The organism is Sharpea azabuensis DSM 18934, assembly GCF_000702165.1.
In the GTDB taxonomy this organism is placed as follows: Bacteria; Bacillota_I; Bacilli_A; order Erysipelotrichales; family Coprobacillaceae; genus Sharpea; species Sharpea azabuensis.
The window spans coordinates 1-41,491 of sequence record NZ_JNKU01000024.1; the positions used below are offsets into that span (position 1 = coordinate 1).

Here is a 41,491-nt window from a genome sequence, read left to right on the forward strand (position 1 = left end):
AATAGAACGATTCTGGGAAGGGATTGAGAAGAGCAAAGCAAAACACCAGGCGCAAGCACAACAATAAAAAAACAAGGCCAAATCTAATTGACCTTGCTTGGTAGTTGTTTTGGATATTTTCTCTGTCTACTTGACAGGGGTCATATCACTCAAGGATAGCTTTTTATTTGTGATAAGTTTCATTGTTGTTGATCTTAAAAGCACGATAAATTTGTTCAATAAGAACAAGACGGAAAAGCTGGTGGGGCATGGTCATCTTTGAGATGGAGAGTTTCAAATTTGCGCGTTCTAGCACATCATCACCATGTCCTAGCGAACCACCAATCACAAAATCAATCGTACTATAGCCTGAAAGCATAATATCGTGCAGTTCGCAGGCAAAATGGAGAGAGTCCATTTGTTTAGAAGATACGTCTAAGAGAATCATATAATCTCTTTCTTTCACATGATCTAAGATTCTTCTTCCCTCTTTCGCCTTAATCAATGCTTCTTCAGCCAATGTTGGGCGACGAGGAATACGTTCATCACTTACTTCAACGATTTCAAAATCACAATACCCCTGTAATCTCTTGCTGTATTCCGCAATACCTTCTTTGAGATATTTCTCCTTCAGCTTGCCTACTGCAATTACTCTAATCTTCATGCATACCTCCTGCTAACACATGAACCTGATCAGCACAACGAATCATCTTCTGATCAAAATCAATCTGTAATTCATCAAAGACCATATAATAAGTATCCAAAGCAAGTTCTGGTGTATTGGCTTCTTGTGAAAGATGGGCTAAAGTGATTTCTTTTGTATGGGGACCAATGACTTCTGCCATCACACGGGCTGAATACTCATTGTTGAGATGCCCTGTATCACCCAAAATACGATTCTTTAAGACAAGTGGTCTTTTTGTATTCATCAACATGCCAATATCATGATTGCTTTCGATAATATAATAGTTTAAGTCATGAATCAGGTCACGATTACGTTGACTGACATAGCCTGTATCAGTCATATAGAGAAGGCTTTCTTCGCCCTTGAAGATAAAAGCGATTGGGTTTGTCGCATCATGAGAGATACGTAGGACAAAGACTTGAAGGGAGCCAAATGTATATTCCTGATAGGGAATCAGTTCATGCTGGTTATCAACATCATCCAGGTTGCCCTTAGCGGTATAGATCTTATCTTTGGTAAAGGTATGGATGTTCTTGGAATGATCATAGTGATCATGGGTTAAGAAGACATAATCTATGTCATCTTCACTTAAGCCTAATTCACTGAGTTTAAAATTGAGTTGTTTTTTTGTAATACCACAGTCAATTAATATGCCTGTGCCATTTTCTTCGATAAAAGTGGCATTGCCTTTAGAGCCACTTGCAAGTACATAATATTTCATATTTATCACCGGTTTGATTATATCATAATTAAGTTTTGAGACAATTGCGAAAATCAATACCATTCGAAATGCTTTGTGTTAAAATAAGATTACAAGGAGGGCTTTTCTATGAGTAAAATAATCACAATTGCGAGAGAATATGGTAGTGGTGGGCGTTTAATTGCCCAAAAAGTAGCTGAAAAGTTGGGTCTTGTTTATTATGATAACCAGATTATTGATTTAGCTGCAAAAGAGCTTGGTTTTGATATTGATACCATTCGTAAAGCAAGCGAAGAGAGAAGTTCTGGCTTCCTTTATTCAATGGCTGGTGGCAGTTTCCAGATGCCTCTTAATGATCAGGTCTTTGCGACACAAAGCAAGGTTATCCGCCATATAGCTAACCAGGAAAGCTGTATCATTGTCAATGGATGTGCTGATTATATTCTAGAAGATTATGATCAGGTCCTAAAAGTCTTCATCCACGCACCATTTGATTCACGTTGTAAGCGTGTTGAAGAGATGTATAAGGAAGATGAGGGTGATGTACGCAAGAAAGTAAAAACTATGGATAAAAAGCGTGCAAACTACTATAATTACTACACAACAAATAAATGGGGCAATCTCAAGAACTTTGACCTCACAATCAACAGTGATTTTGGTTTAGATGAGACAGCTGATATTATTGTAGAAATGTATAATAGATTATAATAAAAGGAACCGGATGGTTCCTTTTTTCATAGACAAATAAAAAGAGAAGGCTCATGCCTTCTCAGGGTCTTACTTAAGACCGTATTTCTTATTGAATTTTTCTACTCTACCATCAGCACTAGCGAATCTCTGCTTACCAGTGTAGAATGGATGGCAGTTTGAACAAGTATCAACACGAATTTCATCTAATACTGAACCAGATTCGAATTCAGCACCACATGATGTGCAGATAACTTTAACTTTCTTGTAGTTTGGATGAATACCTTTTTTCATTTTCTTGTCTCCTTCCGCCTTAAGATATTGCCTATCTTAAAGTAAGTTAATAAGTTGCTACAACATAATAGCATTTCCAATTCAATAAAACAATAGTTTTTTTAGAAATTAATCATCAACTTCATAACGTGAAATTTGCGCGCCTAGAGCGATTAATTTACGATCAATATTGTCATAGCCACGGTCAATATGATAGACATTACCAATCTCAGTTACACCATCAGCCATCAAGCCGGCAACAACTAAAGCAGCCCCACATCTTAAGTCAGTGGCATTGACACGTGTACCGTGTAAGTCTGTTTTGCCATTGACATAACAGCATGCATCGCCTACTTCAATATTCGCACCCATTTTATTTAATTCAGCACAATGCTTAAAGCGTGCTGTATAGATTGTATCCGTCACTTTACTCTGTCCTTCAGCCTGTGTTAAGAAAGCTGTAAGCGGCTGTTGTAAGTCAGTAGCGAAGCCTGGATAGATCTGTGTCTTGATTTCAATTGGCTTTAAGTGTTCGATATTGCCATAGACAAGAATCGTATCGCCAATAATTTCAAAGACTACGCCCATTTCTCTGAGCTTTGAAAGCAAGGCATCAAGATGCTGTGGAATAACATTCTGGATTAAGACCATATTTCCCATTGCTGCTGCAATAATCAGGAATGTTCCTGCTTCAATACGGTCAGGAATGATTTCATGGACTGCACCACCCATGTAGTCAACACCTTCAATGACGATTGTATCCGTACCAACCCCTCTGATCTTAGCGCCCATCTTTGTCAGTAAGTTGGCAACATCGATGATTTCAGGTTCTTTGGCTGCATTTTCAATTGTTGTCTTGCCATCAGCTCTAACTGCAGCAAGCATAATATTGATTGTTGCCCCAACAGATGCAAAATCAAGATAAATACGGTTGCCCTTCAAATGATCGGCATGTAAATGGTATGAACCCATATTTTCATCATAGGTAATCGTTGCTCCAAGAGCTTCAAAGCCCTTTAAATGTAAATCAATAGGACGAGGGCCTAAATAACATCCCCCTGGCATTTTTATCGTTACATCCCCATATTTTCCAAGTAAAGCACCCATAAAATAATAAGATGCTCTTAATTTATCAACCGCATCACTAACTAAAGGCGTATTGATCATGGTTTCAGGATTAACCTTTAAAGTATCTTCTTCTAGTTCTACTTCACAATTCAATTCCTTCAACAATACCATCAATGCATCAACATCAGAAATTTCTGGAACACCCATAATTTCTACAGGCTTTTCAGCTAATACAATGGCAGGAATTAAGGCAACAGTTGCATTCTTTGCCCCACTTATACGTACAGTACCTTTTAATTTATGTCCACCTTCAATGGCAATTACTTCTTGTGACATTATTGTCTCCTTTGACTTAATCTATTTCAAATGTTTAAACCAAAACACATTATACTTATTTCACACGAAAAATCACTATAAATAATTTTATCCATAGCTCACCCTATTATAAACATGACTCCCACCAAAAATCAAAGCATATCATCACTTTGATAATTTTCCTAAAGTCATTTTCTTTTTTTCAGTTGTATAACGAAAAAAATAGTACCAAAGGTACTATTCAATACTTTGTGGTGTTTGAGCAGAAATCCTAAAAAACAAAAGGCCAATAATAAAGAAACAAGCAATAGCTCCAACACCTAAACGCTGGTTTCCTGTCACCTGGGTAATCAAGCTCATCAACAACGTCCCTAAAATAGAGGCACCCTTACCACAAATATCTAAGAAACTGAAATATTCGCCTGAGCGTTCCTGAGGAATGATTTTGGTGAAGTATGATCTTGATAAAGCCTGGATACCACCTTGGAACATACCCACACATACTGCTAAAATCCAGAAATGAAGCTGAGTGCTCATGAAGACGGCAAACATCGCAATGCCAAAATAAGCGATGATACAAATCGTAATGAGTTTTGTAGCACTCTTTTTTGTCGAAAGCTTGCCAAAGATGATAGCAGCTGGAAAAGCCACAAACTGTGTTACCAATAATGCCAATAATAGACCAGTACTATCAAGACAAAGCGCACTGCCATAAGCTGTTGACATATCAATAATTGTATAGACACCATCAATATAGAAGAAGAAAGCAATAATAAAGAAGAGCACTTTCTTATTTTTACCAATTCCTTTTAAAGTATGACCTAGCTGACTTAAGAGATGCTCATGTTCATTATGATCAATGAAATGGACTTGTTTGTATGCATTAAGAAGTGGCAATGACATGACAAGCCACCATACACCGACAATCACAAATGCAATCAACATTGCCATTGACATACTTAAGCCAAGCTTTTCAGCATTTAAAACAATCACTAAATCGATAATAAATGGAATACAGCTGCCAATATAGCCCCAGGCATAGCCCTGTGATGAAACATCATCAATGCGCTCATCCGTCGTCACATCGCCTAGTGTAGAATCATAAATGATAAGACTAAGCTGATAGAACACCTTCGCAACCATAAAGATCCCCAAGAAGACCATCCATTGCTTTGTTAGGCCAAGAAGCATGGCAAGAAATGAACCACCAACAACAAGTGTTGTCAGGACTTTCTTCTTATGTCCTTGTTTGTCTGAATAGGCTCCCATGATTGGTCCAATTAAAACAACCAGTAATGTTGAAAGTGAGATAGCATAGCCCCATGTTGCAAGATATGTGGAACTTTTAATACCTGCTTCTTTGGCTAAGGAATGAAAATAAATTGGTATGAGAGTGGAGACCATTAAAGTGAACGCAGAATTCGCCACATCATAAAGGACCCACTTCTTTTCTAATGCCGTGAGTTTCATAGTATCCTCCCATAAAAATGCTTATTATCAGTATAGTGAGGAGCACTTATGTTGACTTCAAGAGGAACATAAGTTTACGTAAATTTGCGGTTAATTTTTCATCATTGTTTTTACACGATCGGGATAATTAGTTATGATGGCATGAACATGCGCATTGATGCTTAATTGAATATCTCTTGGTTCATTAACCGTCCAGACATTAATATCCAAGTGTGCTTTTTGAGCCTCTTTCATAAAATGTGGATAACGCACTGTATAAACCAATGGATGCAAGGCTTCAACGCCTAGCTTTAAAGCATAGCCACACATATTGACAGGGATGTCATCATAAAGCAATCCACATTTCGCATCAGGATTTAATTCCTTGATTCTTACAATCGAATAATGATTGAAAGAAGAATAGATAACCTGATCTTCCATTTTTAAGTCTTTTACAAGCTGAAGAACCTTTTCTTCAATGCCTTCATAAAAGACTATACTTGTCTTGAGTTCAATATTCATATACATGCCTTTTTCTTTCATCAACAGAAGCACTTCTTCCAATATTGGAATAAGAACTTTGCCATATTCAGGAAACTGCTGATTAAAATTGAACTGGCGTAACTGCCCAAATGTATAATCACATACCAAACCCTTGCCATCACTCGTTCGATCGATGAGTTCATCATGAATAACCACGAGCTGACCATCTTTTGTCATCTGGACATCAAGCTCTACGCCATCCGCACCACATTCATAAGCTTTCAAAAATGCCGGTAAAGTATTCTCTGGGGCATAGCCACTTGCTCCACGATGAGCCCAAACTTCAATTTTCATTACAATCACTCCTTCAAAAACTTAAAAATCCAATTATAGTATTTTAATCGTATATCATCTGTCGCATTAAAAATCTCATGACGTGATTCATCAAAGCGAACAAGCTGGATATGTTTATTTTTGTATGCAAGCATATCCTGGGCATAGTTTTTAACCATGGTATCCTTGCCCGCTTGAAACAGTAAGACCGGTATTGCGATTGCTGATGCATTCTTGATTATTTCTTTGCTGGCAGATAGAGCTGCCATCGCCCAGCCATAGGTTGAAGCATTAGTACGATAGCTTTCATGCTTCTGTCTTTGTTTATATTGATAATAATAACGCACTTCGGACATACAGCTGCTTTGATCAAAGGCAGGAATAAAGCTAAAGCCGGATTGGGCAACAGCCTTTTCCTTTTCTTTATGTAATAGCTTGGCGTAAGCTTCAATGGACAATATGGCAATGCGTGGTAAACCTGTCTTCATTTTGATCATTGGCGCACTGAGGATAGCTTTATGGTAATAATGTGGATAGTGTTCAAGAAAGAGCGTTGTTACAGCTCCACCCATGGAATGGGCAAAGATATCGCATGACTCTGTTTGTCCTAATGGTATAACAACCTCGTCCATAAACGTCTTTAAATCCATAACATAATCATCAAAGCTCTTAATATAAACGAGTTCATTATTGATGATTTCTCTTTCCGATTCACCATGACCTCTTTGTTCAAGAAAGAAGACATTATAGCCTGCTTGATAGAAATACATAGCAATTTCATGATATTTCCCAAAAAAGCCACAAAAGCCATGCATGATCACCATCGACTTAGCAAGATGATCCTGTAAGCCATAATAGTAACGTAGTTTCATACCTTCTTTATTCAAAAGAAAGCCACTATGAACATGTTCGATTAGCCAGTGCTTACATGTTGTTGCCATATATTGAGGAAACTCTTCATCATTTAAAAGATATACGCCTTCAGGTAAAGCCCCTTCCTCAATTGTCATGCCATCAAGCTTCTTCATCATGCTATTCACCACCTAATAATATATTACAACCACTATGTACCCATCACAACATTATCAGCCTCTTTTACAAAATCTTATCCTTCCATTAAATTAAATAAAAAAGTTGCCTGAATATACAAGCAACCTTCAACCTATGACTGTTATGAAAATATTGAGATTTTCTTTTACTTCATTGTAAATTGTGCTATACTACAAGCACATGGTCGGTTGGTGAAGTGGTCAACACACTTGGTTCTCATCCAAGCATTACAGGGGTTCGAACCCCCTACCGACTACCAATGAAAAATAAACCTATCAGGGTATAAAAAAAGGAAAGCCTAGCTTTCTTTTTAAAATGTCAATTTTATTGTAAAAAAAATGGCTGGGGTAGTAGGATTCGAACCTACGAATGGCAGATTCAGAGTCTGCTGCCTTACCGCTTGGCTATACCCCAATGACATGGTTTATTATACACTATATTGAGGAGATGTAAAGAGTAAATGAGTAAAATTCGTACGAGATTTGCCCCTAGCCCAACTGGCTATATGCATATTGGTAACTTACGTACAGCCTTGTATTGTTATTTAATTGCGAAGCATCAGGGTGGCGATTTTATCTTGAGAATTGAAGATACTGACCAGAACCGTGAAGTTAAAGGTGCAACAGATGTTATCTTCAATACACTAAAGGAAACAGGATTAAACTGGGATGAAGGTCCTGATAAGCCAGGTGATGTTGGTCCCTACATCCAGTCAGAAAGACTTGGTATTTATAAGGATTATGCCAACAAATTAATTCAGGTTGGCGCAGCTCATTATTGTTTCTGCAACAAGGATGAAAAAGAAACTGAAGGCTTTGAAATGCGTGATCCATGCCGTTATCTTTCAAGTCAAGAAGTACAGGCAAAATTAGATGCTGGTGAAAAATATGTCATCAGACAGACAATTCCTGAAGAAGGCGTAGCAAGCTTTGATGATGAAATCTATGGTCATATTGAAGCTCCTGTTGACACTTTGGATGACGCTGTTCTTTTAAAGAGTGATGGCTTTCCAACATATAACTTTGCGAATGTCGTAGATGATCACTTGATGGGTATAACGGATGTCGTAAGAGGTAACGAATATTTATCTTCTACCCCTAAATACAACCTCCTCTATAAAGCTTTTAACTGGAATCCACCTAGATATATTCACCTTCCACCAGTTATGAAAGATGAACACAACAAGCTTTCTAAGCGTAATGGCGATGCAAGCTTCCAGGATTTAAAAGCTGAAGGCTATTTACCTCAGGCTATCTTAAACTATATTGCATTACTTGGCTGGGCACCTGCTGATGAAGAGATTCTTTCTCTTGATGATTTGATCAAACAATTCACTGTTGATCGTATTTCTAAAGCACCTGCTATCTTTGATAAGGATAAGCTTACATGGGTCAATGAAACATATTTAAGAAATATGACTTTGGATGAATTCCATGATCTTGTTTCACCATTATATAAAGATGCCTTAACACGTGAAGTTGATGAAAAGGAAATTTCAATGGTCCTTCAGCCTCGTTTAACACGTATTAATCTTGATGAAGTAAAGGGATTTGTAGATTTCATCAATGAATGCTTGCCATTTGATGCCGCATTATATAAGCATAAGAAAATGAAGACAAACCCATATAATTCATTAGAAGCATTAAAGCTTTCTTTACCTGCAATGGAAGCATGGGAAGATTATAGCGATGATGATGGTATGATGCATATGCAGATGGATATCGCAAAAGAACATGAATTGAAGAACGGTCGTATTATGTGGCCAATTCGTGTTGCGCTTTCCAATAAGGCAATGACTCCTGGTGGTTCAGTTGAAATTGCCCATATTCTTGGAAAAGAAGAAACACTTAAACGCATGAGACAAGCTATCAATGATCTTGAAGCATGGGTTAAAGAAAATCCAGAAGCCTAAAAAGAAAGGTTCTATCAAAAACGATAGAACCTTTTTATACGTTTAAAGCTAGCGTTCTAACACTAGCTTTAAGACGTGGGAAAATTTGTATTCACTGACATAAGAAAGTATGAGAACTCTTTATGATGGAGAAGAAACAAACTCATACCTTCTTGTATTAGCCTAACATGTTTCGAGAATAAAAACAGTGATAAAAGCGTGACAATATTCTATAAGCTAGGCTTATGTTGTTGATAGAATGCAATAAAATGATCATTGTAAGCTATGCCAAGTTTTGCATGATGATGAGTGTTTTTGAGGTGAATGAGAAGCAAGGCATCGGATGAAGTGCAGATTTCACTTGTGAGATAGCCAATACCTTCACCAAGAGCAACACTGACCTTTAAATCCATCAAGGTACTTACCTTCTTGACAATTTTAGGAGGCACCATCCCGATAGAATGATGAAATAAACTCACGATACAATTCTTCCCTTGCTTCAGGACCTATTGAAACGATTGGTTCATTTTCAAGCTCATGGGCATCAATGGAATCCCTATTAGCCAAAGGATGATTTAAGCTAACCCCAGCACAGAACTCCAAATCACATACCTTGCGATAAATGATCTTTTCATCATGTTGAAAAGCTGCACCAATTCTAATAATAGCATCAACCATATCGCCTGCAAAGACCTCTTTGTATTTTCCTAAATCATAATACTTGAACTCCACGCGTTCATCAGAGCTTCCTTGAAATGATTGAATAATTGTCGTAAAAACTTCCTGATCAAACATGCAATTAAAGCCAATTGTGATATGATCTTTCATTCGCTGATTCATATAAGCAAGTACTTCTTTATAATCATTATGCAGGCGCGTTACCTCCCGGTGATAAAATCGCCCTTCCTTTGTCAATTGTGGACGATAGCTTTCACGATTGAAAAGCGAAATGCCTAATTCTTCTTCTAACCGTGCAAGCTGTTGCGATACTGCTGATTGTGACATATAAAGCTTTTTCCAGCCGCCAAGAAACTTCCCTCTTCAACAACAGCCATAAATATCCTGATTTTTCGATCAAACATTATTTTTCCTCTTTACTACCCTATCAAAAGTATAGCACAAATTCTTCATTCGTTAATTATTTCTCATTAATTTGAAAAAAACACTTATTAAACTCTCAAACTATATAATAAAGTTCATTGTTATGTAGACTATTGTATACAAAAAACTCTATCAACTGATAGAGTCTTCACCAATAAGATGGACAATCTTATACGTATGATGCATTGCTTCAAGAATTGTCTTAAAGAAATCATTCTTGGCAATCTTTAATGTTGCTGTATTAACACAAGGATGCATGCCAATATTATCCCAGTCCATAATATCTTCATCAATTAATAATTGTACTTGATTTTCATGATCATGCATTAATCCTAGCGGAGATAATGAGCCAGGACGTATTTTCAACAAATCAAACATTGTTTCATCATCCGAAAAGGACAATCTTGCTGAATTGATTTGTTTTGATAATTCCTTAGTCTTGAATTTCTTATCCCCAGGCATTAAGAGAAGATAGAATTTTGTTTTTTGGCGATTAGTGAGCAGAAGATTCTTGGCAATAGGACAACCAAGTATTGTTGCGACTTCATCCAATGCTTCCATCGTAGCAATAGAAACATGTTCAGCTTGTTCATACTGAATACCTAAATCACTTAAGAATTGATAAGTTTCCTCTTTTATATCCATTTTCATACCTCTTTTCTTTCTATTATACTTGTGAATTTTCATTTTTTCTATAAGATAGTAGTGAGGTGAAAATTTATGGCATATAAACATGTAATACTTTGGTCTTTAAAAGAAGAATTCAAAAATGATGAAATTAGAAAAGGCATTAAGGAAGGCTTAGAGTCACTTGATGGCAAGATTCCAGGCATGACTTATATTCATGTTCAGATTGATCCTACCGATGGCAGCAATGCTGATGCAATGTTAGAAAATGTCTTTGAAACAGAAGAAGATTTAAAAGCTTATGCCGTCAATCCCGATCATAATGCGATTGCCGATCAGTATGTAAGACCTTATACAGAAGTAAGACTCTGCTTGAATTTTAAGATTGAAGACTAAAAAATCTGCGTTAAACGCAGATTTTTTCTTTAGATTAATCCTGGAATAATGCTGTTGAAAGGTAACGGTCACCAGTATCAGGTAATAACGCAACAATAGTCTTGCCTTCAGCTTCTGGACGTTTAGCCACTTCGATTGCCGCAGCAATTGCAGCACCTGAAGAAATACCTACAAGCACGCCTTCATTATGACCAATTTCCTTGCCTACTCTGAAAGCATCTTCATTTGTCACAGTAACAACTTCATCATAAACAGATGTATCCAATGTATCAGGAACGAATCCTGCACCAATACCCTGAATCTTATGAGGTCCACCATGTCCTTCTGAAAGAACTGGAGAAGTTGCTGGTTCTACAGCTACAACCTTTACATCAGCCTTGTGTTCCTTTAAGTATTTACCAGTACCAGATAATGTACCACCAGTACCAACACCTGAAATAAAGTAATCAACATTACCATCAGTATCTTCCCAGATTTCAGGACCTGTTGTTAGATAATGTGCTTTTGGATTTGATGGATTGACGAACTGACCTGGAACAAATGCTTTTTCATAACTTTCAGCTAATTCATTAGCTTTCTTGATTGCTCCTGTCATACCTTCAGCACCTGGTGTTAAGACTAGTTCTGCACCATAAGCCTTCATTAACTGTCTTCTTTCTACTGACATTGTTTCAGGCATTACGATGACAATCTTGTATCCTCTAGCGGCTGCAATAGCTGATAAACCAATACCAGTGTTACCTGAAGTTGGTTCGATAATGACTGTATCTTTGTCTAACTTGCCTGCTGCTTCAGCATCATCAAGCATCTGCTTAGCAATTCTGTCTTTAACGCTTCCAGCGGGATTGAAGTATTCTAGCTTAGCAAGCACTTTAGCCTTTAAGTTATATTTTGCCTCTAAATGTGTTAATTCTAATAGTGGTGTATGACCTACTAACTGATCTGCACTTGTATAAATTTTTGCCATAATTGATATCCTCCGTATATTTACCCTTTTCTCTACTAGGTTTATGGTGTTATTATATGCCTACTCTTTTTATTATGCAATAGATTTGATAAATATTTTTGTATTTTCTTATTTTACTTAAATAGTTGTTGTATTTTTATTATAAATATAAAAAAAAAGAAGGCATATGCCTTCTATAATAATGCTTGAATAGCTTCTTTAAGTTCTTCTGGATCAGTTGTTGATTCAAAGCGAGCTACAACTTCACCATCTTTGTTGATTAAGAACTTAGTGAAATTCCATTTAATATCACTTGTTTCCTTAAAGTCAGGATGTGCTTTCCCAACAAACTCTTCCATGAAAGCTTTCTTTTCACCTATAAATCCAGCAAAGCCTTTTTGCGTCTTGAGATATGTATAGATTGGTGCTTCATTTTCACCATTTACATCAATCTTTGCAAACTGTGGGAAAGTGATACCAAAACGTCCTGTACAGAATGAATGAATATCATCATAGTCTCCTGGAGCCTGTTCACCAAACTGGTTGCATGGGAAATCTAGGATATCAAAGCCTTGATCATGAAATGCATCATAGAGCTTCTGTAAGCCTGGATATTGTGGTGTAAAACCGCATTGTGTTGCCGTATTGACGACTAAGAGAACCTTTCCTTTATAATCTGCTAAGTGTACTTCATTATTATTACCATCTAATACTGTATAATCGTAGATTGTTGCCATAAGTCTACCTCCTAGTTCTATTGTAGTCTTTTTTAAGCCCTATCACAAAAGAAACACTTCTTTTTATCGCGGTTTTTAGCGACCTATCAGGCGGTATGTGATATGTCTTTGATACCAGTCTATAATCGGACCTGTTCCTAAAGCGACAAAAAGCGTAGCAATGCCCACTGTAGTAATATGGCCAATCATCCCTGTTACTAAGCCTATGATTGCACAGATGACATCTGTTCCAATACGGGCATATTTGAAAGGAAAACCAGTCTTTGCTTCAATAAGTGGTGCAATGGCATCATAGGGAGCTATACCTAGATTACAATCCATATAGAGCGCACAGCCAAAACAGAGCACAAGTATTGCAATGACCAGAACTACAATACGAATAGCTAATAATGAAGAAAGTGATACTTCGGTAATATTAAATAAGGCAAAGAACTTACCAAAATACTCAACAATAAAGCCTAGCAAGAAAAGATTAATCAATGCCCCAATCCCAAAAGCCTTACGATTTAAATAAAGAACCGGCACATACATAACAATATTCAAGGACATCTGAAAGACACCAAGACTTATACCAAGAAGATGAGAAACACCCTTCGTCATCGATGTAAAAGGATCAATACCAAAACCAGTTAAATTCAATAAAGCAATACCTAGGCCAATAGCTATATTGCCCAAAGTCGTCATCAAGATCAATCGTCTATTCATACATTTTCCTCCAGGTATTATTTAAACATGATGGGTTGATGATATTTTAAAATTTTCTCAAATAGAAAAAAGGTGAAATTACGTTAAATAACGTAATTATCACCTTGCATGCCCGAACCTGTTAATTCATCCAATGTAATACCATCTAAATAGTCCTTTGTGACTTTATAGAGCCCTTGCCACATTGGTAATGTTTTGCATGTCAAATGACGTTCACACTGATTAGGATCATCTTCCATACAGGCAATTGGCACAAGCGAGCCTTCTGTCACTTCTAAGATCGAAGCAACCGTATATGTAGATGCTTCTCTTGTCAGACGATAGCCTCCACCCTTGCCACGCAACCCTTCTACAAAGTGTGCCTTTGATAATGATTTAATAATAACTTCTAGATATTTTTCACTTATATCCTGTCTTTGGGCAATATCTTTTAAAGGAATAAATTGAGTAGGATCATGCTCAGCGAGATCGACCATGACTCTTAAAGCGTAACGGCCTTTTGTTGATACTTTCATAAAACCCCTCCTAACTTATATCCCTAGTATACCGTAGGGTTTATAGTATTGCAAGAAAAATGGATAAAAAAGAAAAGGCCTCAATGAGACCTTCTCCTTAGATAAACTATTATTAAGCCTTACCGATTGAACCGAAGCATTCAAGTCTGTCTTTAACACCAGCTCTGATAGCTTCGAAACCAGGGTTAAGTAATTTACGAGGATCGTAACCTTTACCCTGCTGATCTTTACCTTCTTCGATGTACTTTCTAGTAGCAGCTGCGAATACTAACTGTAATTCAGTATTTACATTAACTTTAGATACACCTAAAGAGATAGCTTTCTTAACCTGTTCATCAGGGATACCAGAACCACCATGTAATACCATAGGCATCTTAGGTCCAATAGCTTCCTTAATGTTAGCTAATACATCGAACTGTAAGCCAGCCCAGTTTGCAGGATATTTACCATGGATATTACCGATACCACATGCTAAGAAGTCTACACCTAAAGAAGCAACTTCAGCACATTCTTTTGGATCTGCACATTCACCAGTTGAAATAACACCGTCTTCTTCACCACCGATGCCACCAACTTCTGCTTCTAATGAAACACCTTTAGAATGACATAATTCAACCATTTCTTTAGTCTTAGCGATGTTTTCGTCGATGTCATAATGAGAACCATCAAACATGATTGAAGAGAAGCCAGCTTCTAATGCAGCATGAGCGCCTTCCCATGAACCATGGTCTAAGTGTAAAGCTACTGGTACAGTGATACCTAAAGCTTCAACCATTGCTGAAACCATTGCATGTACAGTCTTGAAACCAGTCATATATTTAGCTGCACCTTCAGATACACCTAAGATTACTGGAGCTTTTAATTCTTCACATTCAAGAAGAATTGCTTTTGTCCATTCTAAGTTGTTGATGTTGAACTGAGCGATTGCATAATGGCCTTCTAAAGCCTTATCGATCATTTCTTTTGCGGATACTAATCCCATTGTTTATCTCTCCTTTTCCTTTATTAAACTACTGTTATAATACTCTTTTTATACTAGTTTGACTAGACAAATACCTATTTTTTAAAAACTTTAACAAACCTCCCTTATTCCTCATATCTCCTTTTTAATTTCATTAACATTTCTATTTAAATATAAAACAATTATTTTCAATGATACCTTGTATGTCATCAAAAAAGACAAGGTGATCCTTGTCTAGCGTAATGATGTTTTATCTTCAAATTGTGCTGATGAGAAATGGTAAAGACCAATACCAAGTGACTGTGAGAGATTCAACGAATCAATCTTTGATGTATGCGGAATAAAGACTGACTGGCCATAATTCAAGAATGAATCATCAAGACCACTGCTCTCATTGCCAAATATCAAGGCATGTAAGTTATTTGTATGAACATGATGAATATTCTTTGCGCCCTTAAGCATGAATGGATAACATTCATAACCCTGATATGCCTGATAATATTCTTCAAAGCTCTTAAAACGTTTGATATGCAGCGAGAAGATTGCCCCCATTGAGGCACGAATAACTTTTGGATTAAAGATATCGCAAGCTGGTTCAATAATCGCAAGGTTGTTGTAGTTAAAACCTAACATCGTACGCATGATTGTTCCCATATTGCCCATATCCATAGGATTGACAAGAACAACATGATTATCTCGTTCAAGATTATCTTCATAAGTCTTAAACACCCCAATTGCATAACAATTGTTTTTTGGTGAGAGTTTATCGATTGTGGGATCATGGATATCAATATGGATATGATATTGATTGCAGAGTTCTTTGATTTTAGGATAACCGCTGTTTTCTTCAATACTTGAGTGAACGACAACTCTCTTTATGACTTCAGGACGGTTTTCTAAGAGTTCGATTGTTGGAAAGACACCAAGCGTATAAGATTCATCCGCTCCCTTTTTATAGACTTTCATTTTCATCACCTACACTTTCATGATATTGTTCGTAAAGATCATGGGCAAATTTCGCATTTACAGGCACGCCTTCTCCTAATGCATACATATGAGCCAAAGCTAAAGTTGCTTCCTCGTTAGCTTGATAATAGGCATAGCTATAATACTTCAATGCCTCATCTAAGTCTTGCGTAACGCCTAGTCCTTCCTGATAAAGACGTCCAAGACGATAAAGGGCTAAGCTGTCATATGCCTGTGCCCCTTTGACATAATGGAGAAAAGCATCATGAAAGGCATTCTGGTCTTCGAGAATTGTGCCTAATAAGCCATAGCTTCTTGGATCCTCACTTTCACTAAGCTCTCTTACTGCTTCCTCACTATTTCCATCTTCCAAGTAAAGTCTGCCCAGGGCATAAAAGCATTCATTTTCATTGAGGCTAGCTCCTTGCTGGTAATAATGGATAGCCTTTTCTCTATTCATTTCTACGCCTTTACCTTCCTCATTCATCATTCCTAGATAATAATAAGCTTCATCATCACCCATATATTCTAAGTCTTCAAATAAATGATAGGCTGTTTCATAATCCTGAGGAACACCAACACCATCATAATAAGCCAATGCCGCAATATGAAGATCCCTGATCTTTTCATTTTCTTTAGCATATTTTAAGACATTCTCAAGATTCACAATCTCAATGTCCCAATCAATATCATTGACAATTTCTTTGCTGAGCGCAAGCATGAAGACTGCTTCATTTTCATCAATTTCTAAATAATCACGAAGCATGGCAATATGTTCGGCAAAAGGAATATGACGATTAAGAATAAGCGTATCAAACAAACCTGCTTTCAGAGCTTCCGTCATTTCATAACACTCTTCATAATAATCTAGAGAATAAGAATTAATCTTTTCTTCAAATGCATCCACATCCCAGAGAATGGATAGCCCTTCTTCATTTAAAACATGCATCAATGCTTCTTTTACTCCACGATTAAATGTTTTCATTCTTGCCACCCCTTGTTTTTCCATTATACTCAATTTATTTCGAAAAAGAAACATGTTATAATCGCCCTGGAGGTAATACTATGAGCGAACTAGCTTGTCCTAAATGCCACCAGCCACTTATTCGAGCTGGTCGTACATACAAATGTGAAAACAATCATAATTATGATATTGCAAAAAGAGGTTATATCAACCTCTTGCTTAACCCTGATAAAAGACATAACAATCCTGGTGATTCTAAAGAATCTCTTATTGCCAGAAAAGCCTATCTGGATAAAGGCTATTATGATCCCATTCTTCATGAAGTTACCCACTATATTCAAGAACATGCCCATAAAGAAATGGCAATTCTTGATTTAGGTTGTGGGGAAGGCTATTACGCCTTTAAGGCAAAACAAATATTGGGAGATCAGAATAGATATTATGCTTTAGATATTTCTAAAGAAGCGATTAATATGGCTACTCGCTATGACCAGGATATTACCTGGATTGTTGGTAATTCAAAGAATATCCCTATTCTTGATCACTCACTTGATGTTATCATGGCTCTTTTTACCGTTGTCAATGCCAACGAGATTGCCCGTACATTAAAGAAAGATGGTTACATGATTCATGTCACAGCCAATAAGAACCATCTTATTGAAATCAAACATCTCATTTATGATGAGGTTCATGAAAAATCAGATGAATTCATCAGACAGCCATTCCCTGTTATAGAATCCTATGATTTTACGAAAAAAGTGAATATTAATAACCGTGAAGATGCTTTAAACTTATTAAAGATGACACCACATTATTATCATATTAAGAAGGAGCGCCGTAGTGTTCTTGATACGCTTGAAGCACTTGACATTACGATTGATTTGCGCATTACGGTATATGCACCATGGAAACAATAAGAAAACATGATTATCTCGCTTTCCATATTGATGATGAGTTTGCGAACAAGTCTATTCATGACTTCTTTGAAAGCTTTCATCTTTCAAGAAAGACCATCCATCTTCTCCAACAAAACAAGAATTATACGCTTAATGGACAATTTGCTTCAATCTCTACCATGCTGAAAGCTGGTGACTGGTTGAGTGTAAAGGCCTATGAGCATGATGATGGCATGTATGTCCCAGGAAATAAAGCACCTCAGATTATCTTTGAAGATGACTACTTCCTGATTGTCAATAAGCCATGCAACCTTCCTGTATTTCCTGCTCACAAAGATGATACACATTCTCTCTCCCATCAGGTCAGCTATTATTATCATTCCCAGGGCTATGATATTCCTGTCCGCTTTATTCATCGTCTTGATGATGAGACGGGTGGCCTTGTTATTTATGTGAAATGTACATTCTTACAGCCTTTGATGGACTATTTGCTTTCAATCAAGCAGATTCATCGTCATTATCTTGCTTTGGTAGAAGGCAACTTCCCTAATTATAAAGAATATGTCATTGATAAACCTATTGCTCGCAATCGCCATGATGCCAAGAAGATGCGTGTAGGCGGTGATAAGCAAGCCATTACAAGATACCATTTAATGGAAAACTATGACGGTTATGCCTTAATTGAATGTGTTCTTGAAACAGGAAGAAGGCACCAGATTCGTGTTCATCTTGCTGCCATTGGTCATCCATTACTCGGCGATGCCCTTTACAACAAGCATCCAGGACAATTAAAAAGACAGGCTTTACATGCCTATCTCATCGAATTCATTCATCCAATCACTAAGGAAGTCATCCGCCTGACTTCTCCACTTCCTGATGATATGGCTGAATATGTCGATTAGGATCTGATTTTTCAGATCCTTTTCATTTGCATTTCAATAATAAAACAAACCTCTTCACCCACATGTCCTTCAACATGAAAACAATCATTCTCTAGCCGACTATAAAGATCCAACATTTCACCATAGCGGACTTCTTTCTTGTAGTTGATATCAATTTGTGTACATATATGTTGACGCAAGTAATCAATTGGTAATAGATCATAGGCATGAGCGATATAGCGTGTATTATTCATATGACCATTTGTATCTAGATCGCTATAGCTCACTTTTATAGCATGCTGAAAGATAACATCTTCTCGTTCAAATAATGTTGTTGGCTCAACTTCCATCTTGTCTCTTTCTGGGATGATGATACCTAGTGTTTTCGGTCTGACTATTCGTCTGTTTTTTAAATCGATAAGCGTCCAAATGGAATAGCCTTTAGCGACAATGTCATTATTGACAATTAATTGGTAACTTCTTGGAAAGATAACAGGATGAGCTTTATGTGCATTTGTCACAATTGTCAGTTCGTCATCAAGGTGAATGGGCTTTTGAAAGTATAGCGATTGTTTAGCTACAATCCAGCCATATTGACCTTGCATTTCTTGTGTATAGAGATGTTCTTGATAAGCATCTTTGGTAGCTACAATACTCATTTTCGAAAAAAGCACATCAACTTTTGCCTTTGCCATAAAGTCTACATCTGGGAATTCGATCTTATATTTTTCCTGGAACATAACATACCTCCGCACCTATTATAGACTCAACAAGGCTCTTATGAAAAGTTAAAGATAAATTGCACCCTTTCCAAGAAAAAGATTTCTATGTATAATATTATAAGGTAATAAAGGAGTTCTTGTTTATGAGTCAGTTTTATACAATATCATTATTCTTATTATTGCTTGTATTCATTTATTTCACATATCAGATTATGAATTTGCTTGTCACAATGCTGAAACAAAGAAAGAAGGAAGGAGCAATGGAATTCTGCTTAAGCAGCACGGGAAAATATGCCTATATCGGTATGATCGTGGGTTATGTAGTTGCCTGGGCGATTTTTATCTGGACATGTATTGTGGGATGGCAGCTAGATAGTCTCCAATGGATCAACAACGGCCTTTCAGTACTTACAATCTATACTTTAATATTCTCCATGCAGCTAGCAAATATTGTTCTTCTTGGCAAGAAGCATATGCTGATAGGTAGATTGCTGGTGGATTATCGTAAGATGAAGAAGGTTGATCTTAATTCTAAGCGTGAAATGACTTTTGTCTATGCCCAGAAGACATTTAGATTCTCTACACGTTTTATTGATATCAAGAAATTAAGAGCAACGATTGCAAGAAAAGGATAGTACTAAAAAAGTCACCATTAGGTGACTATTTTTTTATAGGTGTTTTATCAATGGGATGATGGCAATGTGGACATTCTTTAAGCTTTGTCGCATTCTTTAATGGTAAATACTGATGACAACTAGGACAACGCCAAGAAACCAATGCCAACGCAAAATAAACAACAAGCATCAGTACTAAGGCAATAAGCAAGATCATTGCAATTGTTTTAAATTTCATAATCCAGCTTATACAAGCAAGGATGGCTAGCACAATCGCTATCTTCCTTGTAAGGCCGATTAACAGCTGTGTTGTCTTAAGACTCATAACACTCACCCTTCCTTACCCAAAATATTATACCAATAATCCCCTATAAAAAAAAGATAGTTCATACATATTTTCCAATATGTATCACATCATCAACATGATCAAAGCTTGTAGAATGCACAAAAAAACGTTGAATAAATCAACGTTTTCTTTAATTTCTATTCACCAATAGCTGCCATCATAGCTTTCTGGAAAACTTCAGTTTTACTTGCTGCATCAGCCGCATCTTTACCTTTAATTGAGAAATAGAATTTACATTTTGGTTCTGTACCAGATGGTCTTGCAGCAATCCAGCTACCATCTTCTAAATAATATTTCAAGACATTAGATTTTGGTAAGTCAATAACACTACCATCACTACGTGTTGAATTTGCATAATCTTCAGCAAGAGTTACCTTGTATCCACCAATTTCCTTTGGTGCCTCTTTTCTTAAATTATCCATGATTTCAGCAATACGCTTAGCACCTTCAACACCAGCCTTTGCAAGGGCAATCTGGCTTTCCTTGAATGTACCATGTTTAGCATAAAGTTCATTTAGGACATCAATAAGATCCTTGCCCTGCTTCTTATAGTAATTGCCACATTCTGCAGCAAGTAAGACAGCTTGGACTGCATCTTTATCTCTTACGAAGTCCTTAACAACACAGCCATATGATTCTTCATAACCAAAGATGAACTGCTTTTCGCCAGTCTTTTCATATTTTCTAATCTTGTCACCAATAAACTTGAAGCCAGTTAATGTCTTTTCAACATCTACACCATAGCTTCTTGCAACAAGTTCACCTAAATCTGAAGTGACGATTGTATTGTACATAACCGCATTTGTAGGAAGTTTACCCTGTTCTTTTAACTGTGAAAGAATATATTCAAGATAAACTGCTGCTGACTGGTTACCAGACATCAGTACATATTCACCATTATGCTTTGCGACTACACCAAGTCTATCACCATCAGGGTCAGTAATTGCAATAACGTCAGCATCCACTCTCTTCGCTAACTTGATGGCTTCATCATATGAAGAAGCTACTTCAGGGTTAGGAGATTTTGTATTGTAGTAATCTGGATCAGGTGCACATTGTGATAATACAGGCACAATATCATAACCTAATTCTTTTAAGACTGTTCTTACTGGCCAGTTATCAGCACCATGCTGTGGTGAATAGACAATCTTGAAATCACTCTTATCTAAGCCAGGATTAATTTCACAGCTCTTAACAGCATCATAATAAGCACGGTCAATTTCTTCACCAACCCAGTTAATAAGATCATATACTTCATCTTCATCAGGTACTTTTACTGCTAATTCGTCTTCTACTTCATTAACATATTTTGTCACCTGATCAGCCCATTCAGGAATAAGCTGACAGCCAGTATCATCATAAACCTTATAACCATTATATTCAGCTGGGTTATGAGAAGCAGTAATCATGATACCACCAGCACATTTTAAATATCTTACTGCAAATGATAATTCAGGTGTTGGTCTTAAAGACTCCATGATATATGTCTTAATACCAAAGCCAGCTAAGATCTTCGCAGATTCATTCGCAAAGATATAAGATTGATGTCTGTTATCATAAGAAATAACAACGCCTCTTTCTTTACCATTTGGCTGTTCTAGAATCCATTTTGCATAACCTACATTTGCTTTTCTAACCATGTAGATATTCATACGGTTTGTACCAGCGCCAAGAACACCACGCATACCAGCCGTACCAAATTCAATATTCTTATAGAAGGCATCTTCTTTTGTCTTTTCGTCCATGCCCTTTAATTCATTCTTCAAAGTACTATCTAGACCTTCGAAGTTTAGCCATTTTTCATAGTTTGTCTTATAATCCATTCTCAATTCACCTCTAGCCCCATTATAGCAAACTTCTTATTTTCTTAAAATAGAAAACGGTTACCTCGTTGATATTTATTGTATACAATTAATCTTTGTTTGTCGCCAAGAAATAAGGCAATGCTACAAAAACAATACCGCCAACAATATTACCTAATGTTACAACAATTAAATTATAGAAATAACCTGATAAAGTTATTGGTAATCCGGCCGGATTCAATAAAGCAACACTTAACTGTGTCATATTCGCAATAGAGTGTTCAAAGCCACAAATAATAAAGGCAAACAAGCACCAGAAAACCATAATCAGCTTTCCTGAATCACTCTTGCATCTAAAGCCGCACCATACAGCAAGACAAACAAGAATATTACATAAAATGCCTCTGACAAATAACTGCAAAGCACCAGCTGACATTTTCGCAAGTGCGCCTGTTGCTAAAAACTTCGCAGTAGCAGGTGTATTCATGCCAGATAGCTCAAATAACCAGGCCAGCAGTACACTGCCTGCCAAGTTTCCAATCCAGCATACGACAAATAAGATCAACATATCCTTGATAGAAACTTTCTTCTTCATAACACCAGCACTCATAACCAGCGTATTGCCGGTAAAGAGCTCTGCCCCAGCAATTACGACAAGTGATAAGGCAATGCCAAATGCTGCCCCCATAACAATCTTTGTTGCTGGTGCACCATTTAATAAACCACCAATTGTATTAATCAAGATATTCCCAAAGCCAATAAAAGCCCCTGCCATCATTGAAGAAATGAAATAGCCTATTGGTCTTTTCTTTAAGAATCTTGATTTGTTTCTTGCTGCATTACTCAATGCATCAAAAGTATCATCGTACATATTTGTTTACTCCTTCTTACATATTGATATTTAAAGCATACCAATAATAAAATGTAAGGGCAATCATTTTTTTGAAAAAGAAAAAGGAGAGTTTCCTCTCCTTCTCATTCTTATTATTCAGCAACTTTCTGTTCTTTAACAACTTTTTCGATAGATGCGATTGCGTCTTTTTCATCTTCACCTTCAGCAGTGATTTCAACGCTAGCCTTAGTTGGAACACCTAAAGACATAACACCCATGATAGACTTTAAGTTAACTTCTTTACCATTATAAGTTAATTTAATGTTTGAAGTAAATTTTGAAGCCTGGTTTACTAAGATAGTTGCAGGTCTTGCATGTAATCCTACTGGATCAGCTACAACGAATGAATATTTTTCCATTAATAAAATCCTCCTTGAATATGCATTCATTATAGCACAAATTCTACACATTTCCATAACTTCTCAAAACTTTTTTAAATCGCTTATATATAAACCTTTCAATCCCTCTCAAACGCTTATATTCCAAGGATTTCTTGTGATTTTTTTCATTATAAATTATGCCCATTAAATAATCAAAAAAGAGCATCCCAATAGATGCTCCTAAGCGATTTCCTGATAGCTGCCTGTTAACTTCGCAATAATGATAAATCGATATGTTGAAAGGCTATAGAAGCCCTGATTTTTCATATCACGTAAGGCTTGTGTATAGAATTGGAGAAACTTTTCACGTTCCTGTATTAATTCAGGGACAACTTTCTTCAAGTATGTATCAAGCTGATTAAGGTTTCTGAAATGTAAATAACCATAGTCCTCATAAGCCTCAAGAATCGTAAAGCCAGCATTGATTAAGGATTGCTTGGCTGTTTCGATATTCCATTGACTACGAAGGGCAAGAGGCATATACATATTGAGGAATTCTTTGAGATTCTCGCTGCCATTCTGATTTAAGACGAAGATTCCACCTGGTTTCAAGACACGGGCAACCTCTCCTTTATCATATGTTGAGTACTCATTTAGGAATAAATCAATATGATTGTCCTTGAAAGGAAGTCCTTTCTCATTTGTAAGACTAGTAACCTTGATGGGTAAGCCTTCAAGATTCTGTTCAACTTGATGCTGGTCAAAGAAGGGCTCAACATCAAAAGTAACTTCTGGATAATCCTTAAAGCTCTTGACATAATCTCCACCATCAATGGACATGAAGGCAAGATGGTCCGTGGGCTTGAGGTATTTTTTGGTAAGTTCTGTTTCATTGTATGTTGGCATGGATTTCTCACAGTCTTCTTCCTTGAAGTCAGCATTCTCGAAGTAGGCTTTTACATCTTCTTCTAGCTTCTCTGTTTCAACAATATATTTCTTAAAGCGAAATTTACCATAATAGAGTACAAGATACTGCACAACGGCATCAGAGACAATTCCCATGGCAATAAAGACAAGCAAATAGAGGAACCATTCTGTTGAAAACATATTTTGATTAAAGAATAGTAAATAGACAAAGAAATATACAAAGCCCATACGCGCTGAACGGTTATAGCTATAGGGTAAATTGAAAATCATAAAATAGCCTGTATTCTTTGTCTTAAGTGCTTTTCTTGCCATGAGCTCAACAGTAATAATCTGCATTACAAGAAGAATGCCAATAAGCGCAAGCAGTGAGACAAAGAGACTCATCACATTATCCATAAAATCCCTCCCTAGTTAATAGCTTTTCCTTTTAGATCATAATATTTTCTTTCATTCACAACAATGAACCCTCTTGTATCAAGTTTCACAGGTTCTTCTGTTGAGAAAATGACTTTGAAGCCATTATCAGCATCATAAACATAATTACGACCATTTCTATTTAAGATCATATAATTATTCTCATTGATATGAACAACTGCATCTTTCTTAAAGCTTGTACATTTATCTTCAAGCATTTCATCACCACTAGCACTTACAACAGTAAATGATCCATCCGCCTTATAATGGGCATAATAGCCATCACCAATATAAGCAATTCTTTGTTTTGAAGCGAGAACTTCTTTACCTTCTTCATCAAGAAGAACATATTCATGATTCTTCTTGATGGCAATAGCTGCACCTTCAACACCAAATGCCTGGGCATCAATGAAGACCTTATCAAAGGCTTTCTTGCCATTCATATCATAATATACAAAACCCTTATCCTTAATATAAGCCGGATAAAGCTTGCCTTCTAAATAAGTAACAGCTGGCTTTAACTGGACATCTTTAAGTTTATTTGTCTTTTGACCATTGACGACAAGATGTGGACCATAGACATATTGTTCATCACGTTTGAGATAATGTTCACTATCCTGATAGTAGGAATTGACTCTCACGCTTTGGCCTTTCTTGTTGATAAGATATGTACCAGTTGTATTTTCAAGAATGATATTGTCGTTGGAAAGGGAAGCTTTGGTTACTTCATGATCAACGCATTGAATCATTTTCTTCTTTGTATCGGCAACAATAGCTGCTTTATTATCTCCATCATAGAGTACAACCTGGTGATCATTACTTGCCATAATCTTATAATTACCACCTTCATCAATAGAAAGCGGCTTACTTAGCGCCTGAGACATGAAGATCTTAAGCTTATCATTGAAGACAATCACAAAGACATCTTCATTACCTAAAGTATACATAACTTCTTCTTTGCCCTTATAAAGGTCATCTTTTGTATCATAGAGAACACGGTAGATGCCTTTTTCATAAAGCACAGGAACAGCCGTCTTCTTGATGGCCACTTTCCCATTTGCCTTATAAATGGTTTTTCTTTGGGCATTCATGATTGTTGTCTGACCATATGATAATGGGACATTCTTTGTTTTGACTAAAGTACGAGGATCACGTTTGACAATAAGGGTTGTCCGATAGACTTTATCACTAATGGTTGCACTGATGATTGCTTCACCGGCTTTGTAGGCTGTAATTGTCCCTGCTTCATCAACACCAGCGACTTCAGGATAATCACTTGCCCAAGTTATATGCTGGTTCACAAGATTCTTGACTTGAATACTGCCCGTTGTCCCTTTTGTCAAAGTCATGGTATAAGGAACAGAGAGCTTTTCCTCTTTGACAATGAACTTACATTTAAGTGTTGAATCACCAGCCTGAACAGTCACAACATCCCAGCCTGGATTTAAAGCGCGCACTTCACCCTTTTCATCAACTTCAATGATATTCTTCTTGCCGGTCTTAAAGCTTAAAGCACGCTTACCGGCATTCTTGACTTTCATCTGATAACTCTTCCCAAGCATCAATGTCTTTTCATTTTCATCAAGCGTAATATGGCGGTCCTTAACTGTAACTGTTGTTGTAAAAGTCTTACCTTCAGCAGAAAGTGTAATCTTTGTCTTACCTGATTTGATAGCTGTTAGTATACCATTATCAATCTTCGCAATCTTTTCATCATCACTCTTGTAAGTGACAGGGGCATCCGCTTTCACATGTCTTATGCCTTCCTTTGTCTGTTCATCTTCAGTCAGGACAATATTTTCTTTATTGAGAGAAAGGATACGTTTCTTAACAGTTATTTTTGATTGATATTTCTTATTGTCAATTGTTGCAGTAATAGTAGCAGTCCCCTTCTTCTTAGCTGTGACTAGACCATTATTGTCCACTTCAGCTACATCCTTCTTGTTTGAACACCATGTAATAGGTGTATTAGGATCACTATTTTTTACTGATAACTGTAATGTTTCAAGTTCAGTTAAAGTCGCTTCTTTTTGACTGATGGCAACCTTGACATCAGAAACATGAACCTGGGCTTTAAGCTTACGTTTGCCCACAGTTGCTTTGATGGTTGTTGTTCCTTTCTTCAAGGCTTTCATCTTGCCATATGCATCAATGGATACAAGATCAGGATTGGCTGATTGATATGTCACTGTTGTATTCGGTTTAAGATCTTTGATTTCAACATTTGTTTCCTGTCCAACAGTTAAGTCATAGTTTTTCTTTTTCAAACGTAGATCACGTTTTTTCACCGTAACGAGTACATTTATTTTCTGACTCATGACACTTGCCGTGATTGTCACCTTGCCAGCCTTCTTAGGTGTCACCTGCCCATTTTGATCAACCAGGGCTATTCTTTTATTTCCCGATGACCATTTCACCTTTTCTCCTTCACGAACACCATTTAAGTTTATCTTAAATGGATCATCGTCTGCAAAGACTGTCTTCTTCTTGATATCAGCCGTTACTGTTGGTTCAGTTACTTCAACCTTCACCTTAAGTGTGTCATTACCTGTCTTGGCTTTGATGGTCGTTGTCCCCTTCTTTAAGGCTGTCAAATGACCATTTGCATCGATGGAAGCAATCTTGTCATCAGCACTTGACCATTTCACTTCACGATTACGATTATCTAGCACAATGATATCTTGTGCTTTACCAACATCAAGCTTGATATGATCAGTAGATAATTTCGGAGTAATGGATGTCACTGTGATGAGGGCATCAACACTTTCATCACCCACCCGTGCTGTTATTGTTGCTTTTCCTGCCTTAATGGCATTCACAACACCATTTTGATCAACTGTCACAATCTTATTATTGGATGAAGTATAAACAGGAGTGCTTGTAGCATTCTGTAAATTCAGGGTTGTTGAAGTGAGTTCTTCTAGAGTTAGCTCATTCTTTTCAAATTGTAAGTTTGAAGATGGGGTATTATAGGTTGTTAGTAAGGTATTTGTGCCAGTGATATATTTATTATTGATGGTTTCCTTACCATTATAATCAATAAAACGATATTGATCCTGTTTATTTTGTACAATATATCCCGCATTCTTAACTTCCTGATAGTTCTTATATTTGTAGTCGGTGAGCTTCTTGCCTTTTGTATTATATAATGCGTAGAGATTTCCAGCCTTATTTTTTGCCATAAATGTAATGGTTTCGCTCTTTGAGCCACTACAGCCACTTATTGCGAACGTTGCGACAAAAAGACCTGCTAAGATACGTTTCATGCGTATTTCCTCCTATATTGCCAATTATATCATAATTTAACCAAAAGAAAACCAGTCACAAAGACTGGTCAAACTATGAGAGATGTAAAGGCTTGTTATTAGATCCGGTAATATTATCGTCTTCATCAATAGCCACATAATAAATCGCATTTTCTTGTGGTTTATAATAAATATCGAGCTGCTTAAGTGATGATATCTTTAGTCCTTCAGCCTTTAATGCCTCTTTTACCGTATTCTCAACATCTTTCACATTTACATCATCTCTAAACTGAATATGAATGGATGTCTTCATGGCTAAGCCCTCCCTTTGATAATATTTTATCACAGTCAGCGCTGATCATAAAGAATATACGTATTTTTCAATAAATGTGCTTTCTTATAGAAATGGAAACAAATCAGTATTGTTATAATCGCAAGAAGCAAAGTGAATGCAAGATAGGGTATCATTGCACTTACAACATCTTGTTCAACAAGAAAATGAGGAACAAGGGGCAATGTTTCAAAGATTGATAAATGCATGGTATTCTTTGTCGAAGCTGCAAGACCATCCTTGATACTGATAGCTGTCGCAAAGACCTGACCGATAAGTAAATCAACAGCACTGATGACAACAGAACTAATGATTCCCTTCTTGTCCATGCGCTCACCAAGCCACAGATAGCCAAAGAAAGTACAAAGCCCAAGAATAATACCTGAAAGCGAGACAATAAGGCCAAGCTTATGATAATGGGCAAACATCCATGAGCCAATCAATCCCAGCAAAAGTGCTGATAATAAACCAGTATTCTTGCTTTTCTTAGGCTGATGTTCACGCTCCTGTTTTGCAAAGGACTGACGGCTGACAATCTCAATATCTTCAGCCATAAATGCAGGGTAGAGCACACCTGGTTGTTTGGTGAAACGATCAACAGTATGAATATTGAGTTCTTTTAATGTAATGACAAGATTCTTGAGAATAGCTTCAAATTCCTTCTGGTCCATTCTTCGATAATTAAGGACAATACCTAGATCATGTTCAATCAGATAGGCACGTCGAATATCATCATTATGGATATAAAGACGGTTAAGGTAATCGGCAAGAGATTTCTTGTATGTCACTGAACTCATGATAGCTAAACGATAAAAAGGCATGAAAGCGAGTATGAGAATATACTCATCAATAACGAGATAATAATAATCAGGCTTATCAGTAGGATTCAATTTTAAATTAAGAATATCCTGCTTCTTCATATTACCCCTCCTATCAAAAAAGGGAAACTTACATTTCCCTATTTTTATTAGTCGTTGACAGCAGCATTCTTTGCTCTGAATGCTCTCTTACGTTCATTTTCAGTTAAGTATCTCTTTCTTAATCTGATTGATTCTGGTGTTACTTCTACTAATTCATCTTCGTTAATATAGTCAAGACATGTTTCAAGATTCATAATTCTTGGACGCTTTAAGACTACTGTAGAGTCCTTTGTAGAAGAACGTGTATTTGTCTTTTCTTTAAGCTTAGTGACATTGACAACTAAGTCATTATCCTTAGCATGTTCACCAACAATCATACCTTCATAAACCTGGACACCTGGGCCGACAAACATCACACCACGGGCTTCGGCTGAACCAAGTGAGTAAGCTGTAGTCTGGCCGGTATCAATAGAGATTAAGACACCAAGTTTTCTTTCTCCGACAATACTATCATTGTCCATCGGACGATATTCTAAGAATGTATGGTTGATAATACCATAACCTCTTGTCATTGTGATGAAGTTTGTCATAAAGCCAATTAAGCCTCTTGAAGGAATCACATAATGAACCTTTGTCATACCATTATCAGAAGACATATCATCCATGATACCCTTTCTTAAGCCCAATGATTCAATGACCGAACCAATACAATCATCAGGTGCTTCAATTTCAAGATCTTCATATGGTTCACACTTCACACCATCAATATTCTTGATGATAACATGTGGACGAGAAACCTGTAATTCATAGCCTTCTCTTCTTAATGTTTCAATAAGGATGGACAAATGTAATTCACCACGTCCAGAAACAATCCATTCTTCTGAGTTAGGAACTCTTTCTACCTTTAATGATACATCCTTATTTGTTTCACGAAGAAGACGTTCTTCAAGTTTAGTAGCTGTGACGAACTTGCCTTCCTGTCCGGCAAAAGGTGATGTATTTGTACCAAAGACCATCTGAATTGTTGGTTCATCAATATGTAATAATGGTAATGGATCAATATGCTGTGGATCACAAACCGTTTCCCCAACACCAATATCAGCTAATCCGGCAAATGCACAGATATCACCGGCATCCACTTCATCAACTTCAATACGATGTAAGCCAAGGAATGTATAGAGCTTTTGTACTCTAAATTGTGTTGTTGTACCATCAGCACGACAACATACAACATTATCATTTAAATGAATTGTACCTCTTTGAATACGACCGATACCAATACGTCCTACATAGTCATTGTAGTCAAGTAAGGCAGGCTGTAACTGTAAGCCATCTTCAACATCGACAATTGGGGCTGGAATTTCATTGACAATCATATCAAATAAGTTATCCATTGTAGGTTCCTGTGTTGCTGGATCTGGATCTAGTGAAGATGTACCATTTAAGGCTGAGACATAACATGTTGGGAAGTCTAACTGATCATCATCAGCACCAAGTTCCATGAATAATTCAAGAACTTCATCCATAACTTCATCAATACGTGTCACTGGACGGTCAACCTTATTAATGACAACGATTGGCTTAACATGAGCTTCTAAGGCTTTCTTTAAGACGAAACGTGTCTGTGGCATTGTACCTTCATAAGCATCAACAAGAAGTACGCATCCATCCACCATGTGCATGATACGTTCTACTTCACCACCAAAGTCTGCATGGCCTGGTGTATCTAAGATATTGATTTTATAATCTTTATAATGAATTGCGGTTGTCTTAGCTAAGATTGTAATGCCTCTCTCTCTTTCTAGGTCATTACTATCCATTGCTCTTTCAGCAATTTCTTCATGGGCTTCAAGTGTCTTTGACTGCTTTAACAGCTGGTCAACAAGTGTAGTTTTACCATGGTCAACATGGGCAATAATCGCTACATTTCTAATTTCCATATAATGTGCACCTCTTTCTAACTCGCATATTATAACACAACATTTTTCTATCACAACAAAAAAGTATCAAAAATAAACCCTTACAATCATACTTTTCTTACTTGCCAATAATCACTTCTAGATGATATTCCTCTCTAATCGTATCATTAACCTGTAAAGCTGTTGATATCTGCTCGCGAATCTTTCCTGCTGCTTTATTGTAAGTTCCTTTGACTCTTTCTTCATCTTCAACTTGTTTTTTCTGTGAAGACTGAAATTTTGAATAGTCCTTGAGCTTTGCTTTTGTAAAGACATTGGCTGATTCATCATAGATTTCTAGACTATCCTGGTTGATATGATGGGAAAGGACTTTGATTTTTCCTATATCAATCGTAATCTTTTTGTCAGAAATAGTGATTTTAGCCTGGTCAGGATGAACACCTACTTTCATCTCACCACTATAAGTCATCAGAAAATAGCCTTTTGGATTCTGGTTTTTCCAGTTCTCTACACCAAGACTGTCATCAAAGCGTCCTACTCTAGAATAGTCATATGCGATAGAAGATATTTCTTCTAAGGAACTCAGCGTACTCTTGAGACTCTGCTTTGTGATGGCATGTTGATCTTGAATGCGATAGAATGTGCCCGCAATAAAGACCAACATAACAACAATACCAATAATCACAATACTGATGATAAAGTTATTCTTTTTTGAATGCATGTTGCACCTCCATTACCCATATTATGCACTTGAATAGATGCCTTTTAAAGAATACAAAGAAAAAAAGGCCATTTTCATGACCTATTTCTTAATCATCTGTATTGCGATACAACCTGGACCACCATGTGTCACAAAGACCGGCGTCAGTTCATGAATTACAATTTCTGTTTGTGGGAATGCATTCCTTAAGACTTCTGCATAACCCTTCGCCTTCATTAATGCTCCAGCATGTGTGACATAAAGAATCGCATGCTCATCAACGCCCATCTCCTTATAGCACTTGATGATTGTCTTTAATGCGCCACTTTCTGTTTTCTTGATGGCATATTTATCAAGTTTCTTGCCATCATCACTTAATTCCAAGACTGCTGTAATCTTAAGCAAACCACCTAGCTTTGCCGCTAATGGTGAAAGGCGTCCACCTCTTTTTAAGAATTCAAAGTCAGTTGGTATCAAAAAGCTTTTTGTATATTGAATCTTATCATTGATGGTATTAATGATTTCTTTTGTTGTAGCACCATCTTTTTGTAATCTTAAAGCTACATCAACTAAATGACGATGAGGACCACAAAGTGTTCTTGTATTGATGATATGAATATGTTCAGGATGTTCAAGCTGGTTTTTTGCGAGAACTGTGGATGCATAAGTTCCTGATAGACCTTCACTCATCGTAAAGACAAGACAATCTTCATTTTGATAATGTTCTAAAACTTCTACTGTATGACCAACACTTGGTTGTGATGATTGAGGCAAAGCACCTGCTTCAATTTTCTGAATAAGTTCATCAGCTGTCATATCGACTAATTCTGTATATGTCTCATTATTAATTGTGACATGTAAAGGTAATACTTCAATGCCTAATGCCTGACCTTCCTGTGGGGAATATAATGCGCTTGTATCCGTAATAATCTTCATTCCATATCATCTCCTACTTCAACATTAATACTTCTAGTTACAAGTGTCAACACATTTAGTATTTAATACTAGATTATTTGACTTAGTTTATCTATTGGTGTATTCTTCATATTGAGGTGATATCTTATGGATGCACAGTATAATCAAGTTCATATTTTGCGCTGGCAGGAGCTGCCGGATTTTGATCTCTATATGGATCAGGTTATTGGATTAATTGAAAAAAGTTTATCATTCTTAAAACTCAATGAAGATGACAAAGTTGTCACGTCAACAATGATTAATAATTATGTCAAAGCAAAACTTGTCACTCCTCCCATAAAAAAGAAATATAGCCGTGAACATGTTGCCTATTTCACAGTCATTTGTTTTCTTAAGAGAGTATTCTCACTTGATGAGATATCTACACTTCTTAAGATTCAGTTTGAAAATGTACCCCTTGATGAATCTTATAATATCTTTTGTGAAGTATTGGAAGAGTTGCTTTTAAATGAAGATATTTCTGATGATACAAAGGTGATAGATGGACATATTGGTGACTTGTTTTTAAAAGTCATGCGTGCCTGCGTCTATGCAATACGTGCTTCACGCATCATTAGCGAAGCAGCTAGAAAAAAACAAGATAATGAGAAAAAAGGTTAAGCTTTTTTCTGGTGATATTCAATAAAGCCTAGTACTCAAATTGATGAGAACTAGGCTTTTTAGATGGTGTTTAACACTTCATTGCCAAAGAACTAGAACGACGATTACCTTTCTTCATTCGAAAAACAATTATTTTTCCTCTCCTTAGTTTATTCACCATTTATTTCTTGTTTATTAAGAAAAGCTTCATTATGAAAATCTTTGATGTCTTCTATGTCTTCGATAAATTCTTTTAAATTCCTAATATCCTTATTAAACAAATCTTTAAAAATGGAAGAACAGGAAAATATTAATGCAACAATCATTATACAGAAAATAAATATCAAGAATGCACCATAGATTAAATCCATAAGTTTTGCGTCATCAAATATTTTTTGTAGCAACAAAGTAAACATTGGAAGAAGTATATAAGTTGTCATACTCCCAAATGATACTTTGAAATCTTTCCATATATCATAGGCTTTTTGTTCTTTTGTTGCTCGTTCTATTAAACGGTCCAATTGATTATCATCACTGATATCAATATGAAATTCATTTAATAGCTTTATCATCTGTTTCATTCGCTCTTTAGAGTTATTTTCTTTAATAAGTCTTTCCTGTTCTTCTGGCTGATGTCTTTTTATTGCGAAGATGATAATCCAAAAAAGTATAATTGCAAACGTCCCAATTGATCCTATTTTATTGTTTAAAAAAGAGAAAACAGCGAAAAGCGATGCATCTGAAATCAACACTATTAGAAAAATTTTCTCATAAAGATGCAGGTCTTTGAATTTTCCACGATAAGGTCTCATTATCTCTTTCTGATATTTCATATATAACAAATTAAACATAATCTCACCTTCCATTAGATAGTCCAGAATCTAGTTTTTTAGAATGTAATACTTTAATTCTCCCACAACATTCTTTGCACAAAGCTTTTATATTACTATAACAATGAATTACTATGTTTATTTATCAGTTCAAGAAGCTACACGCCAATTAGATATAAGAAGGACGGAATATTCCACTAAATGGCATTCCGTCCTCTAAATTCCAAGCTACTCAGTAATACAAAAGGAACCAAAGCATACACTTTATATAAATATATTTTATGACTTATCCTTTTTTGTGTAAGCATGCTGTGTGATTTCATGCATGATTCTAAAGAGTTGTTCTTTGTTTTTTGTACGGAAGAGGAAGATATGGTCGCTCATTGCTTCAGCAAGTGCAGCATCCACATCATCTTCCAAGGCAATAAACTGGCCATAACGCTTGATGATTTGTTCATTACTTAAGGCATACTGAACATCATTACGTCTGCCCGCATAGCCAACCCAATACTGTCTATTGATATCATAGAAACACTGATCATATAAAATCATATCAGCCCAGATTGTATAGACATCAACATCATAAGCTAAATTCATCATATCAGGAATATAGGCACCCGGTGCTCTCATATTGACTTCTAATCCAACAAGATTGCCCTTTCTTCCTAAATAATCTTTATCTTCTGTCAAACGAATGAATTCGAAATGGAAGAAACGACTCTTTGTGCCAAATGCTTTAACTGTTCTCTCCCCAATATCATAGATATCGGATGCAAAGACCGGCTGCTGATAGAAGGTTGTATCAAGATGCTCATTAACCATATCCATGACAGGATCACACATGACATGGGATGTTGACATGAGAATATTGCCCTGACTGTCAGTAATGCCTTCAAATGTTTCAACATTGCCTGGTACATAGTCTTCGACAATAAACTGTGTTTCTTGATCAAGTGTTTGATAAATATTTCTAAAATCATCATCACTTGTCAGCTTGTAAGTACAGCTTGCCCCCATACCGTCATCAGGCTTGACAATCACGGGATAGCCAACTTCCCTAGCGAAAGCTAGTCCTGTCTCTAAGCTATCTAAATAGGCATACTTGGCAACAGGTATTCCTGCTCTTTGATAAACATCTTTCATCTTTGACTTATGACGTAACTGATCCATGTCTTCGAGTTTTGGTCCAGTTGTGACATTGAAGTCTGTACGTAAATGTGCCTCAAGATAGAGCCAGTATTCATTCTCTGATTCAATCCAGTCAATCTTGCCATACTTAGCTGTATAGAAACCTACGGCACGATAGACATCTTCATAGTCCTGGAGATCAGGAACGTAATAGTATTCGTCAAGAGCGTTCTTAGTATTATCATCAACACCATCATATGGTGTGTCACCAATACCTAGTACGCGTGCCCCTCTTTCTTTAAGACGCAGGCAGAAATTATAGTAATAATGTGGAAACTGCGGTGAAATGAAAATGACATTCATTGAGAAACCTCCTAGATGACTCTCTCAAAGAAATAAGGTAACTGTACACGCCACCATGGCCAGTCATGGTTGACATCATAGCCCCAGAAATCAATCCAGGCAGGAATATTTTTTGCTTCTAAGAGTTCTTTCATACGACCTGTTGAACGCACCATATCATCTTCCCAGGCTCCCTGACCACAACATAGAACAATACGGCATCTTCTATATTTGTCGACAAATGGGTGGTCGTAGCTCATGCCCTGAAGATATTCTACTGGTGAATTACGATAAGTAATATCGTTGTGGAAATCACCAAAGAAAAGATCACTGTCATAATAACCTGATAAAGCGACACAGCCCTTGAAGATATCTGGCGCTCTAAACATGAAGTTAGCGGCATGGGCTGCTCCCATCGAACATCCTGTGGTAATAATGCCATCGGCATATCGTCCATCTTTCTTATTGATTTCAAAGATTCTTGGAACTAATTCATTGACAATATAATAATAGAATTGTTCAACGATATGTGTACGCTGCTCATATGTTTCACCCGGCTGACCAGTCCAGCCTTCTCTATCCATTGAATCACAACAGAACATCTGAATTCTACCAGCATTAATTAAATGCGCAACAGATTCAATCATGCCCTGGTTTTCAAAGTCATAGAAACGCCCATCCTGGCTAGGAAAAACTAAAACCGGTTCAGCTCCTTCTTCACCATAAACCTTAAATTCCATGTCTCTTTCAAGACACTGACTATACTCTTTAAAATATTGTGTTTTCATAAGCATCCTCCATTAACCTAATACAAATTCAATAAATGCATTCACTTCATCCATTGTTTCGAAACGTGCTGTATACATGTCATTACCCATATCATCACTCAAGATATCTGGCATTCTTTCTATCATCACGAGATCATGATGATATCTTTTCTTGATTTCTTCATCCGTATGTTTATAGGCAATCTCGTCACGTCTACCTGTATAGACACAATGGTATGGTCTCCTATTTCTATTATAGTGACTTTCTCCAGTTGTGACCATATCTGCATAAATATCATAAACATTTATGTCATTAGCCCAGTTCATCATATCAGGTGTATAACCCCCTGGCATACGCATATTGACTTCCAAGCCGACAACATCACCTTTGTTGGCAAGGCCTGGTTTGTCTTTTGTCAGTCTGAAGAACTCCATGTGGAAACAACGGCCATTGACCGGAAAGGCTTTGACTGCTTCTTCCCCATAGTGTTTTAAGTCTTCTGGTATTTCTCGTTGTGAATAATAAACAAATGATTTATTTGATGTCACAACATCTAATAATGGATCTGGAAAGACATGACTTGTTTCAAAGATAATGTCATGGTTTTGTGAAGCAATGCCATCAAACGACTCAATAACCCCTTCTACAAACTCTTCCATAATATACTGTACATCGGATTTATGTTCAAAGAAGTCCACAAGTTCTTCTTCATTATTAATCTTATGTGTATCCTGAGCACCCATGCCACTATCAGGCTTGGCAATAACAGGATAAGCCACTTCATCGATAAAGGCTTTCGCTTCATCAATTGTTGTGACGAGAATATAACGGGCTGTAGGAATATGTGCCTTGGCATAATAATCCTTCATTCTTGATTTGTGTTTGACATCTTCAATAATGTCATTCTGTAAGCCAGTTGTAATATTGAAATCTGTACGCAAGCGCGCATCACTTTCCAGCCAGTATTCATTATTGCTTTCAAGATAATCAATGCGGCCATAATGAAAAATAAAATATCCCATTGCTTTCACTAAGGCATCATAGTCTTCAAGCGTATCAACATAATAATATTCCTTAAATGAATGTTTAACTTCTTCACTCAGTTCATCATATGGTACATCCCCAATCGCAAGAACATTAACCCCCTGCTCCTGCAAGCTTTCACAAAAATGATAATATGTTTTTGGAAAGCCAGGTGAAATAAACACAAAATTCATTTCCTTATCCCCCTTTTGGTTTGTAGTATAGCATTTTTTGTATCAATGCACTAATGTTTTATTATATTTCTAACTCAACATTCAATATTTATGATAATACGAATACTTTCATCAATTTTATACTTATCCAGACAAAAGACTAGAGACACTATACTGTCTCTAGTCTTTTAATGAGGTCTTGAATTTCATAAAAGTAACCGACATCACCAACACAAAATAATCATCTAACAGCTCTCTAAGACGGCTTGCTGCTTCTTCTTTTAGTTCACGGCTGTCCTTTTTCGTAAGGATCTTACCTAGACGTGACAAAGCGCCTTTCTTAGAAGAGGTTTGAAGAAGCGTTGTCACATCCCCAATGGCTAATGTCTGGTAGGGATGATAGGCTTGAATGAATTGTTGATAACTTACATCCTGTCCCAATGTTGAAAAGTCTGTTTGATGATTGAGGCTTTGAGCGATATTACAATAAAGATTTAATATCGCAAAGCATGAACCATAGATATCATCATAGCTAATTTCAAAATGTGAATAGTTATTCTCATAGCGATCAATCTTTTCAACAAGATTATGGGCAAAGCGCGCAAAGGAAGGTGAATAGCCATGTTCAGTTCTCTTCGCAAATTCCTCAAAATGCGCATTAAGCTTTAAGGCTTCAAAAATAATCTTGTCTTCAAACATATCATTGGTCAGACGATTTATATCCTCTAAATCATGAGCAACACGCATAAGCAGAACCTTCTTGCTCAGAGATATGCATTCTTCACTTTGAGCACTCCAGACTGGAAACATCACATCATCCATCTCACCGACAAGCACATCACAATATAAATCATAATTCATAACTTATTCCTACTTTGTCATATACTTGGCAAGAATATGCACAACTTCTTCAACTGGCATTTCTGTGATTTGTGAAATTTCTTTATTTGTCATGCCTCTTTCGCTTAAATGACAAATAATGCGTTGGATCTTTTTCTCATAGCTTGTGAGAATTGTTTCCAATTCATCATTTTCCTGTTCTTCAACCTGCGCTCTTAGTTTCTTATATGCATATTCATGTTTCTTCATTTCTTTATGACGATGCGCTCTTGCTTCCATGAATTCTCTTGTAAACTTTTCTAAATTCTCATTCATATGATTCACCCACCTTTATTGTACAAAAAAGCCAAAGAAAATTTAATCAAAATGAAAAAATAGGCACAAAAATGTACCTATGAATAAAATGCCATTTTAGTAATCTTATTATTGGTAATAGTGAAATCAATCCCTGGTGCACTCTTAGCATCTTTGAAGAAATCAGCTTTCTTCATTTCAATATCTTTTTCACCATAAAAATAGAACTTAACCTGATCATCAAACATAAATGTACGACTTGCATCATCAAAACGTGCTTCTACTTCTTCCCCATCGGCACTCATTTCTACAAAGCTACCCTTAATTGTAATATACTGATCCCCAACAAGAGTCATATCAGTAATCTGACCAACTTCTAATCCCGCATGAGTACTTGATGAATAAGTTCCATCCTTTATCGAAAAGACTTTGACACTTTGTGATGGCTGTGTGTTTGTCTCTTTCTCTTTTGTGACTGTTGCTGGTTTCTGTTCATCATCTTTGACAATCTGTTTCTTGATTTCTTCTTTCGCCTTATTCTCTTCCTTCTTTTGTTTCTTTTCCTTTGTCTTACTCACGATTTGCGGTGCCTTTGTCACATTATTCTTCGTCATATAGAAATAACTAGCGCCACATATCAAAGCTAATAATACAATTATCATAAGTATCTTCTTTTTCATATCAATACCTGCTTTCATGACCTATTTCTACCACTAACAATACCAATAGAACCATCAATATGCAAGAACCTAACTATACAAAAAGCAGTTATCCCGCTAAAGGCGAATAAGTAGAATAGTTGGCAGGATAGCTGTTATTGGTAGGAAGTATGATGCCCTACCCTATGGATGCGGGAATATGCTATGCATTATTCCTATGAAAATTTTATCACTTTTATCACAAATATAAAGCCCTTTGTGAACGTTTTCCTATATTTGATATAAATTCAACACATTATCATGAAGAATTGGAAAAAAGCAAGGAAATCCGTTTGAAAAGAGTGTACAAAAAAGAATTTATCAGTATAATAATTAATGTCTCAATTCCCAAATACACGCAAACATGAGACGCGATACCTAGCTATTTAGCTAGGTTTTCGTTTGCACTTTTTATCATATAAATTTGAGTCATTTTTAAAGACAAATGTGTACAAGCTGATTGCTTGTTTTCTTTTATCATTCATTGTTTAATGGAGAATATGAAGGAGTGAAATTATGGATCAGTCAATATTACAATATGTTGTTGAGAAAAATGGATATAAGAGCTTAGATATACGCCTGTTTTTAAAAGCACATGGTCCTTTACTATATGAACATAACATTTATACCAATCTCATCATGCTTGTTGCTCTCTTTGATCAATATGAATCAAATAATATCCATCTTGTCTATATACCACAAGCCTCCCTCTATAAGCCTGCTCGCTTTCACTATTGTCCCGATAGCCAGCTTTCCAAAGAAAAACAATATGCCCAATATCTTTCCAAAGAGAAAACAAGGGAAACGAACACTCTTGAACGCATCCAGCAAGATAATATCGATACACTCACTCAATATCGTATTATCAAAGATGCCTACCTTATTCAAAAAAGAAATGCCCACACAAATTTCAAAGAAGAGCTCTACGCTCTTAATGAAGAACTCTATCCAAATGGACATGGCTGTATCAGTCAATATTATCTTCAACTCACAAGGGATCTTGATATCCTTGCACGTTTAAATGAACAAGGCATCTATGAACGTGTTGATGCTCTCAACGATGGTCTTTTAGGCTTACTTGATGCCGTTGAAACATATCCGATTGCTTCAGGGGTGGATTTTGTGAAATATGCCGAGAGCTATATGCGTGATCGCATTACCCATGGTGCTCTTGAAGCAAGCAATCCTGAACTACCTGGAGGCAAGCTTTCCCCTTATTACTATCAGATTATGAAGCTACATGATAAGTATATGCTGGAGGGTTATGAGGAAGATGTCATATTACGTATGATTTATAAAGATATCAACACACAAAAAGAAATCATTACCACACCAATGATTGAACAGGCATTAGCTTATCGCTATCGTTATGAAAAGCCAAGAAGTTAAGAAGTAGAGGAACTAAATCCCTTCATGAGCATGGAGACTTTTAGAAAAACACATCTCTATGACCACTTGCGTCCCTATTTCCGTTTTAATCTTCATAAACAATTTGTCCGTATCTTTGAACGTCTTGATCACCAAAAGAAAGAACTTGTCATTTTCCTCTATGATCTCAACGATACAAGAAAGGATCGTATTGAAGAACTGACAAAAGATACACTCTCTGTTAAAGCTTATCAAAAAGCTATTGATCAAGCTGATCATGAATATTCAATGACATTAAGAAAAGATATGTTTGCATCTACATATCATATTAGAGATATTAATGAACTTGAAGAAGAAGCTTATGATGATATATTGGAGATTGGCGGACAGAGGCTTGTTGAAACATATGATGAATTTATCAACAATTATATAAAAGTTACACTAATTGACTAAAGGGTGGACATTTGTCCACCCTTTACAGACTGTTGACGATTAACCACATCGTTGGCGGTCTTTTTTTATAGATTGATATATTTTATGATTCATCCTCTTTTTTCTGAATATATTTCTCCAGATAATAAAAAAATCGGGTCTAGATCCTTCTATCCTATCCCCATCGCCTTTAACGTTTCCTCATTTTGATGCTCAAAGCAGGAATTTTGGGCGCAATGCGCCTCCTGCATCCTTCCAAGGTATGTGCATAACTTCTTGAGATTCATTCCTGTGAATATCAACATAAGATTATCATACACTCTTTCGAATCCTGTATATAG

At 36.5% G+C, this 41,491-nt stretch carries 45 protein-coding genes and 2 tRNA genes; 10 read left to right on the top strand and 37 right to left on the bottom strand.

Translation table 11 applies throughout. The features are described from left to right. Positions 1-163: 163 nt before the first annotated feature. Entirely contained in the window at positions 164-643 is a 480-nt protein-coding gene (gene rlmH, locus T529_RS0106065) for a 23S rRNA (pseudouridine(1915)-N(3))-methyltransferase RlmH (RefSeq protein WP_033162727.1), read from the bottom strand. After that, positions 633-1,385 carry an MBL fold metallo-hydrolase gene (locus T529_RS0106070; protein ID WP_033162728.1) on the bottom strand — a complete coding sequence of 251 codons (753 nt, stop codon included), beginning with the start codon at positions 1,383-1,385 and terminating at the stop codon, positions 633-635. The genes rlmH and T529_RS0106070 overlap by 11 nt, the downstream gene beginning before the upstream one ends. A 108-nt stretch (positions 1,386-1,493) precedes the next feature. Here T529_RS0106070 and T529_RS0106075 point away from each other — a divergent pair, with 108 nt between their 5' ends. Further along, positions 1,494-2,072, top strand: coding sequence for a cytidylate kinase-like family protein (locus T529_RS0106075; RefSeq protein WP_033162729.1), 579 nt, complete (start codon positions 1,494-1,496; stop codon positions 2,070-2,072). Positions 2,073-2,141: 69 nt separating this feature from the next. On the opposite strand, the gene rpmE is transcribed toward T529_RS0106075, so the two are convergent. The 5 genes from rpmE to T529_RS0106100 form a co-directional block, all read right to left on the bottom strand. Continuing rightward, the gene (gene rpmE, locus T529_RS0106080; protein ID WP_033162730.1) at positions 2,142-2,345 is read right to left on the bottom strand and encodes a 50S ribosomal protein L31; all 204 of its coding nucleotides are present in this window, start codon (positions 2,343-2,345) and stop codon (positions 2,142-2,144) included. Between the two features lie 108 nt (positions 2,346-2,453). Then, positions 2,454-3,728, bottom strand: a complete 1,275-nt coding sequence (locus tag T529_RS0106085; RefSeq protein ID WP_033162731.1) for a UDP-N-acetylglucosamine 1-carboxyvinyltransferase — start codon at positions 3,726-3,728, stop codon at positions 2,454-2,456. Between the two features lie 216 nt (positions 3,729-3,944). Then, entirely contained in the window at positions 3,945-5,177 is a 1,233-nt protein-coding gene (locus T529_RS0106090; RefSeq protein ID WP_033162732.1) for an MFS transporter, read from the bottom strand. A gap of 90 nt (positions 5,178-5,267) precedes the next feature. Continuing rightward, the gene (locus tag T529_RS0106095) at positions 5,268-5,993 is read right to left on the bottom strand and encodes a glycerophosphodiester phosphodiesterase (protein ID WP_033162733.1); all 726 of its coding nucleotides are present in this window, start codon (positions 5,991-5,993) and stop codon (positions 5,268-5,270) included. Between the two features lie 5 nt (positions 5,994-5,998). Then, entirely contained in the window at positions 5,999-7,003 is a 1,005-nt protein-coding gene (locus tag T529_RS0106100) for an alpha/beta fold hydrolase (RefSeq protein WP_081823078.1), read from the bottom strand. Positions 7,004-7,204: 201 nt separating this feature from the next. Here T529_RS0106100 and T529_RS0106105 point away from each other — a divergent pair. Then, a tRNA-Glu gene (locus tag T529_RS0106105) sits at positions 7,205-7,281 on the top strand. Positions 7,282-7,361: 80 nt separating this feature from the next. Here T529_RS0106105 and T529_RS0106110 read toward each other — a convergent pair. Continuing rightward, positions 7,362-7,436 (bottom strand) — tRNA-Gln (locus T529_RS0106110). Between the two features lie 46 nt (positions 7,437-7,482). Here T529_RS0106110 and gltX point away from each other — a divergent pair. Next, entirely contained in the window at positions 7,483-8,934 is a 1,452-nt protein-coding gene (gene gltX, locus T529_RS0106115) for a glutamate--tRNA ligase (protein WP_033162734.1), read from the top strand. A gap of 209 nt (positions 8,935-9,143) precedes the next feature. Here gltX and T529_RS0106120 read toward each other — a convergent pair whose 3' ends face one another. The 3 genes from T529_RS0106120 to T529_RS0106130 form a co-directional block, all read right to left on the bottom strand. Then, positions 9,144-9,326: a hypothetical protein gene (locus tag T529_RS0106120; protein WP_033162735.1), complete on the bottom strand. Its 183-nt coding sequence runs from the start codon at positions 9,324-9,326 to the stop codon at positions 9,144-9,146. A gap of 25 nt (positions 9,327-9,351) precedes the next feature. Continuing rightward, positions 9,352-9,918 (bottom strand): LysR family transcriptional regulator, encoded by a 567-nt coding sequence (locus T529_RS0106125; RefSeq protein ID WP_033162736.1) that lies wholly within the window; start codon positions 9,916-9,918, stop codon positions 9,352-9,354. A 228-nt stretch (positions 9,919-10,146) separates the two neighbouring features. Then, the gene (locus T529_RS0106130; RefSeq protein ID WP_156032184.1) at positions 10,147-10,659 is read right to left on the bottom strand and encodes a prolyl-tRNA synthetase associated domain-containing protein; all 513 of its coding nucleotides are present in this window, start codon (positions 10,657-10,659) and stop codon (positions 10,147-10,149) included. A gap of 75 nt (positions 10,660-10,734) precedes the next feature. On the opposite strand from T529_RS0106130, the gene T529_RS0106135 reads away from it, so the two are divergent. Further along, positions 10,735-11,037 carry a Dabb family protein gene (locus T529_RS0106135; RefSeq protein ID WP_033162738.1) on the top strand — a complete coding sequence of 101 codons (303 nt, stop codon included), beginning with the start codon at positions 10,735-10,737 and terminating at the stop codon, positions 11,035-11,037. Positions 11,038-11,071: 34 nt separating this feature from the next. Here T529_RS0106135 and cysK read toward each other — a convergent pair whose 3' ends face one another. The 7 genes from cysK to T529_RS0106170 form a co-directional block, all read right to left on the bottom strand. Continuing rightward, positions 11,072-12,004, bottom strand: a complete 933-nt coding sequence (gene cysK, locus T529_RS0106140) for a cysteine synthase A (protein ID WP_033162739.1) — start codon at positions 12,002-12,004, stop codon at positions 11,072-11,074. A gap of 173 nt (positions 12,005-12,177) precedes the next feature. Beyond that, the gene (locus tag T529_RS0106145; protein ID WP_033162740.1) at positions 12,178-12,720 is read right to left on the bottom strand and encodes a glutathione peroxidase; all 543 of its coding nucleotides are present in this window, start codon (positions 12,718-12,720) and stop codon (positions 12,178-12,180) included. A gap of 75 nt (positions 12,721-12,795) precedes the next feature. Beyond that, a complete protein-coding gene (locus T529_RS0106150; RefSeq protein ID WP_033162741.1) occupies positions 12,796-13,425 on the bottom strand; it encodes a YczE/YyaS/YitT family protein in 630 nt (209 codons plus the stop codon). 83 nt (positions 13,426-13,508) lie between these two features. Then, the gene (locus T529_RS0106155; protein WP_033162742.1) at positions 13,509-13,940 is read right to left on the bottom strand and encodes an RrF2 family transcriptional regulator; all 432 of its coding nucleotides are present in this window, start codon (positions 13,938-13,940) and stop codon (positions 13,509-13,511) included. Positions 13,941-14,052: 112 nt separating this feature from the next. Further along, positions 14,053-14,922 (bottom strand): class II fructose-1,6-bisphosphate aldolase, encoded by an 870-nt coding sequence (gene fba / locus T529_RS0106160; protein WP_033162743.1) that lies wholly within the window; start codon positions 14,920-14,922, stop codon positions 14,053-14,055. A 213-nt stretch (positions 14,923-15,135) separates the two neighbouring features. Then, positions 15,136-15,867, bottom strand: a complete 732-nt coding sequence (locus T529_RS0106165; RefSeq protein ID WP_202962272.1) for a TrmH family RNA methyltransferase — start codon at positions 15,865-15,867, stop codon at positions 15,136-15,138. Then, a complete protein-coding gene (locus T529_RS0106170) occupies positions 15,854-16,852 on the bottom strand; it encodes a tetratricopeptide repeat protein (protein ID WP_033162745.1) in 999 nt (332 codons plus the stop codon). Before T529_RS0106170 ends, T529_RS0106165 begins: the two co-directional genes overlap by 14 nt. 80 nt (positions 16,853-16,932) lie before the next feature. Here T529_RS0106170 and T529_RS0106175 point away from each other — a divergent pair, with 80 nt between their 5' ends. Together T529_RS0106175 and T529_RS0106180 are read left to right on the top strand one after the other, a co-directional pair. Continuing rightward, positions 16,933-17,748, top strand: coding sequence for a putative RNA methyltransferase (locus T529_RS0106175; RefSeq protein WP_033162746.1), 816 nt, complete (start codon positions 16,933-16,935; stop codon positions 17,746-17,748). Further along, positions 17,736-18,629 (top strand): RluA family pseudouridine synthase, encoded by an 894-nt coding sequence (locus T529_RS0106180; protein WP_033162747.1) that lies wholly within the window; start codon positions 17,736-17,738, stop codon positions 18,627-18,629. The genes T529_RS0106175 and T529_RS0106180 overlap by 13 nt, the downstream gene beginning before the upstream one ends. Positions 18,630-18,640: 11 nt before the next feature. Here the strand turns inward: T529_RS0106180 and T529_RS0106185 are convergent, their stop codons facing one another. Then, entirely contained in the window at positions 18,641-19,348 is a 708-nt protein-coding gene (locus tag T529_RS0106185; RefSeq protein ID WP_033162748.1) for an acyl-[acyl-carrier-protein] thioesterase, read from the bottom strand. A 125-nt stretch (positions 19,349-19,473) separates the two neighbouring features. Here T529_RS0106185 and T529_RS0106190 point away from each other — a divergent pair, with 125 nt between their 5' ends. Beyond that, positions 19,474-19,965, top strand: a complete 492-nt coding sequence (locus T529_RS0106190; protein ID WP_033162749.1) for a hypothetical protein — start codon at positions 19,474-19,476, stop codon at positions 19,963-19,965. 25 nt (positions 19,966-19,990) lie between these two features. Here T529_RS0106190 and T529_RS0106195 read toward each other — a convergent pair whose 3' ends face one another. The 11 genes from T529_RS0106195 to T529_RS0106245 all read right to left on the bottom strand — a co-directional run bounded on the left by T529_RS0106195 (position 19,991) and on the right by T529_RS0106245 (position 32,636). Beyond that, the gene (locus tag T529_RS0106195; RefSeq protein WP_033162750.1) at positions 19,991-20,269 is read right to left on the bottom strand and encodes a hypothetical protein; all 279 of its coding nucleotides are present in this window, start codon (positions 20,267-20,269) and stop codon (positions 19,991-19,993) included. 158 nt (positions 20,270-20,427) lie between these two features. Then, the gene (locus tag T529_RS0106200; RefSeq protein ID WP_033162751.1) at positions 20,428-22,113 is read right to left on the bottom strand and encodes a phospho-sugar mutase; all 1,686 of its coding nucleotides are present in this window, start codon (positions 22,111-22,113) and stop codon (positions 20,428-20,430) included. An 88-nt stretch (positions 22,114-22,201) separates the two neighbouring features. Next, on the bottom strand, positions 22,202-22,963 hold the full coding sequence (locus T529_RS0106205) for a formate/nitrite transporter family protein (protein ID WP_033162752.1): 762 nt from the start codon (positions 22,961-22,963) through the stop codon (positions 22,202-22,204). A 113-nt stretch (positions 22,964-23,076) separates the two neighbouring features. Continuing rightward, positions 23,077-23,343 (bottom strand): phosphocarrier protein HPr, encoded by a 267-nt coding sequence (locus tag T529_RS0106210; protein ID WP_033162753.1) that lies wholly within the window; start codon positions 23,341-23,343, stop codon positions 23,077-23,079. Between the two features lie 201 nt (positions 23,344-23,544). Further along, positions 23,545-24,627, bottom strand: coding sequence for a class I SAM-dependent methyltransferase (locus T529_RS0106215; RefSeq protein ID WP_051646882.1), 1,083 nt, complete (start codon positions 24,625-24,627; stop codon positions 23,545-23,547). Positions 24,628-24,638: 11 nt separating this feature from the next. Further along, a complete protein-coding gene (locus T529_RS0106220) occupies positions 24,639-27,911 on the bottom strand; it encodes an Ig-like domain-containing protein (RefSeq protein WP_033162754.1) in 3,273 nt (1,090 codons plus the stop codon). 73 nt (positions 27,912-27,984) lie between these two features. Further along, positions 27,985-28,203, bottom strand: a complete 219-nt coding sequence (locus T529_RS0106225) for a DUF6465 family protein (protein ID WP_033162755.1) — start codon at positions 28,201-28,203, stop codon at positions 27,985-27,987. 35 nt (positions 28,204-28,238) lie between these two features. After that, positions 28,239-29,141, bottom strand: coding sequence for a hypothetical protein (locus tag T529_RS12555; RefSeq protein ID WP_051646883.1), 903 nt, complete (start codon positions 29,139-29,141; stop codon positions 28,239-28,241). A 47-nt stretch (positions 29,142-29,188) separates the two neighbouring features. Continuing rightward, positions 29,189-31,021: a translational GTPase TypA gene (typA, locus tag T529_RS0106235; RefSeq protein ID WP_033162756.1), complete on the bottom strand. Its 1,833-nt coding sequence runs from the start codon at positions 31,019-31,021 to the stop codon at positions 29,189-29,191. 97 nt (positions 31,022-31,118) lie between these two features. Continuing rightward, complete coding sequence (locus T529_RS0106240; RefSeq protein ID WP_033162757.1) at positions 31,119-31,721, bottom strand: DUF4230 domain-containing protein; 603 nt, start codon at positions 31,719-31,721, stop codon at positions 31,119-31,121. Positions 31,722-31,802: 81 nt separating this feature from the next. Next, positions 31,803-32,636, bottom strand: coding sequence for a DegV family protein (locus tag T529_RS0106245; RefSeq protein ID WP_033162758.1), 834 nt, complete (start codon positions 32,634-32,636; stop codon positions 31,803-31,805). Positions 32,637-32,762: 126 nt separating this feature from the next. Here T529_RS0106245 and T529_RS0106250 point away from each other — a divergent pair, with 126 nt between their 5' ends. Next, positions 32,763-33,275, top strand: coding sequence for a DUF1836 domain-containing protein (locus T529_RS0106250; protein WP_051646884.1), 513 nt, complete (start codon positions 32,763-32,765; stop codon positions 33,273-33,275). A 149-nt stretch (positions 33,276-33,424) separates the two neighbouring features. Here the strand turns inward: T529_RS0106250 and T529_RS0106255 are convergent, their stop codons facing one another. From T529_RS0106255 to T529_RS0106285, 7 genes are all read right to left on the bottom strand, one after another. Continuing rightward, positions 33,425-34,105: a hypothetical protein gene (locus tag T529_RS0106255; protein WP_033162759.1), complete on the bottom strand. Its 681-nt coding sequence runs from the start codon at positions 34,103-34,105 to the stop codon at positions 33,425-33,427. Between the two features lie 258 nt (positions 34,106-34,363). Further along, positions 34,364-35,575, bottom strand: coding sequence for an ATP-grasp domain-containing protein (locus T529_RS0106260; protein WP_033162760.1), 1,212 nt, complete (start codon positions 35,573-35,575; stop codon positions 34,364-34,366). Between the two features lie 11 nt (positions 35,576-35,586). Then, on the bottom strand, positions 35,587-36,342 hold the full coding sequence (locus T529_RS0106265) for an esterase family protein (RefSeq protein ID WP_033162761.1): 756 nt from the start codon (positions 36,340-36,342) through the stop codon (positions 35,587-35,589). 12 nt (positions 36,343-36,354) lie between these two features. Then, entirely contained in the window at positions 36,355-37,539 is a 1,185-nt protein-coding gene (locus tag T529_RS0106270; RefSeq protein ID WP_033162762.1) for an ATP-grasp domain-containing protein, read from the bottom strand. A gap of 159 nt (positions 37,540-37,698) precedes the next feature. Then, positions 37,699-38,379, bottom strand: a complete 681-nt coding sequence (locus T529_RS0106275; protein ID WP_033162763.1) for a hypothetical protein — start codon at positions 38,377-38,379, stop codon at positions 37,699-37,701. Between the two features lie 9 nt (positions 38,380-38,388). Continuing rightward, positions 38,389-38,673, bottom strand: a complete 285-nt coding sequence (locus T529_RS0106280) for a hypothetical protein (protein WP_033162764.1) — start codon at positions 38,671-38,673, stop codon at positions 38,389-38,391. A 77-nt stretch (positions 38,674-38,750) separates the two neighbouring features. Next, complete coding sequence (locus tag T529_RS0106285) at positions 38,751-39,332, bottom strand: hypothetical protein (RefSeq protein ID WP_162172992.1); 582 nt, start codon at positions 39,330-39,332, stop codon at positions 38,751-38,753. Between the two features lie 534 nt (positions 39,333-39,866). On the opposite strand from T529_RS0106285, the gene T529_RS0106290 reads away from it, so the two are divergent. Both T529_RS0106290 and T529_RS0106295 read left to right on the top strand, forming a co-directional pair. Next, positions 39,867-40,739 carry a hypothetical protein gene (locus T529_RS0106290; protein WP_033162766.1) on the top strand — a complete coding sequence of 291 codons (873 nt, stop codon included), beginning with the start codon at positions 39,867-39,869 and terminating at the stop codon, positions 40,737-40,739. Between the two features lie 24 nt (positions 40,740-40,763). Next, complete coding sequence (locus tag T529_RS0106295; protein ID WP_033162767.1) at positions 40,764-41,171, top strand: hypothetical protein; 408 nt, start codon at positions 40,764-40,766, stop codon at positions 41,169-41,171. The last annotated feature ends 320 nt before the right edge of the window (positions 41,172-41,491 follow it).

What these genes read in the sequence shown, in the direction of transcription:
- T529_RS0106210 (WP_033162753.1), bottom strand. Translation starts at nt 23,343, where the DNA reads ATGGAAAAATATTCATTCGTTGTAGCTGATCCAGTAGGATTACATGCA.
- T529_RS0106270 (WP_033162762.1), bottom strand. Translation starts at nt 37,539, where the DNA reads ATGAATTTTGTGTTTATTTCACCTGGCTTTCCAAAAACATATTATCAT.
- T529_RS0106185 (WP_033162748.1), bottom strand. Translation starts at nt 19,348, where the DNA reads ATGTTCCAGGAAAAATATAAGATCGAATTCCCAGATGTAGACTTTATG.
- T529_RS0106135 (WP_033162738.1), top strand. Translation starts at nt 10,735, where the DNA reads ATGGCATATAAACATGTAATACTTTGGTCTTTAAAAGAAGAATTCAAA.
- T529_RS0106145 (WP_033162740.1), bottom strand. Translation starts at nt 12,720, where the DNA reads ATGGCAACAATCTACGATTATACAGTATTAGATGGTAATAATAATGAA.
- T529_RS0106090 (WP_033162732.1), bottom strand. Translation starts at nt 5,177, where the DNA reads ATGAAACTCACGGCATTAGAAAAGAAGTGGGTCCTTTATGATGTGGCG.
- T529_RS0106215 (WP_051646882.1), bottom strand. Translation starts at nt 24,627, where the DNA reads ATGGATAATGTGATGAGTCTCTTTGTCTCACTGCTTGCGCTTATTGGC.
- T529_RS0106150 (WP_033162741.1), bottom strand. Translation starts at nt 13,425, where the DNA reads ATGAATAGACGATTGATCTTGATGACGACTTTGGGCAATATAGCTATT.
- T529_RS0106070 (WP_033162728.1), bottom strand. Translation starts at nt 1,385, where the DNA reads ATGAAATATTATGTACTTGCAAGTGGCTCTAAAGGCAATGCCACTTTT.
- gltX (WP_033162734.1), top strand. Translation starts at nt 7,483, where the DNA reads ATGAGTAAAATTCGTACGAGATTTGCCCCTAGCCCAACTGGCTATATG.
- rlmH (WP_033162727.1), bottom strand. Translation starts at nt 643, where the DNA reads ATGAAGATTAGAGTAATTGCAGTAGGCAAGCTGAAGGAGAAATATCTC.
- T529_RS0106130 (WP_156032184.1), bottom strand. Translation starts at nt 10,659, where the DNA reads ATGGATATAAAAGAGGAAACTTATCAATTCTTAAGTGATTTAGGTATT.
- T529_RS0106255 (WP_033162759.1), bottom strand. Translation starts at nt 34,105, where the DNA reads ATGTTTAATTTGTTATATATGAAATATCAGAAAGAGATAATGAGACCT.
- T529_RS0106195 (WP_033162750.1), bottom strand. Translation starts at nt 20,269, where the DNA reads ATGAGTCTTAAGACAACACAGCTGTTAATCGGCCTTACAAGGAAGATA.
- T529_RS0106075 (WP_033162729.1), top strand. Translation starts at nt 1,494, where the DNA reads ATGAGTAAAATAATCACAATTGCGAGAGAATATGGTAGTGGTGGGCGT.
- T529_RS0106085 (WP_033162731.1), bottom strand. Translation starts at nt 3,728, where the DNA reads ATGTCACAAGAAGTAATTGCCATTGAAGGTGGACATAAATTAAAAGGT.
- T529_RS0106120 (WP_033162735.1), bottom strand. Translation starts at nt 9,326, where the DNA reads ATGGATTTAAAGGTCAGTGTTGCTCTTGGTGAAGGTATTGGCTATCTC.
- T529_RS0106200 (WP_033162751.1), bottom strand. Translation starts at nt 22,113, where the DNA reads ATGGATTATAAGACAAACTATGAAAAATGGCTAAACTTCGAAGGTCTA.
- T529_RS12555 (WP_051646883.1), bottom strand. Translation starts at nt 29,141, where the DNA reads ATGAAGAAGCAGGATATTCTTAATTTAAAATTGAATCCTACTGATAAG.
- T529_RS0106175 (WP_033162746.1), top strand. Translation starts at nt 16,933, where the DNA reads ATGAGCGAACTAGCTTGTCCTAAATGCCACCAGCCACTTATTCGAGCT.
- T529_RS0106285 (WP_162172992.1), bottom strand. Translation starts at nt 39,332, where the DNA reads ATGAAAAAGAAGATACTTATGATAATTGTATTATTAGCTTTGATATGT.
- T529_RS0106180 (WP_033162747.1), top strand. Translation starts at nt 17,736, where the DNA reads ATGGAAACAATAAGAAAACATGATTATCTCGCTTTCCATATTGATGAT.
- T529_RS0106245 (WP_033162758.1), bottom strand. Translation starts at nt 32,636, where the DNA reads ATGAAGATTATTACGGATACAAGCGCATTATATTCCCCACAGGAAGGT.
- T529_RS0106190 (WP_033162749.1), top strand. Translation starts at nt 19,474, where the DNA reads ATGAGTCAGTTTTATACAATATCATTATTCTTATTATTGCTTGTATTC.
- typA (WP_033162756.1), bottom strand. Translation starts at nt 31,021, where the DNA reads ATGGAAATTAGAAATGTAGCGATTATTGCCCATGTTGACCATGGTAAA.
- fba (WP_033162743.1), bottom strand. Translation starts at nt 14,922, where the DNA reads ATGGGATTAGTATCCGCAAAAGAAATGATCGATAAGGCTTTAGAAGGC.
- T529_RS0106280 (WP_033162764.1), bottom strand. Translation starts at nt 38,673, where the DNA reads ATGAATGAGAATTTAGAAAAGTTTACAAGAGAATTCATGGAAGCAAGA.
- T529_RS0106100 (WP_081823078.1), bottom strand. Translation starts at nt 7,003, where the DNA reads ATGATGAAGAAGCTTGATGGCATGACAATTGAGGAAGGGGCTTTACCT.
- T529_RS0106220 (WP_033162754.1), bottom strand. Translation starts at nt 27,911, where the DNA reads ATGAAACGTATCTTAGCAGGTCTTTTTGTCGCAACGTTCGCAATAAGT.
- cysK (WP_033162739.1), bottom strand. Translation starts at nt 12,004, where the DNA reads ATGGCAAAAATTTATACAAGTGCAGATCAGTTAGTAGGTCATACACCA.
- T529_RS0106165 (WP_202962272.1), bottom strand. Translation starts at nt 15,867, where the DNA reads ATGAAAGTCTATAAAAAGGGAGCGGATGAATCTTATACGCTTGGTGTC.
- T529_RS0106095 (WP_033162733.1), bottom strand. Translation starts at nt 5,993, where the DNA reads ATGAAAATTGAAGTTTGGGCTCATCGTGGAGCAAGTGGCTATGCCCCA.
- T529_RS0106290 (WP_033162766.1), top strand. Translation starts at nt 39,867, where the DNA reads ATGGATCAGTCAATATTACAATATGTTGTTGAGAAAAATGGATATAAG.
- T529_RS0106295 (WP_033162767.1), top strand. Translation starts at nt 40,764, where the DNA reads ATGAGCATGGAGACTTTTAGAAAAACACATCTCTATGACCACTTGCGT.
- T529_RS0106250 (WP_051646884.1), top strand. Translation starts at nt 32,763, where the DNA reads ATGGATGCACAGTATAATCAAGTTCATATTTTGCGCTGGCAGGAGCTG.
- T529_RS0106240 (WP_033162757.1), bottom strand. Translation starts at nt 31,721, where the DNA reads ATGCATTCAAAAAAGAATAACTTTATCATCAGTATTGTGATTATTGGT.
- rpmE (WP_033162730.1), bottom strand. Translation starts at nt 2,345, where the DNA reads ATGAAAAAAGGTATTCATCCAAACTACAAGAAAGTTAAAGTTATCTGC.
- T529_RS0106260 (WP_033162760.1), bottom strand. Translation starts at nt 35,575, where the DNA reads ATGAATGTCATTTTCATTTCACCGCAGTTTCCACATTATTACTATAAT.
- T529_RS0106265 (WP_033162761.1), bottom strand. Translation starts at nt 36,342, where the DNA reads ATGAAAACACAATATTTTAAAGAGTATAGTCAGTGTCTTGAAAGAGAC.
- T529_RS0106205 (WP_033162752.1), bottom strand. Translation starts at nt 22,963, where the DNA reads ATGTACGATGATACTTTTGATGCATTGAGTAATGCAGCAAGAAACAAA.
- T529_RS0106155 (WP_033162742.1), bottom strand. Translation starts at nt 13,940, where the DNA reads ATGAAAGTATCAACAAAAGGCCGTTACGCTTTAAGAGTCATGGTCGAT.
- T529_RS0106275 (WP_033162763.1), bottom strand. Translation starts at nt 38,379, where the DNA reads ATGAATTATGATTTATATTGTGATGTGCTTGTCGGTGAGATGGATGAT.
- T529_RS0106225 (WP_033162755.1), bottom strand. Translation starts at nt 28,203, where the DNA reads ATGAAGACATCCATTCATATTCAGTTTAGAGATGATGTAAATGTGAAA.
- T529_RS0106125 (WP_033162736.1), bottom strand. Translation starts at nt 9,918, where the DNA reads ATGTCACAATCAGCAGTATCGCAACAGCTTGCACGGTTAGAAGAAGAA.
- T529_RS0106170 (WP_033162745.1), bottom strand. Translation starts at nt 16,852, where the DNA reads ATGAAAACATTTAATCGTGGAGTAAAAGAAGCATTGATGCATGTTTTA.